At 71.1% G+C, this 57,671-nt stretch carries 40 protein-coding genes and 2 pseudogenes (1 of these 42 running past the window's edge); 20 read left to right on the top strand and 22 right to left on the bottom strand.

The window, feature by feature from the left end:
- Positions 1-1,844: the 5' portion of a BTAD domain-containing putative transcriptional regulator gene (locus AB0C28_RS42500; protein ID WP_358081315.1), read on the bottom strand. Its footprint begins 1,297 nt before the window's first position; only the first 1,844 of its 3,141 coding nucleotides appear in the window; the start codon lies at positions 1,842-1,844; the stop codon falls past the left edge of the window.
- A 298-nt stretch (positions 1,845-2,142) separates the two neighbouring features.
- Here AB0C28_RS42500 and AB0C28_RS42495 point away from each other — a divergent pair, with 298 nt between their 5' ends.
- Both AB0C28_RS42495 and AB0C28_RS42490 read left to right on the top strand, forming a co-directional pair.
- Positions 2,143-3,312 (top strand): hypothetical protein, encoded by a 1,170-nt coding sequence (locus AB0C28_RS42495; RefSeq protein ID WP_358081312.1) that lies wholly within the window; start codon positions 2,143-2,145, stop codon positions 3,310-3,312.
- On the top strand, positions 3,309-4,247 hold the full coding sequence (locus tag AB0C28_RS42490; protein WP_358081310.1) for a PfkB family carbohydrate kinase: 939 nt from the start codon (positions 3,309-3,311) through the stop codon (positions 4,245-4,247). The genes AB0C28_RS42495 and AB0C28_RS42490 overlap by 4 nt, the downstream gene beginning before the upstream one ends.
- 190 nt (positions 4,248-4,437) lie before the next feature.
- On the opposite strand, the gene AB0C28_RS42485 is transcribed toward AB0C28_RS42490, so the two are convergent.
- The 6 genes from AB0C28_RS42485 to AB0C28_RS42460 form a co-directional block, all read right to left on the bottom strand.
- A complete protein-coding gene (locus tag AB0C28_RS42485; protein ID WP_358081307.1) occupies positions 4,438-5,739 on the bottom strand; it encodes a DUF6596 domain-containing protein in 1,302 nt (433 codons plus the stop codon).
- Between the two features lie 72 nt (positions 5,740-5,811).
- A complete protein-coding gene (locus AB0C28_RS42480) occupies positions 5,812-6,189 on the bottom strand; it encodes a YciI family protein (protein ID WP_358081303.1) in 378 nt (125 codons plus the stop codon).
- 17 nt (positions 6,190-6,206) lie between these two features.
- Positions 6,207-6,785, bottom strand: coding sequence for a dihydrofolate reductase family protein (locus tag AB0C28_RS42475; RefSeq protein WP_358081300.1), 579 nt, complete (start codon positions 6,783-6,785; stop codon positions 6,207-6,209).
- Between the two features lie 84 nt (positions 6,786-6,869).
- Positions 6,870-8,117, bottom strand: a complete 1,248-nt coding sequence (locus AB0C28_RS42470) for a hypothetical protein (RefSeq protein WP_357852790.1) — start codon at positions 8,115-8,117, stop codon at positions 6,870-6,872.
- Between the two features lie 106 nt (positions 8,118-8,223).
- Positions 8,224-9,210, bottom strand: a complete 987-nt coding sequence (locus AB0C28_RS42465; protein WP_358081297.1) for a hypothetical protein — start codon at positions 9,208-9,210, stop codon at positions 8,224-8,226.
- Between the two features lie 55 nt (positions 9,211-9,265).
- Positions 9,266-10,897, bottom strand: coding sequence for a WD40 repeat domain-containing protein (locus tag AB0C28_RS42460; RefSeq protein WP_358081294.1), 1,632 nt, complete (start codon positions 10,895-10,897; stop codon positions 9,266-9,268).
- 80 nt (positions 10,898-10,977) lie between these two features.
- Between AB0C28_RS42460 and AB0C28_RS42455 the strand changes: the two genes are divergently transcribed.
- Complete coding sequence (locus AB0C28_RS42455; protein ID WP_358081291.1) at positions 10,978-11,922, top strand: acyltransferase domain-containing protein; 945 nt, start codon at positions 10,978-10,980, stop codon at positions 11,920-11,922.
- A gap of 97 nt (positions 11,923-12,019) precedes the next feature.
- Here AB0C28_RS42455 and AB0C28_RS42450 read toward each other — a convergent pair whose 3' ends face one another.
- The 6 genes and pseudogenes from AB0C28_RS42450 to AB0C28_RS42425 all read right to left on the bottom strand — a co-directional run bounded on the left by AB0C28_RS42450 (position 12,020) and on the right by AB0C28_RS42425 (position 21,876).
- Complete coding sequence (locus AB0C28_RS42450) at positions 12,020-12,970, bottom strand: DUF418 domain-containing protein (RefSeq protein ID WP_358081288.1); 951 nt, start codon at positions 12,968-12,970, stop codon at positions 12,020-12,022.
- A 138-nt stretch (positions 12,971-13,108) separates the two neighbouring features.
- A complete protein-coding gene (locus AB0C28_RS42445) occupies positions 13,109-14,146 on the bottom strand; it encodes a hypothetical protein (RefSeq protein ID WP_358081285.1) in 1,038 nt (345 codons plus the stop codon).
- A gap of 244 nt (positions 14,147-14,390) precedes the next feature.
- Entirely contained in the window at positions 14,391-18,467 is a 4,077-nt protein-coding gene (locus AB0C28_RS42440) for a DddA-like double-stranded DNA deaminase toxin (protein WP_358081283.1), read from the bottom strand.
- Between the two features lie 74 nt (positions 18,468-18,541).
- Complete coding sequence (locus AB0C28_RS42435) at positions 18,542-20,890, bottom strand: trypsin-like serine protease (protein ID WP_358081281.1); 2,349 nt, start codon at positions 20,888-20,890, stop codon at positions 18,542-18,544.
- 93 nt (positions 20,891-20,983) lie between these two features.
- A pseudogene (locus AB0C28_RS42430) lies at positions 20,984-21,321 on the bottom strand (zinc-binding dehydrogenase); the annotation flags it as partial.
- A 165-nt stretch (positions 21,322-21,486) separates the two neighbouring features.
- A complete protein-coding gene (locus AB0C28_RS42425; RefSeq protein ID WP_357852812.1) occupies positions 21,487-21,876 on the bottom strand; it encodes a VOC family protein in 390 nt (129 codons plus the stop codon).
- Between the two features lie 122 nt (positions 21,877-21,998).
- Here AB0C28_RS42425 and AB0C28_RS42420 point away from each other — a divergent pair, with 122 nt between their 5' ends.
- The 3 genes from AB0C28_RS42420 to AB0C28_RS42410 all read left to right on the top strand — a co-directional run bounded on the left by AB0C28_RS42420 (position 21,999) and on the right by AB0C28_RS42410 (position 28,844).
- Positions 21,999-24,206 (top strand): hypothetical protein, encoded by a 2,208-nt coding sequence (locus AB0C28_RS42420; RefSeq protein WP_358081278.1) that lies wholly within the window; start codon positions 21,999-22,001, stop codon positions 24,204-24,206.
- A 26-nt stretch (positions 24,207-24,232) separates the two neighbouring features.
- Positions 24,233-26,518, top strand: coding sequence for a hypothetical protein (locus AB0C28_RS42415; RefSeq protein WP_358081275.1), 2,286 nt, complete (start codon positions 24,233-24,235; stop codon positions 26,516-26,518).
- A 121-nt stretch (positions 26,519-26,639) separates the two neighbouring features.
- A complete protein-coding gene (locus tag AB0C28_RS42410; protein WP_358081272.1) occupies positions 26,640-28,844 on the top strand; it encodes a hypothetical protein in 2,205 nt (734 codons plus the stop codon).
- On the opposite strand, the gene sigJ is transcribed toward AB0C28_RS42410, so the two are convergent.
- Entirely contained in the window at positions 28,789-29,682 is an 894-nt protein-coding gene (sigJ, locus tag AB0C28_RS42405) for an RNA polymerase sigma factor SigJ (protein ID WP_358081270.1), read from the bottom strand. The genes AB0C28_RS42410 and sigJ overlap by 56 nt on opposite strands.
- 92 nt (positions 29,683-29,774) lie before the next feature.
- Between sigJ and AB0C28_RS42400 the strand changes: the two genes are divergently transcribed.
- The gene (locus tag AB0C28_RS42400; RefSeq protein ID WP_358081268.1) at positions 29,775-30,161 is read left to right on the top strand and encodes a hypothetical protein; all 387 of its coding nucleotides are present in this window, start codon (positions 29,775-29,777) and stop codon (positions 30,159-30,161) included.
- Here AB0C28_RS42400 and AB0C28_RS42395 read toward each other — a convergent pair whose 3' ends face one another.
- The gene (locus AB0C28_RS42395; protein WP_357852829.1) at positions 30,162-30,563 is read right to left on the bottom strand and encodes a hypothetical protein; all 402 of its coding nucleotides are present in this window, start codon (positions 30,561-30,563) and stop codon (positions 30,162-30,164) included.
- A gap of 134 nt (positions 30,564-30,697) precedes the next feature.
- Positions 30,698-31,642 carry an AraC family transcriptional regulator gene (locus AB0C28_RS42390; RefSeq protein WP_357852832.1) on the bottom strand — a complete coding sequence of 315 codons (945 nt, stop codon included), beginning with the start codon at positions 31,640-31,642 and terminating at the stop codon, positions 30,698-30,700.
- 87 nt (positions 31,643-31,729) lie between these two features.
- Here AB0C28_RS42390 and AB0C28_RS42385 point away from each other — a divergent pair, with 87 nt between their 5' ends.
- Complete coding sequence (locus tag AB0C28_RS42385) at positions 31,730-32,809, top strand: acyl-CoA dehydrogenase family protein (RefSeq protein WP_358081265.1); 1,080 nt, start codon at positions 31,730-31,732, stop codon at positions 32,807-32,809.
- 10 nt (positions 32,810-32,819) lie between these two features.
- Here AB0C28_RS42385 and AB0C28_RS42380 read toward each other — a convergent pair whose 3' ends face one another.
- Entirely contained in the window at positions 32,820-33,953 is a 1,134-nt protein-coding gene (locus AB0C28_RS42380) for an NAD(P)/FAD-dependent oxidoreductase (RefSeq protein WP_358081262.1), read from the bottom strand.
- A gap of 83 nt (positions 33,954-34,036) precedes the next feature.
- Here AB0C28_RS42380 and AB0C28_RS42375 point away from each other — a divergent pair, with 83 nt between their 5' ends.
- Positions 34,037-34,840 (top strand): TetR family transcriptional regulator, encoded by an 804-nt coding sequence (locus AB0C28_RS42375; protein ID WP_357852842.1) that lies wholly within the window; start codon positions 34,037-34,039, stop codon positions 34,838-34,840.
- A gap of 393 nt (positions 34,841-35,233) precedes the next feature.
- Here AB0C28_RS42375 and AB0C28_RS42370 read toward each other — a convergent pair whose 3' ends face one another.
- Positions 35,234-38,011 carry a BTAD domain-containing putative transcriptional regulator gene (locus tag AB0C28_RS42370; protein ID WP_358081259.1) on the bottom strand — a complete coding sequence of 926 codons (2,778 nt, stop codon included), beginning with the start codon at positions 38,009-38,011 and terminating at the stop codon, positions 35,234-35,236.
- 154 nt (positions 38,012-38,165) lie between these two features.
- Here AB0C28_RS42370 and AB0C28_RS42365 point away from each other — a divergent pair, with 154 nt between their 5' ends.
- The 4 genes from AB0C28_RS42365 (at position 38,166) to AB0C28_RS42350 (ending at position 41,468) form a co-directional block, all read left to right on the top strand.
- Positions 38,166-38,603 (top strand): hypothetical protein, encoded by a 438-nt coding sequence (locus AB0C28_RS42365; protein WP_358081256.1) that lies wholly within the window; start codon positions 38,166-38,168, stop codon positions 38,601-38,603.
- Between the two features lie 34 nt (positions 38,604-38,637).
- Positions 38,638-38,952 carry a transcriptional regulator gene (locus AB0C28_RS42360; RefSeq protein ID WP_357852850.1) on the top strand — a complete coding sequence of 105 codons (315 nt, stop codon included), beginning with the start codon at positions 38,638-38,640 and terminating at the stop codon, positions 38,950-38,952.
- 290 nt (positions 38,953-39,242) lie between these two features.
- The gene (locus tag AB0C28_RS42355; RefSeq protein ID WP_358081253.1) at positions 39,243-40,229 is read left to right on the top strand and encodes a pyridoxamine 5'-phosphate oxidase family protein; all 987 of its coding nucleotides are present in this window, start codon (positions 39,243-39,245) and stop codon (positions 40,227-40,229) included.
- A gap of 60 nt (positions 40,230-40,289) precedes the next feature.
- Positions 40,290-41,468 (top strand): GDSL-type esterase/lipase family protein, encoded by a 1,179-nt coding sequence (locus AB0C28_RS42350; protein ID WP_358081250.1) that lies wholly within the window; start codon positions 40,290-40,292, stop codon positions 41,466-41,468.
- 51 nt (positions 41,469-41,519) lie between these two features.
- On the opposite strand, the gene AB0C28_RS42345 is transcribed toward AB0C28_RS42350, so the two are convergent.
- Positions 41,520-42,239: a MerR family transcriptional regulator gene (locus AB0C28_RS42345; RefSeq protein ID WP_357852863.1), complete on the bottom strand. Its 720-nt coding sequence runs from the start codon at positions 42,237-42,239 to the stop codon at positions 41,520-41,522.
- Between the two features lie 172 nt (positions 42,240-42,411).
- Here AB0C28_RS42345 and AB0C28_RS42340 point away from each other — a divergent pair, with 172 nt between their 5' ends.
- The 3 genes from AB0C28_RS42340 (at position 42,412) to AB0C28_RS42330 (ending at position 53,226) form a co-directional block, all read left to right on the top strand.
- On the top strand, positions 42,412-43,308 hold the full coding sequence (locus AB0C28_RS42340) for a PrsW family intramembrane metalloprotease (protein ID WP_358081246.1): 897 nt from the start codon (positions 42,412-42,414) through the stop codon (positions 43,306-43,308).
- A 437-nt stretch (positions 43,309-43,745) separates the two neighbouring features.
- Positions 43,746-52,760 (top strand): SpvB/TcaC N-terminal domain-containing protein, encoded by a 9,015-nt coding sequence (locus AB0C28_RS42335; RefSeq protein ID WP_358081243.1) that lies wholly within the window; start codon positions 43,746-43,748, stop codon positions 52,758-52,760.
- A 94-nt stretch (positions 52,761-52,854) separates the two neighbouring features.
- Positions 52,855-53,226 (top strand): hypothetical protein, encoded by a 372-nt coding sequence (locus tag AB0C28_RS42330; RefSeq protein WP_358081240.1) that lies wholly within the window; start codon positions 52,855-52,857, stop codon positions 53,224-53,226.
- Here the strand turns inward: AB0C28_RS42330 and AB0C28_RS42325 are convergent.
- Positions 53,223-53,885: an HNH endonuclease family protein gene (locus AB0C28_RS42325; RefSeq protein WP_358081237.1), complete on the bottom strand. Its 663-nt coding sequence runs from the start codon at positions 53,883-53,885 to the stop codon at positions 53,223-53,225. The genes AB0C28_RS42330 and AB0C28_RS42325 overlap by 4 nt on opposite strands.
- A gap of 129 nt (positions 53,886-54,014) precedes the next feature.
- Between AB0C28_RS42325 and AB0C28_RS42320 the strand changes: the two genes are divergently transcribed.
- The 3 genes from AB0C28_RS42320 (at position 54,015) to AB0C28_RS42310 (ending at position 55,678) form a co-directional block, all read left to right on the top strand.
- Positions 54,015-54,419, top strand: a complete 405-nt coding sequence (locus AB0C28_RS42320; RefSeq protein ID WP_358081234.1) for an RNA-binding S4 domain-containing protein — start codon at positions 54,015-54,017, stop codon at positions 54,417-54,419.
- Between the two features lie 83 nt (positions 54,420-54,502).
- Entirely contained in the window at positions 54,503-55,192 is a 690-nt protein-coding gene (locus tag AB0C28_RS42315) for a DUF899 family protein (protein ID WP_357852881.1), read from the top strand.
- A 51-nt stretch (positions 55,193-55,243) separates the two neighbouring features.
- Positions 55,244-55,678 (top strand): GNAT family N-acetyltransferase, encoded by a 435-nt coding sequence (locus AB0C28_RS42310; protein ID WP_358081231.1) that lies wholly within the window; start codon positions 55,244-55,246, stop codon positions 55,676-55,678.
- A 2-nt stretch (positions 55,679-55,680) separates the two neighbouring features.
- Here the strand turns inward: AB0C28_RS42310 and AB0C28_RS42305 are convergent, their stop codons facing one another.
- Positions 55,681-56,085: a hypothetical protein gene (locus AB0C28_RS42305; protein WP_346106491.1), complete on the bottom strand. Its 405-nt coding sequence runs from the start codon at positions 56,083-56,085 to the stop codon at positions 55,681-55,683.
- Between the two features lie 206 nt (positions 56,086-56,291).
- Between AB0C28_RS42305 and AB0C28_RS42300 the strand changes: the two genes are divergently transcribed.
- A complete protein-coding gene (locus tag AB0C28_RS42300) occupies positions 56,292-57,317 on the top strand; it encodes an NAD-dependent epimerase/dehydratase family protein (protein WP_358081229.1) in 1,026 nt (341 codons plus the stop codon).
- A 98-nt stretch (positions 57,318-57,415) separates the two neighbouring features.
- Here the strand turns inward: AB0C28_RS42300 and AB0C28_RS42295 are convergent.
- Positions 57,416-57,671, bottom strand: a pseudogene (locus AB0C28_RS42295) (ISAs1 family transposase); the annotation flags it as partial.

The raw sequence follows: 57,671 nt of genomic DNA, 5'->3' as shown, positions 1-57,671 counted from the left end.
GCTCGGTCAGCGGTGTACAAGTAGAAATCGAGCAGCCGGTGGACGACTTGTCGCGGCTCGTCCGAGGGCTCCTCATCAACAGCACGCTCCTGGGCGTATGCCCGCAGGAGATCATGCAGGCGAACCCGTCCGGAATCAGGTTCTTCCACGAGATGCCGGTCGATCAGTTCTTCGAGAATCTCCTCCGCTTGGATGGCATCGCATCCGATCAGCGCCGCGGCTGCCCCTATCGTGAGGTCGGCTCCAACGTGAAGCCCGAGACGGCGAAACGCTTTTCGCCTCTCAGGTGACAGTTCCTGGTACGACAGATCGAACGCAGTGAGAAGGTCACTGTCTCCCGCGTACATGTCGGCCAACTTGCCTTTGGATCGTGACAACTTGCCCACCAGGTCACCGACGCCTCGAGCCGGCCGGTGGCGAAGTTTGTTCGCCATGATCGTCACTGCAAGAGGCAGATGACCGCAAAGCTGGACGAGGCGATTCACCTCATGCGCATCGAGACGCCGCTCTTGTCCAACGATGCGACGAAAAAGCAGTGCGGCCTCACGTGGCATGAGTGCGTCGAGCGAGAGCGGCCGGACTCCTTCCAGCCCGGACAGTCGTCGCCGGCTCGTGATCAGCACCAAAGAGCCCGGCCTTCCTGGCAGAAAAGGCCTCACCTGATCGGCGCTGGCCGCATCGTCGAGCACAATGAGCAGGCGCCGGTTTGCCAACCGCGCTCGCCACAGGGCAGCACGTGGTTCCAGCTCTTCTGGGATCTGCTGCGGATCCTCTCCCATGAATCGCAGGAGCTCTTCGAGTCCTTGGGCAGGTTCTAAGGGTGGTTGGTGCGGATCATGGGCACGGAGATGCACGTACCACCGGCCGTCCGGATACCGGTCCGCCAGATCATGTGCCACATGGATAGCGAGTGCCGTCTTTCCGACGCCGGCCATTCCGTCGATGGCCTTGACCATCACGGCCGTAGAGGAACGCTCCAAGCCATCGTATAGATGACTCAACTCGGCTTCCCGCCCGGTGAAGTCAGGCGTGTCTCGGGGCAGATTGTCCGTGAGCGGCCCCAGGCGAGAGGAGTGGTGAGCTGGAACGGCGGCCAGATCGGCATCGCCGCGCAGTATGCGCTCGTACGTCCCGCGCAGCGAGGGGCCAGGTTCGGTCCCAAGATCTTGCACGAGGAGGTGACTGGCCCGATGGTAGATCTCCAGCGCCTCGCCCTGGCGACCACAACGATAGAGGGCGACCATCAGATGTTCGACGAACGATTCGTCGTAGGGGTATTGATGGACGAGGTCGTACAGTTCTCCGGCCAACTCGGCATGACGGCCCTCGTCGAGTTCCAGCGCAAGCCGCATGCCCATGGCAGCGCGATGTTCGCTCTCCAGGCTCGTTCGCAGCTTCGTCACCCACTCCCCGGACAAGCCGGAGAGCGGATCGCCACGCCACAGTCGGCGGGCTGCCCGTAGGAGTCGCAGGGCGTCTTCCGGAGCGCCGCTGTCCGCAATCGCCCGTGCCTGGGCGTTCAGTCGGCGAAAACGATGCAGGTCCACCGTTTCAGGGTCGATTTCGAGTACGTACGCACCGGAACGGGAGCTCAGCCGAGCCGCAGCGTCGCCAAGTCGGCGGTTCAGACGGCCGCGCAGGCGCGCGATGTAGCTGTGGACGCTCTCACGGGCTTTCGACGGCGGTGCGTCATCCCAGACCCGGCTGATCAAGGTCTCGATGGGCACGGCCTGACCAGGTGCGAGAAGCAGCACAGCCAACACGTGCCGTTCCTTGGCGGAGCCGAGCTCGCATGCCTGTCCATCAACCCACAACTCCACGGAGCCGAGTAGCCGGAACTCCATGAGTGTCCTTCCGGTGGTCAAGGGCCCTCTCCACCAGTTTTGCGCATGCACGGTTACTGGTCCATATGTCACGCGATGCCTGACTTCTCCTATTCACGGTTGTTGCAAGGTTTTGTCAAGGAATCTGATGGATTCTCACATTGAGCCGTTGGGGGCATTACGGCCAGGCGAATACGGCGATGCGAAGCCACGTCGTAGATGGCAGGGGGGACAGAAATCGATGACCTGTTCGGAGGGATGCCGCGTACCGGTGGGTCCGGACGCGGCGCGCTGGGTGACACGTCGCAGCCGACGTACCGTGCTGGTGGTCGTTCATACGGTCACATCCGGACAACGTCTATTGGACGTTGTCCGCCTTCTTGCCGCCGATCTTCGGATTCAGGTGGTCTTCACGATAGGTCCGGACGTCTTCCACAATGGTGTGACCGAGTTACTGGGGCGAATAGGCGGTGTGACACTGCCGTGGCACCTCGCCGTCCGCGAACAGTTCGACCTCGCCATATGCGCCGCCTACGGGGGCATCGAGGACATCCACGCACCACTCGTGGTCCTGCCTCATGGAGCCGGCTATAACAAGCTGGTCAGCCGCCGACAGAGTGGTGGGGCTACTGCGCCTCGCGGCGTCTACGGACTGAGCGCCCAGGAGCTGATCAGAGACGGAGCAGTCATCCCGGCCGCCATCGTGCTCGCGCACAAGGCCGAACGCAGAAGGCTGGCGAAGAGCTGCCCAGAGGCACTGCCGGTAGCTGAAGTCATCGGAGATGCCTCCCACGACCGGTTGGTGGCGAGTTCATGTATGCGCCACTCCTATCGACGAGCCCTCCGGGTTTCGGACGATCAGGAGCTGGTGGTGGTGACCTCCACCTGGGGGCCAGAGTCACTCTTCGGGCGCCATGCCCAGTTGCTTCGGCGGCTGCTGGCTGAACTGCCGAGAAACCGCTACCGCGTCGCAGCCCTTCTTCATCCGAATGTCTGGTTCGGCCACGGCATTTGGCAGATACGCACGTGGCTGGCCGACTGCCTCAGGGATGAGCTCGCACTCGTACCGCCAGAAGCGGATTGGCGAGGCGCCCTTGTTGCCGCCGACCATGTCGTGGGCGATCACGGCTCCGCCGCAGTATACGCCACGATCTGTGGTGCCTCCATCCTGCTGGTCGGCGACGCGCGAAGCGATGTGGACCCGAAGTCCGCCGCCGGACTGCTGTCGGCAACGGCACCCCGACTGCGGCTTGGCCAGGCATTGCCTGGCCAATTTCGCTGGGCTGCTGCCAGCCACCATCCGGAACGGCACGCCCAGGTCGTAGCGCGGCTGACCTCGGCGCCGAACCAATTCGATCGGAACATGCGTCGCCTGATCTACCGGCTTTTGCGGCTGCCACAGCCGCTCTTCCCTCCCCAGCCAGATCCTGTTCCTCCTCCCTATCTGATCGAGCCGCCCGACCGTGCCACCCACGAGGAGAGCAAATGAGCAACGCGATAGTCGTGGCGGGTGTCACCAGCCTGTACATGGCGATGCCCGTCGTGGAATTCCCTCTGCGGTACACACCGCAACGGTTTCCGCAGTGGATGAGAGCCGAGGTGTCCGGAGCTGCCGGCCACATCGCCCACACCCTCCGGTCCCTCGGGGATGAGGCTCGCCTCTGTACCTTGGTCGGGGAGGACGTGGCCGGCGAAGCGATCAGAGCGTCACTACAGGCCCGCGGATTGTGGGGACCAGGTGTGGTCACGGCACCGCGCTCTTCGCTCGGAGTCGTGCTCGTGGCCTCGAATGGGCGACGCTCCGGTCATCCCTACGTGGCTGCGGTCAACGCCATCGAGTACCCCATCGAGGTATTTCGCAGTCTGGTCCATGAGGCTGATCTCGCGGTGCTCACGAATACCGCGTTTGTGCGTCCTCTTCTCGGACACGCACGCGAACAAGGTGTGCCGATCGCGGTCGACGTACATCTGATCACGGATGTGAATGATGCGTACAACCGGCCCTGGCTGGAGGCCGCCGATATCATCTTCTGCAGCCACGAACGATTGCCCTGCTCACCAAGGCAGTGGGTGGCGCAGATCTTTGAGCGCTATCCGGGCTGCGCGATCGCCGCGGTCGGCCTCGGTGGCCGAGGATGCGTCATGGGACTGGCAGACGGTGTTCTGATTCAGGTGGATGCCGTCGCGCCGCGGGGGGTTGTGAGTACCGCGGGTGCCGGAGACGCACTCTTCGCGTCGTTCATTCACAGCTGGCTCGCTACCCGTAATCCGCTGGAGGCGCTTGAGGATGCGGTGCTTCACGCCGGGTGGAAAGTGGGCGACACATTCCCCGGGGCGACTTCACTGACATCCGCAGAGCTAGCTCGGCTGAAGGAACTTCACCCTGTCAGCATGTTCGTCGATCGCTGGGACACCGGTCCTTGACCTCGATCCTGGGCCGCCCAGCGCCCCGATCGGCTGCGGGACAAGTCCCGCGACGCTCGCCGCTCCTGAGGTGGAAGGAACGGGTGCGTACCAGGCGAGGATTCCCGCCGGTCGGCTGCTGGATCCCGCCTTGTACGCGCCGGACTTCGAATGGCCCCTGACGCCGTAATACGCGGGCGGCACGGGCACGTCACCCCGAGTCGATGTCGGCCTGGGCGCGTTTTTCGAGGAAGGCTCGGGCGGCTGGGTCTGGGGTGAGGGTGGATGCCTGGGCGTAGGCCGTAGCTGCTTCCTGGTGGTGGCCGAGGCGGGTGAGGAGGTCGGCGCGGGCCGCGTGGTAGGGCTGGAAACGTTCGCGTTCGACGGGCAAGGACTCCAGGAGTGACAGGCCCGTTTCTGGTGAGTGGGTGCGGCCGATGACGGCGGCGTGGGCCACTCGGCTGCCCAGGCTGGGTGCGATCGCCACCAGGGCGGTGTAGAGGGTGCACAGGGCGTGGTCGTCGGTGGTGCCGGTGCGGGCGCGGTCGCAGTGGACGGACTGGATGGCGGCCTCCAGTTGGAAGCGGCCGGGTGCCTGGCCGGGGCGGGTGGCTCGGTGGAGGTAGGACTCGCCTTCGGCTATGAGGTGGTGGTCCCATTTGTCGGGGTTCTGGTCGTGGAGTGGGAGGTAGTGGTCGCTGGGGCTCGTGGCGCGGGCCGAGGCCAGGGTGAGCAGGGCGGCCAGGGCCCAGGCTTCGGGTTCGTCGCCTAGCAGGGTCGCGGTTGTGACGGCCAGGTATCGGGCCTCGCCTGCTAGCGAGGACGCTTCGCCTCGGTCGGGGAAGGCCAGCGCGTAGCAGCCGTACACCGCTTCGAGGACCGGGGGCAGGCGCTCGGGCATCGCCTGGCGGCCGGGGACGACGAAGGGGATCTTGGCGTCCCTGATTCGGCGCTTGGCCCGGACCAGGCGTTGCGACATCGCGCCTGCGGGTACGGCGAAGGCGCGTGCGATCTGGGCGGAGTCGAAGCCGAGGACCGCCTGCAACATCAGCGGGGTGCGGACGTTGGCGGCGATGGCCGGGTGGGCGCAGACGAACAGCAGGGCCAGGCGGCGGTCCGGGATCCGGTCCGCGTCCAGGTCCAGGTCCGGGTCCGGGTCCGAGTTGGGGTCCGGGTTCGCGTTGGGGTCCGGGGCCGGGTTCGGGTCGGTCCATGGCTGGTCGGTGTCGGCCCCGGTGGCTGCCTCCAGGGGCTGGGTGCGGCGGTGGGCGGCGGATTTCCACAGGTCACGCTGCCGGTTGCGGGCGACCGTCAACAGCCAGCCGTCGGGATTGTCCGGTACGCCGTCACGCGGCCAGGTGGTCAGGGCCTGTTCGAAGGCGTGTGCCAGGGTGTCCTCGGCCAGTTCGACGTCGCCGGTCGGTGCGGCCAGCAGGGCGAGCAGGCGGCCGTACGACGTCCGGGCCGCGCGCTCGGCGGCATACGCGGCCGTCTCCTTATCGGTGGTGGTCATGTCGGCTCATCGGTCATTCCGGGTCGCTGGTCAGGGTGACGCCGTCCTCCGAGGCGTGGCCGTTCCCGTACGTCATGACGACGGGACCCACGTTCCGGACTCGATGTGTACGGCGCCGGGGCGGATCTCGACGGTGCCCCACGACAGCGGCGGCGCCTGGCGGGCCCACTCCAGGGCGGCGTCCAGGTCCGGGACGTCGATGACGATCACGCCCCCGAGCTGCTCCTTCGTGTCGGCGAACGGGCCGTCCTGGATGCGCGGCTCCCCGTCCACCAGCGTGAGCGTGGTCGAGTTGGATGACGGCTGCAGCACCTGGCCGCTCACCAGGATCTCGGCCTGCTCCAGCGTGGCGGCGTAGGCGGCCATCGCCCGCATGCCCTCGGCGACCGCCTCGGCCCCGATCGACTCCTCGGTCGCCTCGCCGTAATGGAACAGCAGCATGTAAAGCATGTCCGTATCCTTCCTCGTCAGTTGACTCGGTAGCGAGCGATCAGCACGCAGGTCGTGGTGGTGATCGACTCCTGGAGCGTCAGGTCCGTACGTTCTCCCGCGCCGAACAGCCGCGCGCCCGAGCCGAGCACGATCGGGTGGATGAGCAGGACGTACTCCTCGACCAGGCCCGCCGCATGCAGTGAGCGCACCAGCTCGCCGCTGCCGAGCACCCTGATGACGCCGTCCATCCGATCCTTGAGCTGTGCGACGGTGTCGGTCGCCTCCCCCGTCAGGAGGGTGGAGTTGGGGTGGGCGAGTTCGGTTTCGGGCCGGCGGGAGGTGACGTACTTGGGCGCGTTCACCAGCGTCTCGGTGAACGGGTTCGGGTCGGTCACCGAGGTCCAGTGGCCCAGTATGTCGTCGTACGAGCGATGCCCGAAGAGCATCGCGGTGGCCCGGTCCAGGCCGCTGATGTACGTGGCGATCACCTCGTCGGCGTACCCGATGCCCCAGCCGCCATGACGAAATCCGCCCCTGGTGTCCTCGTCCGCCCGGCCCGGGCCCTGGATGACGCCGTCCAGGCTGAGGTTCGCCAGAACGCTGATCGTGCCCATCTTCTCTCCTCGTGATCGTGCCGGCCGCAGGAGCGGCCGGCACAGTGATGACGAGGTCGGGACGGGCGAACAGACAGTGAGAGGTCAGCCGAGCCAGGTCGCGAGCTGGGACATGGCACTGGAGGACCAGCCGAGCTTGAGGTGGTTGAGCGGGAGGGTCGCGGTGGCGGCGCGGTTGGTGATGCCGTCGGCGGCGGTGCAGCTCGCCACGAAGACGGCGCCGTCGGACGGGCCCGTGTGCTCGTTGTGCAGCAGGGCCATGTCGGGCATGTTGCCGCAGAGCTGGTAGACCGGGACGCTCGACGCCGTGCCCGCGTTGATGAGGGGCTGGACGAGGGAGCCTCGGTCGATGGCCCACTGGATGCCGCGGCCGGCGGTGTAGAAGCCGGTGCCGCCGTAGTAGGTGGTGTACCAGTCCTGCTCGGCGGCGGGCAGCGGGTAGACGTCGTCCCAGCGGTAGAGCATGTCGTCGGAGCCGGGGTAGGCGTTGCCCTCGTAGCTCAGCTCGGGGTGGTTGCGCCACAGTGCGTAGCAGACCATCTGGGAGTGGGGCGCGGGCGCGTTCAGCGAGCCGCCGCATTCAGGAAATATCGCGAAATCGTGGGTCCAGCCGTGCCGGTAGCCCCAGTCGAACCCCTTGTTCGGCCCGCCGACGAGGATCAGCTTCCTGACGTCGCCCGCGTACGCCGTCCCCCAGGACTTGCGCAGCGACGAGACGTACATGCGCGCGTTGAACGCCCCCTTCGACCAGCCGATCACGTCCACCTGCGCGGCCCCGGTCTTCGCCCGGATCCTGGCGACGGCGTCGTGGATCTGCTCGGCCCAGTAGTGGCCGTCCCCGGTGATGTGCGGGAAGCCGATCGCGAAGACCTTGTAGCCCCGGCCGTTGAGGTGCTGCATGAGTCCGGTGGTGGGGCAGCTGGCCTGGCCGCAGCCGTACGCGCCGCTCGCGTTGGGGTTGGCCCAGGCCAGGTCGGCGGTCTGGTTGGCGCCGTGCACGAGCAGCACGGGCGTGGTCTTGGTGCCCGTCTGCCAGCCCGGCGCGTGGTAGAGCAGGAACCGCGAGGAGTGTGGACGGGCGACGTCGCCGAACAGGCGCCTGGTCTGTCCCTTCTGGTCGCCTCGTCCGTCGGATGGGTAGGTCTCGGTCTGGAACCCGGTGGAATTGTCCTTGTAGCGCTCGACGAGCGCCCAGCCGTTCTCCAGGCCCGAGGTGTAGGTGGCCTCCAGCGTCACCGATCCCGTCGCGGTCGCCGCCGCGGGTGTCGTGACCAGCACACCGGCCGCTAACGCGAGGGCCGCGACCAGCTGTGTGAACGAACGCCGTCCCATCAGACCTCCTATGAAGCCGAAGTTGAGCCATGCTCACCCGGCCCCGGGAACCGGTCAATGTGAGCCGGACCCATAGCCCGGTGTCGGCCGGCGCCCCAAGCAATCCTCAGCTGGCGCTGAGCGCCTCCTCCGTGGTTCCGGTGATGGCGTACGCGCGTTCGGGGCGGACCGACCCCGTGGCGACGTCGATGCCGTAGACCTGCACCCGGACCCGCTTGAACCCGATCTTCCGCACCATCCGCAGCGTGGCGTCGCTGGTCCAGACGAGCTCGACGGCCGTGTCGGCCTCCGTGAGCCTGTTTTCCGCGGGGTCCCGCTGGACCTTCTGGCCTGAGGCCGGCAGTGGGTACGTGGCGGTGATCAGCTCGCTCTCCAGGTCGTACAGGGCGATCTTGGGGGTGGGGCCGATGAGGTAGACGGCCACGGTGTGCCCGTCGGCGTGCAGGGCGGCGGTGGTGGCGTCGTCGCCGATGAGCCGGGGTGGCACGACGGTGGTGGTCCGCTCGCCGTTCGGGTCGTGGACGCTGATTTTGACGGATTTTTCGTCATCCGTGCTGACCAGGACCTGGTCGCTGTCGGCACTGAAGCTCAACGCGTCATCGTTCACGGAGACCCCCGCCACCTTGCCCAGCAGCGCACCGGTGCCGCCGTCGTACACCCGCGCGGGCTGCTCGGTGTAGCCGGCGTCGCAGCAGTGCACCGCCACGCGGGAGCCGTCGTACGACATCGTCACGCGGGTGACGTCGAGCTCCGACGTCGACGGCCACGCCTTGGCCCGCGAGACCCGGGTGCGGCCGTCGAGGTCACGGATGACGAGCCGGGCGTCCTTGGCCCTGACGTAGGCCAGGCGGCTGCCGTCACCGCTGACCGCGACCGCGCCCGCCCACCGGCCCACCCCGCTGATCACGTGGCGCTTGCCGTCGGTCGTCCGATACCACCATGGACCACACCATTCGGCGTTGCGCGGGTCCTTGGCACAGTCGGAGACGGCGGCGTACCGGATCAGGGCGGCCTCGGGAACGGCCGCGTGAGCACTGCCGGGGACGGCCACGAGCGCCGAGCAGGCGGCGAGCGCCGCACAAAGGATCTTCATACGGGCTTGGACCCCTCATCGCCGCACAAGGTTGATCGCGGTCTGATAACGGACCTTAGCCGGTGAGAACGGTCAGGTCGCCCCAGTGGGCGGGCCAGGCGACGCGCCGGTCGATCGTCCAGGCGAGCAAGCGGGAGAGGTCGTCTTCCCGGCCGGGCGGGACGATCACGGTGCCGTCCTCGAACGCGGCGGCCCAGGTGTCGGCGTCCAGGGCCAGCGTCGCCTCGAGGGCCGCCTCGGGGGTCGCCTCGGGGAAGGAGTCCTCGCCGTCCCGTTCGTCCGGGCGGGGTGCGTCGGGTTCGTGGTCGAAGGCGAAGTCTCCGATGATCTCTCCGGTCGAGGCGCGGACGAAGCGCAGCGATTCGCCGCCCACCATCACGAGCACGTCGTCCGGCGTCCATTCGAGGCCGAAGAGCGGCAGCTGCTCGCCGGTCTCTCGGTAGAGGCCGTCGATGACGCGCAGGCGTTCCGGCCGCCCGCCCAGCTCCCAGAGCTCGACGCGGCCCGCGTCGTCGACGAGTGCGGCGCGACGGCCGTCAGGGGACCAGGCCCAGGGCAGCGGGTCCCAGCCGCGCGGATGGGCACGGTGTACGCGGACGTCCAGGTCGTGCAGGCGTTCGCCGGTCGTCCCAACGAAGATCGTGACCCGGTCGGACGTGACGACGGCGAGGCGGTCGTCCGGTCCCCAGCGCAGGAACTCGGCCTCGTCGGGGGTGGGATGCTCGGACAGCGTCCGGCCGGTGGCGGCGTCGGCGATGATCAGCTTGCCGTCACGCTGGTAGGCGAGCAGGCGCTCGCCGAGGCTCCATTCGGGCGGATCGCCGTCGTGGTCGGCTCCCGTCTCCAGGATCCAGTCGACCTTGCGTTCTTCGGCGTCGAGGCAGACGATCCAGCCGCCGCGCAGCTCGCCGTAAATGCGGCGACCGTCGCGCGACCAGTGGATACGCCTGAGCAGGAGCTCGGGTTCCTCGCCCCAGTCGTCCTCGTAGCCGCCGGGCAGGGGGCCGGTGAACTTCAGCGGCTCTGGGCCGAGCTCCTCGCCGTCCGGCGGCCCGGACACCTGCCCCTGTTCCATCGAGACGATGACCTGCCACATGAAGGGGGACCCGCCGCCGTAGACGAGCGCGCGCCTGCCGTCGGGCGCGAGCGCCATCCCGGCCGGTCTGCCGCCGGCGAAGAAGAACGCCTGGGCGATCGGCTCGCGATCGGCGCCGAACGGGTCCCACACGCCGGTCGCGTTGGTGCTGAACTCCAGCGCGATGCGGGCGCCGTCCGCGGACCACTGCAGGCTGCGCGTGTAGTCGGGGAAGCCGACGCCGCCCGCGATGCCGTCGATGACGTTGACGCAGCGGCCGGCGGGGACCTCGAAGATCTGCAGGACGCCGCCGGCGTCGTAGTCTTCACCGGTGTGGCTGCCGATGGCGAGATAGCGGCCGCACGGGCTGAGCGCGTAGCCGTTCACCTCGCCGCGGTGCACGTCGGGATGGCGCAGCACGGCGCCCGCCGCCCGGACGCGGGTGGTCGCGAAGCGGTGCGCCTCGGTGACGCCGTGGGCGCGTTCGAGTGCGGCGAGGGTGTCACGCAGGGGCGCGGTGTCGCGCGCGGGATCGTAGCGGGACCAGTCGGCGGCCCGCAGAACGGCGAGCGCGGCGGCGGGGCCGCCCGCCGGGTCCAGGGAGTCGATCATGCCAGCCGACGATAACGCGGAGCTCCGACAATCGCGTGAGGCCGAGCGGTCAGTGCGTCGGGACGAATAGGATCAATCGCGTGGATCTGCACGAAACCGCAGCCCGGCTCGGGGTGCCCGTCAAGGATGTCGAGCGGGTGCACCGGCTCGCCGGTGACCGGCCGTCGGCGCCGCTGCCCGCCAAGGACGATGTGCCCGCGTTGCTCGACCGGCTCGCGGTGCTGCCGGACGACGCCGCCGAGATCATGGCGGGCTGGCCCGATCCCGGCTCGCCGCTGTGGACGCCCGAGCTGCGCTGGCTGCTCGACCGTTCGATCGCCCTGGTCAGAGCCGACGTCGGCGGTCATGAGTGGCTGTCGCCCGGCCCGGCGCTGCCGCGTGAGCGGGGGCCCGCCTGGCGGCATCTCTACGTGTACGCGTACCTGGCCCTGGTCGACGTCGCCATGGGATACCACCGCGACCACGGCATCACCGAGGACGTGTCGTGGGCGAGCCTCGCGGACCTCGGCCGCAACCTCGCGGTCGACCGGCGCATGCGCCGCGAGGGCTGGCCGGTGATGCAGAGCTGGCTGACCCTGCACTCGCGCGGCACCATCTACGAGCTGGGCCGGCTGCAGCACCAGCACAACGACACGGCCATCGAGCTGCACATCCCCGAGTCGGGGCCGATGACCCCCGAGACGGTGGACGCCTCGCTCGACGAGGCGCGCGCCTTCTTCCCGCGCCACTTCCCCAACGTGCGTTACACCGCGTTCTCGTGCGGCTCGTGGCTGCTCGATCCGCAGTTGCTGGAGTATCTGCCGGCGGACTCCAACATCGTCAGGTTCCAGCACAGGTTCGAGCTGGAGCCGTACGAGGAGCAGGAGGGGCAGGACGCCGACGTCGAGGTGCTGCGGTTCGTCTTCCGTACGCTGACCACGCCGCTCGACGAGCTGCCGCGCCGTACGGTGCTCCAGCGTGCGATCGTCGATCACCTGAAGGCGGGCCGCCACTGGCGCATCCGCCGGGGCCACATCCCTATATAGCCGGACGACCAGCGGCCGCATCCCCCTATAGCCGGTCAGCGGTTCGTGAGACGGCGCAGCAGGATCTCGGCAGGGCCGCGGTGGCCCGCCCGGCGCATCAGGTCGGCCAGCAGGACCGACGCGCCCCAGACCGCGACCGCTGCCCGAGCGCCGACAGCGCCAGCGTGACGGGCCCGTGGTCGCCGCCGATCCGGTACGCGACCAGCCCGACCAGCGCGGCCAGGCCGATGCCGCCGGCGTAGCCGGTCAGGTCGTGCGCGAAGGCGGCGAGCCAGGCCACGGGGGCGGAGGTGACCGGCCAAGCCCCGGCCAGCATCAGCGCGGCGGGGATCCGGGCGCAGACGGCGACGCCCAGGCAGGTCAGCGCGACGCGGCGGAGCAGCGGCAGGTACCGCTCCGGCTCGTCGAGGATCCGGCGCCGGGCGGCCCAGAGACCGGCCAGCATGCCCGGCACGACCATGATCGTGCACAGCGCGGTCTCGACCGGCCAGGTCGGGATGGCGGCGACCAGGTGCTTGGCCAGGGTGGGCTCCATGTAGGCGGCCAGGGTGGGCGGGGTGCCGGCCGCCGCCACGATCAGGGTGTTCGCGCTCTGCCAGGTCAGCAGCAGGGTCGCGGGGAGCAGGGTCGCGCCGGCCGTCCACAGGAGCACTGAATCCCTGGCTCGGATGATCGGCGCGAGGGCGAGCAGCGTCAGCCCGTACACCGCGACGATGTCGATCGGCACCAGAACGACGGTGTTCGCGAACCCGATGACGGTCAGCCAGAAGCCCCTGCGCCGCAGCAGCCCCCTGAACGAGGTCCACTCGGTCTGCCGCCTGGCCAGTTGCCCCAGCCCGTAGCCGAACAGGAAGACGAACATCGCCCGCGCCTGGTTGTCCGCGACCAGCGACTTGACGAACTTGGCGGCGCCGTTCAGCCAGGCCGGCCCGGCGTCCCAGTCGGCGACGAGGGCCGGCGCGTGCGCCAGCGCGATGAGCAGCAGCATGAAGCCGCGGGCGAGGTCCGGTGCCAGTGACCGGGTGGTCACGTTCATGGTGGCGGTCATGGGTGTCCTTCCAGGGAGGAGGCCACCCACGATGTCCGCGCCACCTGACGGCGACCTGACAGGCCGCCCGCGCGTCCGTCAGGCCAGCCGGCTCAGCGCCTCCCGCCTGCGCACCTCCGCATCCGCCGACAGACGCTGTCAGGTCAGCCCGGCCAGCTGGTTCAGGGCCTCCTGCCTGGGCATTTCCGCGCCGCGCCGGTAGGCCGCGTGGTACTCCCGCTCGCCGAGGCGTGCGGTGAGGTCAGACACCAGCGCGCGCAGCTCCGGCTCGCCCCGGTCGAACACGCCGCGGATGGCCCGGCTCGTCCCGAGGGCGGTCGCCGCGCCGGCCCGGTCGCCCTCCAGCAGGAGCAGCCGGGCCAGTTGCTCGGCCGCCGAGGCCGGGTCCCGTGCGGCGAAGGCCGCCTGGACGGCGGCGGGCAGCAGGTCGCGGGCCCGCCCGGCCGCTCCGGCCGTCAGCTGGTCGGCCAGCCGGGCCGCCGCCACCCGCCCGGCGGCGGCCTCCGCCGGGATCGACATCTCCCGCGCGAACGCCTCCAGCCGGTCAAGCGTCCGCTCGGCCCGGTCCACCTCGCCGGTGCGCCGGTGCAGGTCGGCCAGGCGCAGCAGCAGCTCGATCTCCGAGTACGGCTGCGCCCGCCGCACCACCCGGCGCCGCGCGGCCGCCACGTCCGCCGCCGCGCCCTCCTGGTCGCCGCCGCGCATGCGCAGCCCGGCCAGCCAGGAGCGGTACATGACCTCCTCACCGGCGCTGAACTCGGCGGCCAGGGCGACGGCGCGCTCGGCCATCGCGACGGCCGTGCCGTACTCGCCCTCGACCGAGTGGACGCGCGCCAGGCTCATCAGCGTCATCGCCAGCCCGTACCGGTCGCCCACGTCTTCGAACAGGCTCAGTGTGACGGCCAGCCGTTCGGCCCCGCCGCGCCAGTCGCCGCGGTCGGTCAGGGCGAAGGCGTCCACCCAGTGGGCCGCCGCCCTGGCCCACGGGTGCGGGTGCGCCATCGCGCGGGGCAGCTCGCGTTCGAGCAGGTCGTCGATGAGCGCGTCGGAGGGCACCGCCCGGCCGGCGTCCAGTGCCAGCCGGGCCACAAGCGCCCGCGACCGCGCTCCGCCCAGCGTGACCTGGCGCGCGTCGTCGTCGAGGACTCGCACCGGTCCGAGCAGCGCAATCCGCACCGAGCCACCCTCTCAGACCTCGGCCCGCAGTGCCCACGGCCCGCCACCGGTGGCGGGCGAGGAGGTGGCGCCGGTGCACCGCCGGCGGCCAGGCACTGGGCGAGCACATCCCTGGCGGCGGCGATGGAAAGGCCACCGGCCGGAACCTGGTGATTCCGGCCGGTGGGTCAAGGTGACGGGGGCAAGGTGAGTGTCAGTCCATGGGTCAGACTCTGGCGAGAAGCGCTCATCTACATCATCACTGTCAGTCCAGCCAGCGGCCCACCCCGCGCACCGTGACTTCGAGGAGTTCGGCCGGATTGTCCGGGTCCGGATAGTAGATGATCATGGTCGTTCCGGCCGGGAGCAACATCTTGACGGCCTGCACGCACCCGGCCACCGCCTGCCGCTCCCGGTCGGGCCCGGTGCCCTCGATCGGCACCGCGTCGCAGACGCCGCCCGGATTGTTCATGACGAGCCGGAGCGTGTTGTCCCGCAGCTCCACGTCCCGGGTGGCGACGCGATAGGCGAGCTGCGTCTCAAGGTGCCAGGCCGGAGGCGCCATCGGCAGCCCGAACGCCTGCCCGTACAGCAGGGCGAGGCGCTTCTCCAGGGCCGCCAGGTCGTCGTGCAGCCCGCTCTCGACCGTGTAGCGCGCCCACTTGTCGAGGTCGTCGATCGGCGGCAGGCTCGCGATGGGCAGGCCGCTCGCGTCGAGCAGCCGGCCTGACCCGTCCACGATGTAGCCCTGGTTGTTCGTCTGCTTGAGCGACTCGCTCACGTTCTTGAGCTGCTGCGCGGTGTCCGTGAACGGGCACTCCCCGCCCTCCAGGACGCACCCGACCGGCACCGTACGGTGCAGCGCGGTCGCCAGGCCCGACTCGTAGATGGCCGACAGGATGGTCCGGTCGGACATGTGCCCGTGCAGGTACATCGTGCCCAGGATCGAGTTGTACTCGGTGAACCGGAGCTCCTCGGGAACGAGGGACTCGATGAAGGTCCCCTTCCACTGGCCCGAGTACTGGTTCCAGTCGGGATCCTCGGTCAGGTCGAGAACCCCGGTGAAGCAGTCCGTGAAGTTCCACGGCTTGCCCTTCCAGTGGCTGCCGAAGGCGTTCTTGCACGCGCCGATCACGGTCAGCTGGGAGGTGGCGTTGATCAGGTCCAGCGCGGTCAGGGCCATGTACTCCTCGCCGAGCCGGTGGGCCTCGCTCTCCTGGTCGGCGATCCCCCGTGCGGCGAAGTAGAACAAAGGGCTCATGACCACGGACATGCAGGCGTCCTGCGCCTTGCCCACGAACTGCCTCTTGCAGTACTCGACGCGTTCCTTCGCGTAGCCGTCCGGGTCGTGCAGCGGGCCCTTGGGGTCGTTGAGGATCTCCTCCACGTACGCGTTGCAGTCGTTGTAGCCGGGCAGGCCGTCCTCGGGACCCCACTTGCAGTGCCCGTACCACTCGCCCTTGAGCGTGCTCAGATACTTCTCGGCCTCCTCCCGGTAGTGCTCGAACACCGCGGCGGCGATGGCGGCCGCCTCCGACGCGCTCTTGTTCGCCCTGATCGCCGAGGCGAACGCGGCGTCGTAGGCGGCGAAGGCGCTGCTCGCGTCCTTGGCCGCCGCGACGGCCGAGGCGCGGGCCCAGCGCGCCGAGAGAGACGCCTCCCTGGCCGACCGCTGGGCCTGCTTGGTCGCGGCGGCGGCGGTGCGGACCGCCTGCGCCGCTCGTTCGGCGGACGCGGCGGCGTCACGGGCGTGGGCGACGGCCTGGGTGGCGAACGTCCGTGCCTGGTCGGCGGCCCTGCCGGCGTCGTTGGCGTACCCGATGGCCGCCTCCGCCGCGCCGCGTGCCTCCGCCGCCGCGGCCTGCGCGGTGCGCGCGAATTCGACGGCCTGCTGCGCGATCTGCGAGGTCTCGATCATCAGCGAGGTGGCGATGTAGTTGTGCGTGGCGGTCGCGTAGTCGCGTTCCGCCGCGCGGTGCCGCTCCACCTCCAGGAACTCCGCCTGCGTCGCCGTCGTGCCGGCCAGGGCCACCCGGGCGCCGTTGCGGACCTCCGTCCCGTACTGGTCGTCCCCGGCTATCGCGGTGACCTTCGCCCTGACGTCGATCGCGTACGCGGTGTTGTGCGTCACCTCCAGGAACTCCGTCAGCTTGGCCGGGTCGTCGGAGCGCAGGGCGAGGTTCGCCGCCTCCTCGGTCTCCGTGTGGCCGGCCTGGCGGGCCGCGGCCAGGATCCGCCCGACCTCCTCGCGTTCCTCACCGGCTCGTTCCGGATAGACCGGGTTGTCGAGGAACGCGATGACGTCCTGCCACGAGCCGTCCAGAGCCCTCTGTCCTGCGGCTCTCCTGGCCGGGCTGCCGGTGACCAGGAGCCCCGTCAGCGTCGTACGGTCGTCCTGCTCCTCGGCGGCGGCGAGCCCGCTCTTGACGAACTCGACGGCGAGAACCCGGTCGTCCTCACCCAGCGCGGCCATGGCGGCGGAGCTGGTCCACGTGCCGGGCACGGTCGCGAAGTAGCGGGCCACCTGCCGCACCTTGCCGGCCGCCACCGCCGGATCGGCCTGCGGGTGGGCGGCCTGGGCGATCAGCGCGTCGATCTCCGGGGTGTGGTAGCGCCGCATCGGGACGCCGAAGCCGCGGGCCTCCCCCAGCCGGGACTCGGTGGCCTTCTGACTGATGTGCTGGGCGAAGGAGAGTTCCAGCTCGAACTCGTTCTTGAGCCGTTCGGCGTCCGCCTCGCGCGCCGCCGTGTAGACGGCCTGCGCCGTCTCGGCCGCCTTCAACGCGTCCTCGGCCGCGCGGTAGGCGTTGTTCGCGTGCTCCGTCGCCAGCTCGGCCGCGTTGACGGCGCCGCCCGCGTGACTGGCCGCGCTGGCGGCGGCGCTCGCCGCCTGCTCGGCGTAGGACACCGCGCGGGTGGCGGCGTCGCGTGCCTTGCCGGCCGCGTCCTTGGCGATGTCCGCGTGCCGCACCGTCTCCTCGGTGGCGCGCCTGGCCCGGTCCGCGCTCGCCTTCGCCCGCCCGGCCGCGGCGAAGGCCGCCCGCGCCTCGGCGCTGGACACCCCCGCGTAGTGGCCGGCCGCCTCGGCGGCACGGCCCGCGGCCTCGGTGTTCGCCCGCGCCGAGTTGGCGGCGGCGATCGCGGCGTACGCCTTCTGGGTCACGTCGTTGATCTGGTTGATGGGCGAGAACCAGGCGGTGATCTGCGGGCCGATCTGCTGCATGGTCCGGTTGTGCGCCGCCGCCTCGTCGGCGGCGTTCGCGTCCAGCTCCGCCCTGGCCGCCGCCGCCCACGCCTCGTCGGACTTCGTGTGCGCCCGCGCCGCCGCGGTCGCCGCGCGTCCTGCCGCCCCGGCGGCGGCCCGTGCGGCGTCCGCCGCCGCCCGCGCGGCCTGTACGGCGACGCGCGACGCCGCCGCGGCCCGATCGGCGGCCTCGGCGGCACGCTGGGCCTGCCGCCTGGCCTCGGCCGACTCCTGCCCGGCCAGCCCGGCCAAGCGCTGCGCCTCCTGCGCGTCCCGCATGGCGGCCTCGGACTCCGCCTTCGCCCGCTCGGACTGCGCCACCGCGGAGATCGACTCCAAGGCCGCGCGGCGCGTCGCCTCCGCGGCGCTGGCCCGCAGGTCGTTCAGCGTCTGGTTCTCGTTGTCGCGGGCCTGGGCCACCCCCCAGTCGATCGCGACGAACCGCTCCTGCATCTCCAGGCTGCCGTCCTGGAGCGCCCGGTTCGCCGCGGCCTGCACCTCGGGGCCGCCGTCCGCCATCGCGCGGTTGACGACCGCGCGCAGATCCAGCCGGTACGGCACCCGCCAGCCCGACTCGATGAACGCCCCCAGCTCCGCGGCGTCCCCGTCGCGCAGCACCGCGTTCGCGGCGGCCTTGACCTCGGGCCCACCGGCCGCCTTCATCTCGTTCACGCTGGCGCGCAGGTCGATCTCCCTGGCCCGCGCCCAGCCGCCGTCCAGGAACTTCGCCACGGCGCCGGGGTCGTCCGAGATCAGGGCGGCGTTGGCGGCGGCGGACACGTCGGGTCCCCCGCGTGCCTTGATCCGGCCGGCCTGCTCGCGCTCGTCCTGCGCCGTGAGGCGGGGCAACTGGGTGAGGAAGGCGCAGATCGCCGCCTCGTCCCCGAGCAGCGCCTGCTCGGCGGCCGGGCGGACGTTCACGCCGCCCGTGACCCAGGCTTCCAGGACCACCTGGCGTTCGCAGGCCGGCGCGGCGGGGGGATCGGCCGCCGTCGCGGCCCGTACCTCGCCGATCGGGGCGCCCATGAGGAGCAGCGAGAGCACGGCTCCGACGACTCCGGCCGTCTTCCAGGGAGCCCTGTCACATAACGCACGCATCGCATTTCCACCGTTTCGGTCGATGCTTCAGAGAGGAACAGGCCGGTCGGCCAGGAAGGCCGACCGGCCGGTGATCAGTTGACGACCCGCAGCTCCAGCAGGGTCTCCCGGCAGTTGTCGGGATAATCCGGATGAGCCTCATCGCAGGTCGTATCCGTACGTCCGAACTGCTCGCTCTCGTCGCGCTCGACGCGCTTGGTCCGCTCCGTGCCGGAGGACACGTTCACCACCGTCGCGTCCACGTCGTGACCGGCTCCCGGCGAACGGCTGTCGCCCTGGACCTCGTAGACGTTCGGGATGCGGAGCTTCACGTACCCCGTGGGCGCGAGGACCTTGAAACACACCGCCGTCACGCCGAGATGCGGCTCGCCGATCTCGGTCTGGCCGTTCAGCAGGCCGGGGAAGACCTTGATCACGCCGACCCCGTTCTCCGCGGACGCGGTGCACGAGACCCAGATGAGCCCGCCGTTCCCGGAGACCAGCTCGAAGTTCTTCGCCTCGGCCGCTTCCGTGCCCCAGTCGGCCTGCCCTGAGGTGCCGGCGAACTCGTGCCGGTAGTGCACGGGGTAGGCGAACCTCTCCAGGATGGAGTCCGGGCGGACGACGGGCTGCACGGTGACGTTGGCCGGCACCGCGGGCCCGTAGGCGCGGCCCAGGATCCACGCGATCTGGCTGCCCGGCCGGTAGAGGAACAGGTAGCCCGGCCCGCCGGAATGCCGGTGGTCCCAGGCGATGACGCGGTCGGCCCCGCTCTTCAGGTCGTAGCCGCCGATGCCGGCCGAGCTGTGGAACACCGCGCTGAACGCGTTCCCCGCGCCGTGCTTGAGAATCCAGGCGGTCTGCGCGCCAGGACGGTACAGCACGAGATGATCGAGTTTGCCCGTGTGCTCGTAGTCGTAGGCCACCACCTGATCCCGTACGTCCGCCAGGTTGTAGCCGCCGATGCCGGTCGAGCTGTGATACACCGCGCTGAACGCGTCTCCCGCGCCGTGCTTGAGAATCCAGAGGGTTCCCGTGCCCGGACGGTAGGCCACCAGATGATCGAGCTTGCCCGAGCCCTCGTAGTCGAAGGCGATGATCCGGTCCGCCTCGCTCTTCAGGTCATAGCCGCCGATCCCGGTCGTCCTGTTCAGCACCGCGCTGAACGAGTTCCCCGCGCCGTGCCTGAGGATCGAGACCGTCTCCGCGCCAGGACGGTACAGCAGCAGGTGATCGAGCTTGCCCGTGTGCTCGTAGTCGAACGCCACCACCTGATCCCTGGCGTCCTTCATGGTGTAGCCGCCGATCCCGGCGTCGGTCGAGGCGTAGACCGGGGTGAACGTGTTTCCGCTGCCGTGCTTGAGGATGTGCACCGTCCCGACCCCCGGCCGGTACAGCAGCAGATGGTCCAGCTTGCCGGAACTCTCGTAGTCGAAGGCGATGATCCGGTCGGCAGCCCGCTTCAGGTCGTAGCCGCCGATCCCGGTGGTCGAGGAGAAGACCGGGGTGTAGGCGCCGTCCGCGCCCTGCTTGACGATGGAGACGCGCTCCCCGCCCGGGCGGTACAGCAGCAGATGATCGAGCTTGCCCGTGTGCTCGTAGTCGAACGCCACCACCTGGTCCCTGGCGTCCGCCAGGTCGTAGCCGCCGATCCCGGTGGAGTGGTTCCCGTACGCGCGGAAGTTCTCCGTGGGCTCGCCCGCGACCAGGCGGACCCAGTTCGCCAGGTCGTCCACGCGCACCGCGTCGGCGCCGCGCGGCCCGTCGTCGGCCGCGCCGAGGCAGCCGCCCTGGCCTGCGCCGATGCCGAGCCCGACGAGCTCGGGGGCACTGCCGCCGGTGCGGAAGACCGGTGCGCCCGCGTCGCCCTGGCAGGCGCTCACGTCGCCCGCGTCGGCGCCGGTCCAGCCGAACGAGTCCGCCGTCACCGCCCCGGCCACGACCGGCGCGGCGTGCAGCCGGCGCGGCGCCCACTCCTGCGCCGTCCTGCCGAAGCCGGCGACCTGCAACGCGTCCCCTTCGGCGGGGGCGGTCGCGCTGACAGCGACGGGGGCGACGCCGAGCACCCGCAACGCCAGCCGGACCAGCACCACGTCCCGGTCGCGGTGCGGGTGGATCCACTCCACGGGCAGCACTCGGCCGCCCGTGCCGAGCAGGTCCGTCCTGCCGACGGTGACCGTCGTCGCCACCTTCGGCCTGCCGGTCGTGACGGACTGCCCCGCGGCGGCCAGACAACTCGTGGCGGTGATCACGTACTGCGAGCTGACCAGGGCGCCGGTGCACCCGTGCAACTCACCGACGTTCACCTTCGCCACGAAACCCCAGGTGCCGTCGGCGACCTGGCCGCCGCCTCGCACCGCCTGGGCCGGGATCGTCCCGGCCCAGAGCAGTAATAAAGACAGGAGAGTGAGGGATAAGAAGCGGAATGTTCGCTGGAGGTTCACGGCATGATTGTGGGAGCCGGGCTCCGAGCCGAACCAGGACAGTAACCGGACACTCAGCGGGCACTTCGCGCGGTGGGCTCGGGCCGCGTGTGGTCAGGGCTTGAGCAGGGTCTTGATGGCGCGGTGCTCGTCCATGGCCCGGTAGCCCTCGGCGACCCGCTCCAGCGGCAGCGTGAGGTCGAAGACCCGGCCGGGGTCGATCCGGCCGCTCAGCACGCGCTCGATCAGGTCGGGCAGGTAGCGGCGCACGGGGGCGGGGCCGCCGCGCAGGCCCGCCTGGGAGAGGAACAGCTCCCATCCGTCGACGGCGACCCCGTGGGGAGGCCGACGAAGCCGATGCTCCCGCCGGGGCGTGCCGCGTGCACGGCCTGCCGCATGGCCTGGTCGGTGCCCACGCACTCCAGGATCGCGTCGGCGCCGATGCCGCCGGTGCCCATGACGTCGGAGACGGCCAGCAGGCTCGGCCACAGGTTCTCGTCCGGCACCCCGGCGGTGGCGACGAGGGTGCGCGCGCCGACGCCGTCCGCAACCCCCACGACAAGGAGCTGCACGACCTCGTCGGCGAGCTGTGGACCCGCAGCGAGGAGTTCCGCACCTCAGGGCCAGGTTTTGGCCTCCGCGTCGAACAGCGCGGCGTCGCTCTCCACGGGCAGCACGCACATGACGTGGCCGCCGGGCGTACGCAGCGTGCGGCACTCCTGCCACCGCCCCACCTCGCTCGCGCCCAGCTCGATCAGGCGCCTGGTCTCCGCCTCGACGTCGTCGGTCTCGATGTCCACGTGCACGCGCGGCGCGCCGTCGTCGATCGACTGCACGGCCACGTGCGGGGCGACCTCGGGCAGGGCGCCGTGCAGGGAGATGAACTGCTCCGCGTCAGGCAGCGGGCGGGCGGTCGCCCCCAGCGCCGCGGCCCAGAAGGCGACGGCCGCCTCGGCCTCGGGTGCGGGGGTGTCGATCAGGAGGGCGTACACACGGGTGCGATGCATGGGAATCATGCTAGGTGTGCGGAACGTCCCGATCCGTATGCGGCCCCCGCGACGCGACCCGTCCTAGACCATTTCTGTCAGGTGAACGGCGGGCCTGAACGGACATTTGTCACAGTCGGCCCGTGGAACACGACGAGCTCATGGAACGGCTGGCGCGCTTCGGCGTGCTGCGCCGGAGCTACGGCGACGCCGCCCGCCACCTGGTGCCCCTGCTGGCGCCGAGCGCGCTCGTGCTCGTGCCGCTGAGCCTGCTCGCCACGCTCGTCCTGGTCATCGCGGTGAACGACGGGCTCATCGTGGTCAACGGGGAGCCGGAGCTGACGGACGTACCCGCCGGGGCGTCATGGGTGTGGGCGGCGGCGGTGCCGGTCGTCTGGCTCGTCCTGGCGGTGCTGGTCTTCCCCGCGATCGTGACCGTGGCCGCGGGACGGCTGCTCGGCCGGCGGGTGCCGCCGGTCGCCGCGCTGCGGGCGGCGGCGCGGCGGGCGCCGGCCCTGCTCGCCCTGGCCCTGCTCGCTCTGGCCTGGCTCGCCGCCGTCGTGGCCGTCGCGTTCTGGGTGCTGCTGGTCCTCGGGCAGGGGTGGATGTGGATCATCGGGACGGTGCTGCTCCTGGCCGCCCTGCCGGCGCTGCTTGCCGTGCCGGGCGTCGTGCTGGAGCGCCGCTCGGCGCCGGCCGCCGTCGTGCGCGCGTACCGGCTGAGCGCCCGGTGGCTGCACGTCACCGCGTTCACGCTGCTGATCGGCACGGTCGCGCTGCCGCTGGCGGCCGCGTGGGCGCTCGACCGGGGTGTGGACGGGCTGTCAGGACCGGCGCTGACGATCGTGTCCGGCACGGCGGGAGTCGCCCTGTCGTTGCTGGTCACGCCGTTCCAGGCCATGGTGGTCACCCGTCAGTTCCTCTACCACGTGGCCAGGTTCCCGGACGCCGGCGCGCTCGGCGGCATCGTCGAACGGCTGCCCGCCGGGCCCTCCGGTCCGGCCAGGCCCGTGCCCGTGCTGGTGTCGCTGCTCCTGCCGGGGCTGGCGTTCGGCGCCATCGTGCTGGTCAACCCGCTGGGCCTGCCGGAGATCGCCGAGACATACGCGCAACAGACGCTCGCCCGCGATCCCGCCTACTTCGACGAAGGCTCGGCGCGCTTGTCTCCAGGAGAGTTGCGGGCCGTGTTCGCGGGGCCCGGCGAGGGCGTGACGGTACTGACCGACTCCGGCTTCGACTCCGCCTCTCAGCTGCTGACCTGCTCCGACGTCCGGTGCACGCGCCTTTCCAACCGCTGGGGCGGCAGGAACGAGCAGATGCGCGAGGCCATCCATCCTCCGTCCGCGGCCACCAGGCTGCCCGACGGGCGGCTCCTGGTGGTGCGGTGGGAGCGGACGGAGGACAGGTGGCGGGCCCGGCTGCTGACCTGCGACGGGCGCGGCTGCCTCGACGCGCCCGGCGGCACGTACGTCACCCAGGTGCGGGACCTCCATCCGCGCCCGAACCTGGCGCTGGCCGCACGGCCCGGCGGCGGCGTGGTGCTCGTCCAGGCCGCCGAGGTGCCGGCGGGCGACTTCGAGCCGTCGGTGGCGGAGACGTTCTCGCTGATCGTCTGCGACGACGTCGCCTGCTCCCGGCCGCGGACGAAACCGGTCGCGCGGGTGAATTCCCGGGCGTTCGTCCGGGCTCCGCACAGCCTCGCCGTCGCCATGGGGCCGGGCGGACGCGCGGTCGCGGCGCGGCTGGACAGCCTGACCGGCGCCCTGCACGTGATCTCCTGCGCGGACCCGGCCTGCGAGCGGGTACGGGTGCGCCGGCCGGTCGCCCCGATCTGGGAGGACCTTCGCGAAGCGGGACCCACGGCCGAGGTCAACCGGCGCTTCGACGAGTCCGGCGACTACGGTCACCTGGCCGGAGTGTCGCTGGCCGTGCGGGCTGACGGCCGCCCGCTGATCGCCTATCGCAGCGCGGTCGGCGGCGCGGTGCACCTGCTGGACTGCCGCACCCCGGACTGCGCGGCGGGCGATTCGCTCATGCTGGCCCCATCGGGGGTGGAGCACGCCGCCCCCGCGCTGGTCCTGGACCGGTCCGGGCGGGCGCTGGTCGCCTACCAGGACCTCGAAGGCCGCCGGATCATGCTCGCCACCTGCTCAGGACTCGACTGCGCCGTCGTCCCCGTACGGAACATGCGCCACGGCCCCGGCCCCGCCTTGGCCATGACCCTGGACGGCGCGGGACGGCCGTACATCGTGTGGACGGACGTCGGCTACGCCGACGCGGAAGTGGTCATCACCGTCCCGCTCAACCTGCCCTGGCCACACCAGACCCGATCGCCGCGCGCCGTGCGGTGATTCCGGCGAACAGCCCGAGAGGGACGATGAGGGAGAGCCTCGCCATCACGGCGGACCAGCACCTGGACACCTGGGACGAGCTGCGGCGGGACTTCGTGCTGTGGCGCGCCTACGGCTCCGCGGGGCGGCACCTGGTGCGGCTGCTGCCGCCGGCGCTGCTGGTGTTCCCGCCGATCGGCCTGCTCGCCGTGGCCGCGTTCTTCGTCGTCCTGGACCCGTCCTCGACGGCGATCGTCAACGAGAGTTACGACCTGATCGGCCCGCCCGGCACGCCGCTGCTGGTGTGGTCGGCGGCGGTGCTCGTCGTCTCGGTGGCCGGGCAGGCGCTGGTGCTGCCCGCCACGGTCCTGCTCGCCGCCGCCCGGCTGGCCGGCCGGCACGTCTCCACCTCGGACGCGATGCGAGCCGCGGCCCGGCGCCTGCCCGCGACGTCGATGCTCGTCCTGCGCGGCGCGATCGTGGTCGCGGCGATCCTGGTGGCCGGGTACGTGCTCATCGTCGGGCTGGACGAGCAGGTCGGGGGCTACCTCGTGATGGTGGTGCTGCTCCTGCTGGCGATGCCGTGCCTGCTGGGGGTGGCGGTCGTGGTGCTGGAGGATCCGGCGGGTGCGCGCATTCGGACGGACCGGCCGGCGGACCCGGTGGGTTCGCTCGGCCGGACGAACTGGCCGATGGGACCGGTGGACCCGTTCGTCGGGACGGACCGGCCGGTGGGGCCGCTGGGCCGGGCGTACCGGCTGGCGAGGGGCGCCACCTGGGGGAGCGCGCTCACGCTGGCGTTCGGCGTCGTGTTCTTCCCCGCACTGATCACGCAGGTGGTGAACGGGGTGGCGTCCGGGACGCCGCTGCTGCGGGCCGGAGCGGTCACCGTCGTGACGCTCGTCCTCGTGCCGTTCCAGGCGATGGTGATCGCGCGCCTGTTCCTGCACCGCCTGGCCGCCAAGGACAGGATCGCCGCGTTCGACGCGGTCATCGACGGCCTGCCGGCGAGTGCGCCGCGCCCGACCAGGCCGGTGCCGCTCCTCGCGGGGCTGCTCCTGCCCGGCCTGCTGTACGGCGCCGTACTGGTCAATCCGCGGGGCCTGCTGGAGGTCTCCGAGACCATCATGAACGTCAGCAGAGCGGGCGATCCCGGCGTCGAGACGGTCACGGAGGGCACGCGCTCGAAACCTTCGATCGACTGGCCGGACCTGCGTGCCCTCTACGCGGGCCAGGACGGGCACATGGTCATGCTCATGGACGGCTCCGCTCAGGCGAAGCTGCTGACCTGCGCGGACAGCGCCTGCACCCGGGGCCGGCTCACCTGGGCCGAGCCTGAGGCCGCGGCCGGCGAGTACCCGGCGACCGGCGCCCGGCTGGCGGACGGCCGCATCGCCGTGACGAGCTGGGCGATCGACGAGATGTACGTATCGGTGTGGGACGAGAACTGGACCGCCCGGCTCGGGCTGCGGCTCTGCGATGCCAAGGCGTGCGTCACGGCGGCCGGGGGCGAACCGCTCGCGGAGGCGACGGAGGCCACCAAGAGCAGGGTGCTCGCCCTGGCGGCACGGCCCGGCGGCGGCCTGGCGCTCGCCCAGCTCCGTGCGATCCCCCTCTGGAAAGAGGACGACGGCTTCACCGAAGTGCTCTCGATCACGACATGTGATGATCCGTCCTGCGCGCGGCGGCGTACCAAGGAGGTGGCTCGGCTGCCCGGCAACGAGGAGACGGAGATCATGCGCGAGCTCGTCGCCGGGGTGGGACCTGACGACCGGCCTGTCGTCCTCGGCGTCGATCGCCACACCGGCTCGATGGTCGTGATCTCCTGCGACGACCCCGCCTGCGCCCGAACCCGGACCGAACGGCCCCTCAAGGACGAGTCGCCTTATTTCGATCGGGATCGCCGGGCTCGCGCCGCCATGGCGATCCGTGCCGACGGCCGCCCGCTGATCGTCTATCGGGACGTGACGGACGGCGCGATCAAGCTGCTCGACTGCCGCGATCACGCGTGCGCGCAGGCCGGCACGGCGACCCTGACCGAGCCGGGCGAACGCCACTCGATGCCGGCGCTGGCGCTGAGCCGGGACGGGCGCGCGTACGTGGCCTACCAGGACGTCGACCGGGCCCAGGTCGTCATCGCCACCTGCACGGGAACGCGCTGCGCGCGGACCCCGGTCGCACGGATCCGGCAGGGCGGCGACCACGGTCTGGCCATGGCCTTGGACGGCCGCGACCGTCCGGTGCTGAGCTGGGTCGACTTCGCCGGCGAGGACGATCTGCCGACCGGCGACGAGTGGTCCCTGGTCGTGACCGCGCCCCTCACGTTGCGGTAGACCACGAACGCCGGACCGGCCTTATGCGTCGGCGACGCCGAGCCGGCCGCCTTCACGTCGGCCAGACCATTTTCGGCAAGTCGCGAGAAAGCCGACGACACGTCCTGCCACTGTTCCACCTGTGACCTCGATGCAGCACGTCGAACGGCTCCGCGCCTCCCCCGTGCCGTTTCTGAGTTACCTGGACGCCGCGCGGCGCCTGATGCGGCTCGCTCTGCCCGGCGTGCTCGTACACGTGCCACTCGCCACGCTGACTCTGACGGCGCTGACGGCGACGGCCGGCGACGCGGCGGCGGTGGTCGATCAGCGGCTCCAGCTGATCGGAAACTCCGATACCGCGCTGACGATCTGGACCGTCGTCGTGGCGGTGGTCGCGGTGGCGGGGCAGCTCGTGGTGTTCCCCGCCACCGTGCTCATCGCCGCGGGTCACCTGGTGGACCGGCCGGTGCCGCCGGTGGAGGCGCTGCGGGCGGTGGTGCGGCGGCTGCCGTCTCTGCTCGTGCTGCTCCTGGTCGGCGTGCTCGCCTTTGGGGCGATCTGGGCCGCACGGGCGGGCGTGCGGGCGGTGACCGATCGGCGCCGGATGGGCGATGTGCTGCCGGTGCTGGCCGGTCAGGGCTGGCTGGGTGACGTGCTGCTGGTGGCGGCCGTTTTCGCGGCGCTGCCTGGGCTGCTGGCCGTGCCCGCTGTGCTGCTGCACGGCTGTGGCGGACTGGGGTCGATCCGGCGCGCGTACCGGCTGACCAAGCTGCGGTTCCTGTCCACCGCGGCGACGCTGGCCTTTGGTGTGGTGCTCGTTCCCGGCGCGGCGGCGTGGACGGTGGCGGCCGGGCTCGATCTGCTGCCCGGCGCGCTCGCATCCCTCGGCTGGGGGCCGGCCGGAACCGTGCTGGTGCTGGCCGTCACGCCCTTCCAGGCCGCGGTGGTCACGCGCCAGTTCCTGCATTGCATGGCCTGGCGTACCGAGGTGGACGACACGGACCTGACGCACGGCCTGCCCGACGGCGCTTCGCCGGGTCCGGTCAGGGTGGGTCTCGTGCCGGTGGCGCTGGTGCCGGGGCTGCTGTTCGGCGGGGTCGTCCTGGTCAACCCGTTCGGCCGGCCCGAGATCACCGAGACGAACGTGACGGAGTCGTGGGTGCCGCAGAAGTTCCCCTTCCTCGCCCACGAGCGGCGGCCGGTAGTGCGTCCGTTCGATCTGCGCGCCCTGCACACCGGACGCGGCCCGCGCCTGATCGCCGTGATGGACGGCGCCGACGACGACGCCGGCCTGCTGGCCTGCGCCGACCCCTCGTGCGGGACGGCGAGTTTCGAGTGGGCCGAGCCACGCGACTCCGGCACCCGGTGGGAGCCCGGCGCGGCCAGCGCCCGCCTGCCCGACGGGCGTCTCCTGCTGACCACCTGGGCCTCCTCCCGGCTGGAACTGCTCACGTGCGAGGCGACAGGATGCGTACGGAGCAGCGGAGCCGTCGCGACGACCCGCTCCTCACGGCCGGACACGGTCGGGGTGGCGCTGGCCGTGCGGCGCGGCGGCGGCCCGGTCGTGGCCCACGCCGAGGCGGATCCGGCGGACGGTGACCGGCCGGAACACGACGTGCTCGCGTTCGTCCTCTGCGCGGACCCGAGCTGCGCGCGCCCTGAGCGCAGGCAGGTCGCGCGGCTGGAGCGGACCTTGTACTGGCCGACGTTCGCCAACCTGGCCGTCGCCGTCGGCCCCGACGACCGTCCGGTGGCCGCCCGGTACGCCCCCGCCACCGGCCACATCCAGGTGATCTCCTGCCAGGACGCCGCCTGCCACCGTCCGATCACCACCAGCCCCGTGCCGCCCGCGCCGCCGGGCCTCGACACTCTGCCTTGGACGGCCGGTCTGGCCCTGGCGGTACGCCCCGACGGCCGTCCCGTCATCGCCTACCGGGACCCGCGTGACCAGATGAACAAGCTGCTCGACTGCCGCACCCCCGACTGCGCCCAGGCCGACGCGCGCGTGCTGGGCGCCGGCGGCGAGCACGACGCGGCCCCGGCGCTGGTCCTGGACCACTCGGGGCGGCCGCTGGTGGCGTACGAGAGCAGCGAGCACCGCCGGCTCATGCTCGCCGTCTGCACCGGTGCCCGCTGCGAGCAGATCGCCGTGTCGAAGAACGAGAACGGCTTCGGCGAACGGCTGGCCATGACCCTCAACGCCGACGGGAACCCCGCGATCGCCTGGATCGATCACAACTCCGCGCAGACCGGCCTCGACTGGAACCTGCACGTCACCACTCCGCTCAACCTCACCCCGTCCACGCCCCCAGCTTCTCGGGGTTGCGCACCGCCCAGATGCGGGTGACGCGGCCGCCTGCGACCTCGAACGAGGCCACGGTCGTGACGACGCCCGCGACCTCGGCCACCAGGCCAGGAATACCGTTGACCGACCGCTCCACGAGCTCGATCCCTGGACTCCGCTCGGCAATGGCGAGCAGGTACCGGGCGACGCGCGCGCCCCCTTCGACCGGGTGCGGGACGGTGCCGGCCAGGCCGCCGCCGTCGGCGGTCATCACGGCGGCCGGGTCGAGGAGGTCGATCAGGGCCGCGATGTCCTTCGCCTCCCATGCCCGCTTCACCCGCCGGATCGTCTCGGCCCGCGTGGCCGGCGGCACCGGGGTCCGCGCGACGCCCACCCGCCTGCGGGCGGAGGACGCCAGTTGCTTGCAGGAGGCCGGGGTGCGGTCGAGGATGCCGGCGATCTCGGCGAAGGGGTAGCGGAAGACGTCGTGCAGGACGAACGCCACCCGTTCCGCGGGCGTCATCGACTCCAGGACGACGAGGAAGGCCATCGACACCGATTCGTTCATGACCAGCTGGTCGGCGGGGTCGGCCCCGTGGCCGTGGTCCCGCTCGGCGGGGTCGGGCAGCGGCTCGGGCAACCACGCGCCGACATAGCGTTCCCGCCGGGCCCGCGCCGAGCCGAGCACGTCCAGGCAGATGCGGCTGGTCACCGTCGTCAGCCAGGCGCCGGGGGACACGATCTCCTGCCGCCGGCCCGGCGGCAGCGCGTACCAGCGGGTGTACGCCTCCTGTACGGCATCCTCGGCCTCGGCCGCCGAACCGAGCAGCCGGTAGGCGACGTTGATCAGGTGGCGCCGCGCATCGACCGTCTCGTCGGCGCCGGTCCCAGCCGTCCCCATGCCGTCGCCTTACCTTTCGCGGGCCCACGTCGTCAACCTGGTGAGACCCTATCCACCGACGACCCCACGGGGCGGAACAGGGGGACCATGACATGGCCACCCGCACGACGGCACAACGTCGCTTCTCTTTCCTGCGGATCGCGATAGCGCTGCAGACTCTGACCATCTTCCTGCAAGCGGTCTCCGCCGGGCTGCTGCTGACCACCCCCTACGCGGAGGCCTACGGGGAGGCGCTGCACAGCGCCGGAGCTCGCGTGATGTGGGGGTCGTCGCTGCTGTACGTGCTCGCCGCGGTGCTGGCGTGGAAGCCGGGCGGCGGCCCGCTCCGGCCGGTCTGGTACGCGGCCGGATTCCTCGTCCTCGCCTCCGCCCAGGTCGCGCTCGGCATCGCGCACGTGCCGGCGGTCCATCTTCCCCTGGGCGTGTTGATGTTCGGGCTGAGTGTGCTGGCACTGGCCAGGCAGCGTCGTACGGGCTGATCAGTAGATGCGGTACTTCTTGCCGCAGTTGTCGAACTTCCCGGCCCAGCAGGTGAAGGTGTAGACCTTCTTGATGCCCTTGCCGCTCCAGGCGCCGACGACTTCGCCGTCCCAGGACTTGTTGAACTTCTTCCAGTGACCGCCCTGGTAGACCTCGAACCAGACCCAGCCCTTCTTACCGCCGACCTTGTCCACCCCGTACCACTTCGTGAACACCTTGCCGTGCGACTTCCACGTCTTGCCGAACGTGTACGCCTTGTGGTCACTGGAGAAGAACTTCCCCCAGCTCACCGTCGTGGTGGCCGAGTGAGTGGTGGTGCTGGCCTGCGCCGCGGCCGGGCTCACCGCCAGACCCGTCAGAGCCGAACCGACCAGTGCCGCGATCGCAAGAGCCTTACGCATTTCGGGTTCCTCCCCTGTCTTTCGTTCCGCCGGGGTGCTCCGGCAAGAGAGACATTACGGAGACGGCAACGGATCATCTGTGGACGAATCCACACACCGAATGTGATCGCCGCCACACACCCGCGACCTGAGCGTCAGCGACTGCCGGACACGGCGTCGCGGCCGTGGGCCTGTGCCGGGTCGGCTCCCGGGTCGGCTCCCGGGTCGGCGCGGAAACGGCCTGGTGAGACGCCGTACTCGCGGCTGAAGGCGCCCGAGAAGGCGAACTCGTTCGCGTAGCCGACCTGCCGCGCGATCGACGACAGCGGCGCGTCGGTCTCGCGCAGGAGCCGGGCGCCGCGGCTCAGCCGCCAGCCGATCAGATAGCTCATCGGTGGCCGACCGGCCACCGCGGTGAAACGCCTGGTGAACGCCGTTTTGGGCAGGCCCGCAACCTGGCTGAGGCGATCGACCGTCCACGGCTGCTCCGGGTGCTCGTGGATCTCCCGCAGGGCGGCGGCGATGGCCGGGTCGTGGGTGTCCGGCCATCCGTCGGCGCCGCGCTGCTCGTGCCACTGGCGCAGTACGTGGACCAACATGAGGTCGAGCAGCGCGGGCAGGGTCGCCTCGCTGCCCATCTGGGCGCCCGACACGTCCTCCTTGAAGAGGTCGACCAGCACCCGCAGCTCGGGACGGGCGGCGTAATCGGGTGACACCGCGATGAGGTCGGGCAGCACGCGGAGGTACTGCGGCGTGTGGCCGGGATGGAGCTGGTAGGAGCCGCACAGGAACTCGAAGTCGAACGGCCCGGGCGCCGGCGGGATCGGCCCCATCTCGACGAGCGGCAGGCCGGCGAGCGGATGCGGCACGCGGCTCAGCCCGTGCGCGGCGCCGGAAGCGGCGAGCACGACATCGCCGGGCCGCAGTGCGACGGGCTCCTCGTCCTCGGTGATCAGCCAGCAGGAGCCGCGCAGCAGGATGTGGATCCCGCTGCCGTCGAAGGCGGAAAAGCGGATCCCCGTGGGGCCCGACTGTCTGATCACGCGGCCGGTCGCGCTACCGACGCGAACGGTGCGAATCACCTCGCTGAGCAGGTCCACCCTGTCGATGCTAGCCGCACAAACGCGTATGACCCGGCACGGTTCACGTATGTCCCGCTCAACAGGGGCGATGGTGGGATGGATACCGTGATCAGTGACTTCTCGCAGAGTGAGACCCATGACATCCTGCGCGCCCATGCCGGGAAGACGGAGCAGGACGGCCGTCCCGCCGCGGAGAGCCTCGACGCGGTGCGCCGGCTCGGAGCCCTCCGTCTGCGGACACCACGGGAGTACGGCGGCACCTGGGCGGGCGCGCAGGCCATCGCCCGCGCCCTGAGCGATCTGGGCCGGGCCTGTCCGTCCACGGCCTGGGTCGCCGGCACAAGTGCGACGGCGAAGAACATCATCGCCGGATGCTTCTCCGACGACGCGGTGCTGCGCGAGGTCTTCGCCGATCCGGACGCGCTGTTCTGCGGGAACGGCGTTCCCGCCGCCGGCGGCGAGCGGGTGCCCGAGGGCGTCCGCGTCAACGGCCGCTGGGCGAACCTCTCCGGGTGCGAGGACGCGGCGTGGGCCACGCTCGCCCTCATGGTGGACGGCCGGTACTCCTTCGCCGTCATACCGGTGGCCGACCTGGTCATCGAGCGGACCTGGCACATGGCCGGCATGCGCGGCACGGGCAGCCACACCCTCGTCGCCGAGAACGTCTTGGTGCCGGCCGAGCGGGTGGCGGCGACGAGCCCGTTCGGGAGCGGCGACCTGATCCTCTACACCATGGCGGTGCTGGGGCCGGTCGTGGGCGCCGCGCGGGGCGCGCTCGACACGATCGACGCGATGTTCGCCTCGGACCGCAAGCCGTTCATGAGCGCGTACGCCGGCATGGGCGAATCTCCCGGGGCTCGGCACTGGCTGGCGGAGGCGACCCTCTTGGTGAACCGCGCGGAGCGGGCCATGATCGCGGTGGCCGCGGCAGTGGACGCGAACGGGGTGCCCGACGGCGACCTCCCCCGCCTGCACATGGAGTTGGCCGACGCCGCCCAGGACTGCCGCGCCGCGCTCGACCGGATGCTCGACCTGCACGGTGCGAGCGGCTTCAACACGGCGAACCCGCTGCAGCGGTACTGGCGGGACGTCTCCGTGGGCAGCCGCCACCCGCATCTGAACCCGTACCTGGGGATGGAGAACTACGGAACGGCGCTGGCCGGACCACAGAAGTCGGCCGGCTGAAGCCCGCGGCTCAGGCCGAGGTCCGCTCGCCTTCGGCCATGTGGGCGAGCAGACTGTGCGGCGCGTCGTCGCCGAGCATGACCGCGTACATGTCGTCCCCCGAGTCCGCGGCGGCGGCGCGGGCGAACATGTCCTCCTCGTACGCGGCGAGCGCGGCCTCCACATCGCCGGGGTGCGCGGCGAGGGCCTGGCCGAGCAGGGCGCCGTCCTGCATGGCCAGGTTGGCGCCTTCGCCGTCCGGCGGCCTGAGGTGGGCGGCGTCGCCGAGCAGGGTCACCCCCGGCACGCGGTCCCAGCGATGCCCGGCCGGCAGCGTGTGGAGACGGCGCAGGATCGGCGGGGTGTCGCTCTCCGAGATCAGCGCGGTGAGCTCGGGAGCCCAGCCGTCGTACTCGGCGACGACCCGCGCGGCCACGGCCGCGGCGGCGGTGAGGTCGAGGCCGGCCGGCCAGTCCTGCGGCTTGCTGAGCTGCGCGTAGACGTGCAGGGTGCCGCCTCCCTCCCGGTGGGCCAGCAGCCCCCTGCCCGGCGCGAGCGCGAACAACGATCCGGCGCCGACCGCCTTCGCGGCGGCGGGATGGCGGGTGTCGCCGTCGAACAGGAATGTCTCCACGACCCAGACGCCGATGTACTGCGGGACGGCGGGCGACAGAACCGGCCGCACGCGCGACCAGGCGCCGTCCGCGCCGACGAGCAGGGACGTGACGAGCGTGGCCCCGCCGGCGAAGGTGACCTCGTGCCGGCCGCCGCCGATGGCCCGCACGCCCGTGACCTTGTGCCCCCAGCGAACGGCGCCTTCGGGCAGCGCGTCGAGCAGCGTCTGCCGTAGCGCGCCGCGCGGCACCTCGGGGCGCGTGCCGGTGCCGTCGTCGGGCTGGTCGAGCAGCACGCTCCCGGTCCTGTCCATGATCCGGTACGACTCGCGGCCGGGCAGGACGAGCCGGCGGAACTCCTCGGCGAGGCCGGCCACCGCCAGCGCCGGCTCGCCGTTCCACGGATGGATGTCGAGCAGCCCGCCCTGGCGGCGCGCGGCCGGCGAGGGCTCGGCCTCGTAGACCGTGGCCGGGATGCCGTGCAGGTGCAGCACGCGGGCCAGCACCAGGCCGCCCAGCCCTGCTCCGATGATCGTGATCGGTGTTGTCATGATTGCGCTCCCAAGATTGGATCGTCAATCCAAAACGCTAGCACGACTTTGGATCGACAATCCATTCATGCCAGACTGGGCCCATGGCGAAGCGAACGGCGAAGCGGGCCCCGCGGCGGACCGACGGGCTGTCCAGGGAGGTGATCGTCCAGGCCGCGATCGACCTGCTGGACGAAGGCGGCGTGAGCGCGCTGACGCTGCGTGCGCTCACCATCCGCCTGAGCACCGGCTACGGGGCCGTCTACCACCACGTCACCGACAAGAACGACCTGCTCGCGGCGGCAGCCGACGACGTGATCGCCCGCGTGCTGTCCGGCGCGGTCGTCGGCGCCGACCCTCCGGAGGCGCTGCGGGGCGTCGCGCTGGGCCTGTTCGACGCGATCGACGCCCACCCGTGGGTCGGCGCCGAGCTGTCCCGGCAACCGTGGCGGCCCGCGCTGCTCGACTTCTACGAGAGCGTCGGCAGGCTGCTGCACGCGCTCGCCGTTCCCGAGCGAGCCCGCTTCGACGCGGCCGGCGCCCTGGTCAACTACGTCCTCGGCGTCGCCGCCCAGAACGCCGCACAGAACGCCGCCCGCACAGGCCGGCGCCCAGCGCGGGACCCAGACCAGGGCCCAGACCGGGACACAGACCGGGACACAGACCGGGACCCAGACCAGGGCCCAGACCGGGACACAGACCGGGACACAGACCGGGGCCCAGACCAGGAGACGGGCCGGGCGGACTTCCTGGCCGGCGTCGCCGAGCAGTGGTCGGAGCTGGACCCCGGCCGGTACCCGTTCGTGCACGAGGCGGCGACGCGCCTGCGCGAGCACGACGACCGCGACCAGTTCCTCGCCGGCGTCGACATCTTCCTGGCCGGCATCGCCACCCTGCGCCGGCCGTGAGCCGAACGGACCGTCGTCGTCCTGGCACCACCGCGACCGGCCCCGCTCCGCCGCCCGCTCAGGTTACCGAGCGTCTCACCGTTCGAACACAGGGTTGATCATCAGGCGCATCCTCCCCAGGGTTCGAGGCCGACCAGGCCGTCTCTCGCTGGAGGACTTTTGTTGAAGACCCGCATTCTGGGCGCCGCGTTGGCCATCGCCACGTTGAGTGCGTTGCTGGTGGCGAGCCCGGCGCAGGCGAATGACGGAGTGTCTTCCGGAACTTGAAGGTACGGGACCTCTGCCCCCAGGACAATCTTCCGGTGAAAGCCCGGACCGTATGGAAATACACCAACGGCAGCTGGCACACAGGCGCCTGGAGGAAGGACACCAACGGCTGCCGCGAGCACCAGGTCAGAGCATGTTCCCGATCGGCCCGGGCATCTCGGGGACGGGCTGATCGAGCAGGTCGTCCACCTCCGCGCGGGTCAGGAGGCGGGCCTCCAGCAGGGTCGTGAAGCAGTCGTGCCAGACCCGGCGCGCCTCGGCGGCCCGGCCCAGCTCGTGCAGGGTCCGGCCGCACCACCAGGCGGCCACGGCATGGCCGATGCGGTATCCGGCTTCGCGGAGGAGGGTCAGCGCGACCTGGAAGGTGTCGGCCGCCTCGACGAGGCGTCCCGCGTGCAGGTAGGCGCGGGCCAGCGTCTCGTGGGACGTGCCCTCCACGTACAGGCTGCCGCTCCACTCCACGACCGCGATCTTCGCCTGGGCGATGGCCTCGTCGAAACGGCCCTGCCGGTAGAGCAGGTGCACGCCGTTGTTGTGGATGGTGCCGCGCGCGTAGGAGTCGTCCGTCTCCTCGGCGATCTCCATGGCGCGGGCGAAGTTGATCCGGGCCAGGTCGAGTTGCCCGAGCAGGGTGTGGATGATGCCGAGGTTGTTGAAGGCGCCGATCCTCCGGTGCGGCAGACCGGCTTTCCCCCAGCACACGACGGCCTCCTTCAGCTGCTCGATCGCCTGCTCGTGACGTCCCTGGTCGCGATGGACCCAGCCGAGAAAGCTCGCCGCCTGCGCCTGCCCGGCCCAGTCGCCGCGCCGCGCCGCCACCGTGATCGCGTTCAGGTGCACGTCCGCCAGGTGGGTGACCCAGCCGCGGTAGTTGAACGGCCAGTGCAGGCCCAGCGCCAGCCCGACGGCGGCCTGCGGATCGGCGGAGTCGGCCGCCTGATGCGCCACGGCGAGCAGGTTGTCGCGCTCGGCCTCGGTCCACTCCTCGACCTCGCGCGCGCTCGTCAGGGCGACGCCTGGCTGCTCCGCCGCGTAGTAGGGGTCCTGGATCTGGGCGTGCACCCGCCGTGTGGCGGTGTTGGCCGAGGCCAGGTAGTGGTGCAGCCCGCGGCGGAGTGCGGCGGCGCCGTCCTGGCCGGGCAGTTCGGCGGCGGCCTGTTCGCGGGCGTACAGGCGGATGAGGTCGTGGAACCGGTACCGGCCGGGTCCCGCGGGCTCCAGGAGCCGGACGCCGTGCAGCCGTTCGAGCGCCGCCGCGGCGCGTGCCTCCGGCCAGCCGGCCAGGGCGGCCGTGGCGGCGGGCGTGTGGGTGGGCGTGTCGAGCAGGCCCAGGAGCGGGAGTACGCGCGCGGCGTCGTGGCCGCCGTTCTCCTCGCGCAGGTGCTGGTGACTCACCGCGATGCTGGCGCGTACGGCCAGGTCGGCGTACTGCAGGGTGTCCAGGCGGTGGGTGGCGTCGGCGAGGCGGCCGGCGAGGTCGGCCAGCCGCCGGCCGGGCCGCGCCGCCAGCCGGGCGCCGGCGATCCTGATGGCCAGGGGGAAGCCGCCGCACAGCTCGGCGATCTTGGCGGCGGCCTCAGGCTCGCGTTCGACGGGCTCCCGGCCCGCGACCCTGGCCAGCAGCGTGACGGCGTCGCGGTCGCCGAGCCCGGCCAGGTGCAGGTGACCGGCCCGGTCGAGAGTGCTCAGGGCGTCGCGGGAGGTGACCAGGGCCCGGCAGGCGGCGCCCGCCGGGATGAGCGGCCGCACCTGGCCGGCGTCGAGCGCGTTGTCGAGGATGACGAGCAGGTTGCTCGCCGCGGTGAGCGATCGGTAGCGGGCGATCGCCCCCTCCAGATCGGCCGGTACGGCGGAGCCGTCCAGCCCCAGTGACCGCAGCAGGTGCCCCAGGGCGTCGAGCACGGAGAGCGGCTGAACGCCTGGGGTGGCGCCGTTGAGGTCGACGTAGACGACGCCGTCGCAGAACCGCCCGGCCAGCGCGTGCGCGACGTGCACGGCGAGCGCCGACTTGCCCACGCCGCCTGGCCCGTCCACGACCGCAACGCCCGTGCTCAGCAGCGTCTTCCGCAACCACTCCGCCTCCTCCTGCCGGGCGGTGAAGGCGTGGATGCCGGCGGGCAGCTCGGCGGGGACGATCGTGGCGGACTGCTCAGGTGTGCCGAGTTCGAGCACCGGGTCCTCGTCGAGGACGGCCTGCCGCAGCCGGCGCAGCCGCGCGCCCGGTTCGAGGCCGAGCTCCTCCACCATGGCGGCGTGCCCCTCCTGGTACACCGCCAGCGCCTCGGACGGCCGGTCCGCCCGGTAGAGCGCGAGCATCAGCTGGGCACGCGGCCCCTCCCGCAGCGGATGAGCCAGGACGTACGGGGTCAGATCGGTCACCACCCCGTGCTGGTCTCCCCTGGCCAGCCGCAGGTCGATGTGGTCCTCGAAGGCGGCCATGCGCTCCTCCTCCAGGCGCTTGGCCTCGATTCGCGCCCACGGATCGGCCAGTTCGGCCAGGGCGGTCCCCCGCCACAGGGCCAGCGCCCGCCGGAACAGCTCGTCGGCCGTGCCAGGATCGCGCCGCTCGCGCGCCGACCGCGCCTGGGCGGCCAGCCGGGTGAAGTGGTGCGCGTCGACCTGGTCGCGGGGCAGGTCCAGCAGGTAGCCGCCGGGCACGGTCGCGATCGTCGCTGGGGCGAGCGTGTCGCGCAGCTTCGACACCACGATGTGCAGCTGCTTGCCGGCCGTGGCGGTCGAGGTCTGTCCCCAGACGTCGGTGACGAGCTGCTGCATGGTGACGGGACGGCCGGCGTCCAGCGCCAGGCGCGTCAGTACGGCGACGCGGCGGCGGCCCACCAGCCCCACCCGTCGCCCGCCCAGCGTGACCTGCCAGGGCCCGAGGTACCCGATCTCCGTTGTCATCAGCACAGGAGCCTAGGAAGGGGCGGTATATCGCCGGTATGCCCACCGGCAGCCGGTCTGCGCCCGTCGCGGCCTGGGCTCGTCGCGCGACGAAGGAACCGGCGACCTTCTCGGCCATTGACTTTCCAAGACGGAAAGTGATTGACTTTCCACCATGGAAAGTCATGACGGCCTCACCGCCATCGCCGAGGTGCGCGCGGCCCTGGCCGACCGGCTGACCCCTCCCTGGTGGTACCACCCGAGCTTCGGGCTGCTGCTGGCGTGCTGCGTTCTCGCCGTCGGGCTCGGCGACACCGCGGTCAGGCTCGGCGGCGTGGTGCTGCTCCTCGCCGGTTGCGCCGCGATCGTCGCCGCCTATCGCCGCCGGACCGGTTTCTGGGTGTCCGGCTTCGACGCGGGCCCCGCCGGGCGGTGGATCGGCGCGACCGGCCTGGTGGCGATCCTGGGGCTCGTCGCGGCCTTCGGCGTCGGCTCCTTCACCGGCCTGCGGTGGCCGGTGTGGTGCCTGGCCGTGGTGGCGTTCGCGGCCGCCACCTCCCTGGGGCGGCGGTTCGACGTCGCCCTGCGGGCCCAGTTGCGGGCAGGCGCATGAGCGGGCGGTTCGGCACGGCCGTACGGGCGGGCGCATGAACGCCGGGTTCGACGAGGTGATCCACGCGCCGAACCGGTTGCGCATCTGCGCGCTGCTCGCCGCCTCCTCCGTCGCCGAGTTCGCCGCGCTGCGTGAGGTGCTCGGCGTGGCCGACTCCGTACTGAGCAAACACGTGAAGGTGCTGCAGGACGCCGGCTATGTCACGGTCTCCAAGCCGACCGGGCGGGGCCGGGTGAAGACCTGGGTGAGCCTGACCGCCGAGGGGCGGCGCGCCTACGCCGGGCACGTCCAGGCACTCAAGGCCCTGCTCGACACTCCCGGCCTGCCCGCGGGCGCGCCGCATGAGTGAGAACGCACCCGTACGGGTCCGCGCGAACGTGAGCCGGCGCGGATCCGGGCTCTCCCCTGTCCCGATTCCGCGCTTCGAGAGGCTTCAAGACCATGCACACAGCACCCCGACCCTCGCCGTCGCCCTCGCCCTCATCCCCGCCCTCACCTTCGCCCGCGCCGTCGTCCCCGCCCTCACCTTCGCCCTCGCCGAGCGGATCCGGCCCGCGCGCGAGCGTCGCCGCTCACCACCGGATCACGACCGCGTCCCAGCTCGAAACGATCATCGGACGCCCGGCGCCACTCGTGCTGATGAAGGAGCTGGCGGAGTTGGACGACGCCGCCCGGCGCATGCTCGACCTCGCGTCACTGGCGGGCTTCGGCTACCGCGACGCCGACGGGCGGCCCCGTTCGACGGTGATCGGCGGTGCGCCGGGCTTCGCCGTGGTCGAGTCGCCGACACGGTTCGCCTTCGCCTGCGACGCCGACGCGTCCGGCCCGGTCTCCTTCGTCTTCCTGCTGCCCGGCGTCGGTGAGACGCTCCGGGTCAACGGCTCGGTCGCGGAACGCTCCGACGGCCGCATCGTCGTCGCCGTCAGCCAGGTCTACGTCCATTGCGCACGAGCGATCCTCCGTTCCCGGCTGTGGAACCCGTCCGTCGCCACAGAACCGCCGGCTCAAGCCGACCTCACAGAAGGGCCGCTGTCCGGTACGGGGATCGCCGGGTTCCTGGCGGCCTCGCCGTTCGCGGTCGTGTCCTCGTGGGACGGCGACGGCGGCGGCGACACGAGCCCGCGCGGCGATCTGCCCGGCTTCGTCCGGGTGATCGACGGGCACACGCTGGTCATCCCGGACCGGCGCGGCAACAAGCGCGCGGACACCTTCCACAACCTGCTGGCCGATGACGGGTTCGCCGCGGCGATGCTCGTTCCCGGCCGAACCGACGTCCTGCACGTGAGCGGCACCGCCCTGGTCACCGACGACCCCGAACTGCTGGCCGGGATGGCGCTGGGCAGTACCGTTCCGCAGGCCGCGCTGGTCGTCACGGTCGAGCGGGCCGAGGTGACGCCCAGCCGGGCCGTCGCCGCCGCGGACCTCTGGGACGACGCCGTACGCGCCGACGCCGCCACCCGGTCGGAGCTGATGGCGCTGACGACCAGGCAGCTCGGCCAGGCGAAGCCGGCATTGCGCCGGCCGGCCCGCGTGCTGGCCGTGTTCTCCGGGCTGATCCGGCGGATCATGGACGCCTCCTACCGCCGCGCGCTCAGAAAGGAAGGCTACGACGACCGAGCTTCCTAAGCACTAGACCTAATTGCCTAAACTTGTTAGGAAATACGTACCGAACGACAGGTTGAGGCGATGAGCACCGAACCCGGCTGGACCACCACCCCCGTCACCACCGACCTCCTGCGCGGCCAGCTCGACGTGGAGCCGACCGCGCACGGCCTGCTGCCGCACCGGCTGCCCGCACGGGCGCGCAGGCAGATCCCCGACGAGCAGACGGCCATGGCACAGGCCCAGCCCTCCGGCGTGCGGCTGATCTTCCGCACCGCGGCCACCACCGTCGAGCTGGACACCCTGCCCACCAAGCGGGCCTACCGCGGCTTCCCCGCCCCGGCGGACGGCGTCTACGACCTGCTGGTCGACGGCGAGCTCGCGGCCCAGGCCACGGTGAGCGGCGGCCGGCTCCGTACGGTCACCGACATGTTCACCGGGGCCACCGAGCTGACCGAGGGCCCGCCTGGAACGGCGCGGTTCACCGGGCTGCCGGCCGGTGACAAGGACGTCGAGATCTGGCTCCCGCACACCGAGATCACCGAGCTGATCGCCCTGCGCACCGACGCCCCGATCGAGCCGGCCCGCGACAACGGACGCCGGGTGTGGCTGCACCACGGCAGCTCCATCAGCCACGGCTCGAACGCCACCCACCCCACCGCGATCTGGCCGGCCCTGGCCGCCGCACTGGGCGGGGTGGAGCTGGTCAACCTGGGGTTCGGCGGCAGCGCGCTGCTCGACCCGTTCACCGCCCGCGCGATCAGGGACGCCCCCGCCGACCTGATCAGCCTCAAGCTCGGCATCAACATCGTCAACGGCGACGTGATGCGCCTGCGTGCCTTCACCCCGGCGGTGCACGGCTTCCTCGACACCGTCCGCGAGGGGCATCCGGACACTCCGCTGCTGGTCGTGTCACCCATCCTGTGCCCGGTGCAGGAGGACACCCCCGGCCCGCTGGCGCCCGACTACGACGGCCGGACGCTGCGGTTCAAGGCCACGGGCGATCCGGCCGAGCGCGCGGCCGGGCGGCTGACCCTGAACGTCATCCGCGACGAGCTCGCCCGCATTGTCGAGCAGCGGGCGGCCGACGACCCGAACCTGCACTACCTCGACGGCCGCGACCTCTACGGCGAGAGCGACTACGCCGAGTTCCCGCTGCCCGACGAGGTCCACCCCGACCCCGCCGGCCACCGCCGCATCGGCGAGAACTTCGCCCGCCTCGTCTTCACCGGCAAAGGCCCCTTCACCCCCGAAACCGCCTGATCCACCCGAGCCACCCGAGCCACCCGACCGCCGACACCGGCCGGGCGTGGCTCAACCGTGCTCTTTCCAGATGCGGATGAGCACGTCGAGCTGGGCCGGGTTGTAGAGGTCGCGGATCGCGTCGAACAGCGCCTCGGCCGCCGCCTGCCGCCCCTGATCCGCCTGGTCGATGGTGCGCGGCGGCCCCGGATGCTGCTCGCTCAGCGCGATCATCCTCGGGGTGAGGTGCCGGGCGAGCCGTTCGCGCGTCTCCTCGTCGGCATCCGGCGCGAGCGTGTCGAACTCGTCGGCCACCTCGTCCCGCTCGTAGTCGCGCAGCAACGCCTGCCAGTGCTCCGTGTTGTCCTCCCCCACCACGTGGGAGATCACCGCGAACAGCGACCGGTCGGCGGGCGAGAGCCGCGCGTCGGTGGCCGCGGCCGAGATGGCGAAGGGCAGGTCGGTGGGCACCGGCCGGTGCCGCAGTTTCGCGATCTCCCGCCTGGCCTCCTCCAGCCGGGCGATCGTGGCGGCCAGTTCGGCGTCCACGGCGCTCAGGGTCTCGTCGAGGTCGTCGGAACCGTCCTGCATCGCCCCGATCGCGGCGAGCGAGAAGCCGAGCCCGGTCAGGCGGCGGATCTGCAGCAGCCGGACGAGATGCTCGGTGCGGTAGACCTTGTAGCCGTTCGGCAGCCGTTCCGGCTCGTCGAGCAGGCCGATCTCGTGGTAGTGCCGGACGGTGCGCAGGGTCGTCCCGGCGAGCCGCGCGACCTCCCGCGTGCTCCACCCCATGCCGGCCCCCTCACCGCGCGCCCAAGCCCGTGCCCAGCCCCGCACCACGCGCTCCGCCGCAGGCCGGGCCCTGTCCGTGGCCGGTCGATTTGAGTATGCCGTAACGGCACGGTGTCTCCTTCAACCGGCGGCCCGCACCCCCGCGGGCGCCGGAAGGAGACGAGGAACCACGATGCGAACATCGACGAGCCCGGCGCGCGGCCGGGCATGGGTGCTCTGGCCCGTCGTGGCGGGTGCCACCTGGCTCAGCTCCATCTTCTGGGTGGGCACGCAGATCGGCCTGGACGGGGTGGCGGTCGGCCTGCCGCTGTCGGCTCTCGTCACGTGCGCGGTGGCGGGCGCGTTCCTCTGGCTCGGCCGCCGGCGACACGGACGTCCGCGCCGCCTGACCGTCTCGGCGTTCGTGTGGGGCGCCTCGATCGCCGCCTTCTGCTCGCTCTGGTCGCAGCAGGGGCTGCAGGCCCTGGTCGACACCGCCGTGAGCACCGAGTTCGGCGCCTGGTTCCGCCCGCTGGTGATCACCCCGGTCACCGAGGAGGTCTTCAAGGGGCTGTTCCTGGTGTGGCTGCTGGCGCGCCGCCGCGACCAGCTCACCGGCCTGCCCACCGGCCTGCCCACCGGCCTGCTCGACGGCATCGTGTACGCCGGGCTCGTCGGCGCGGGCTTCTCCTTCACGGAGAACGTGCTCTACTTCGGACGCGCCGTCACCACCTTCACCGAGTCCGACACGTCCGACGTGAACGCCGTCGCCCTGCTCGGCGCCAGCCTCATCCTGCGCGCGGTGCTGGTGCCGTTCTTCCACCCGCTCATGGTCGCCCTGTTCGGCCTCGGCGTCGCCGCTGCCGCCGGCCCGTCCGGCAGGGGCGCGCGTACGGGGCTCGTCGTCGGGGGCCTGGCCGTCGCGATCGTGCTGCACGGCGTGTGGGACTGGGCGGGGCTCGCCGGGGACGATCCGCTGCTCATCTACAAGATCTACGGGGCCGTGATGGTCCCGGTCTTCTTCGCGATGCTGGTGCTCGCCCTGATTCTGCGCCGACGAGAGCGCCGCGCCGCACAACTGCGGGCGTGAGCGGCGCGCTGCGGGGCGTGAGCAGGCGCGCCCGTGATCGTCCGGCGGGCGTGTCCGGATCCGGCCATTTTTCACAGGTGCCTTGACTGGCAGCGGGCTTGACTCCGCTGGTCAAAAGCCCTGCCGGTTATGTAAGACGACGAACATGAGAAATATGCGTCTCTGGACAGCGGAATGCACCCGATGTTATCGATGAGGCGCGGCACTGATCACCTAATGCCGCTCATTCGCCAAACCAAGAACCAGCACCCCCCTCAGTGCCATTGTCCCTGCTTGGAGTGGTTGTGATCAGTGTACGTTCGCGCATCTTATGCGTGCTCACAGTTCTGGCATTAACGATAAGCGGATTGTCACCGGCGGCCCGGGAAGCGGCCGCGGAAACGGTGTCGCCGGAATGCATTCCCGGCTCGCCGGCCCCGAGCGGGCAAACTCAGTCCTTGACTGCTCCGACGAGCCCGCCCTTCAAGGCCACCGCGGAGAGCGGGACGCCCGAGACCCTCACGTACGACGACGTCCGGCTGGACGTCGGCTCGGCGGCGCTGGACGAGCCGACGGAGATCGGCATCACCCCGCTGACCGAGGGCGAGCTGCCGGTGCTGGGCGCCGGGATGGAGAACGTGACCGAGGGGCCGCGGGCCGGCTACCGGTTCACGCCGACGCCGTTCGAGTTCGAGACGGACATCACGATCAGCATGCCGTACGACGCGGCGAAGCTGACGGCGGCCGGGCTGACCCCGCAGGACGTGCGGACGTTCTACTTCGACGAGCAGGGCGCCTGCTGGCGGCCGCTGGTGCGGGTCGCGGTGGACACCGAGCAGCAGCTCATCCTGTCGAAGACCGACCACTTCACCGACATGGTGAACGCCACGGTGACCGCCCCGGAGGGCCCGGACCAGATCTCGTTCGACCCGACGACGATGACCGGCATCCAGGCCGCGGACCCGTCGGCGGGCGTGAACCAGATCGCCGCGCCGGTGGCCGACAATCATGGTGACGCGCGGCTGTCGTACCCGATCGAGCTGCCCCCGGGCCGTGGCGGCGTGGAGCCGTCGCTCGACGTGAAATACGCGTCGTTGAGCGGCAACGGCTGGATGGGCGTGGGCTGGGACCTGTCGGTGCCGTCGATCGCGATCGACACGCGCTGGGGCGTGCCCCGGTACGACGCCGCGAACGAGACCGAGACGTACGTGTTCGGCGGCCAGCAGCTGACCCCTGTGGCGCATCGCGGCGCGGCCCGGCCGCGTACCGCCGACAAGGTGTTCCACCAGCGGGTGGAGGGCTCGTTCTCGCGCATCCTGCGCAAGGGCGACTCGCCGAAGAGCTACACCTGGGAGATAACCGATAAATCCGGCATGAGGTGGCGGTTCGGCGGCGAAGGCGCCGTGCTGGCCGACGACGCCGGCAACATCTTCTCCTGGGCGCTGCGCGAGGTCCGCGACCCCAACGGCAACGCCATGCGTTACCAGCACGCCCTCGTCGAGGACGCCGGGGTGACCGGCGGCACGGTCGAAGGACGCGCGCTCTACCCGAAGAAGATCAGCTACACCGGCCGCGACGACGCCGACGGCCCCTACTCCGTGACGTTCCTGCGGGACAGGGAGCTCGGCGAGCCGCGCCGCCAGGACGTGCTGATCGACGCGGCGGGCGGGTTCAAGCGCGTCGTGGCCGACCTGCTGCGCCGCGTCGAGGTGCGGCTGGACGACGACCTGATCCGCCGCTACGACTTCGTCTACGCCCAGGGCGCGTTCAACAAGACGCTGCTGAAGACGATCCAGCAGTACGACGCCGCGGGCAAGCTGTTCAACAGCCACGAGCTGGGCTACTTCGACGACATCCGCGACGCCGCCGGCAAGTACGCCGCCTTCAAGCAGGTGACCTGGGCCTCCCCCGACGACAACGTGAGCAACGGGCTGGTCAACGGCATCCGTTCGGGCGCGGGCGAGGCGGGCGCGCTGAACGGCAACACCTCCACCAGCGCCGGCGGCCACCTCTACACCGGCTGGGGCCCGCTGCCGAGCAAGACGAACTCGGTCGGCGTGAAGACCGGCTTCAGCCGCGGCTCGGACGAGGGTCTGCTGGCCCTGATCGACGTGGACGGCGACAGCCTGCCGGACAAGGTGTTCAGGAGCGGCGGCGGCTTCGTCTTCCGCAAGAACCTGTCGCGCCCCGGCGGCGAGCCCCGCTTCGCCGCGGAGACCAAGCCCGTACGCGACCTGCCCGGCCTCTTCGCGCAGGAGTTCAGCTCCCGCACGGTCGGTGTCGAGGCCTACCCGGGCGGCGGCGCGGTGCAGCTCGACTACGTGGACACGATCAGCACCACCGACAGGTACTTCAGCGACGTCAACGCCGACGGCCTGACCGACCTGGTGAACGGCGAGAGCGTGCTGTTCGGCCGGGTCGGGGCCGACGGGGTGCCGGTGTTCGGGTCGGCGGCGGACACGCCGGTGCCGATCGGCGGCAGCGAGGTGGACGCCGACGGCCTGCTGCCCGACTACTCGGAAGACCGGGAGCGGCGTGAGCAGTCGTTCCCGCTGGTCGACACCCTGCGCCGGTGGACGGCCCCGCACGACGGCACGATCGCCGTCACCGGCGCGGTCAAACTGGCCGAGGTCACGGACGAGCTGCCGGCCTTCGCCGACCCCGACGGGGTCCGGGTCGCCGTCCAGCGCGAGGACGACGAGCTGTGGTCGGCCCGGATCACCGACCACGCCGAGCACACCCCGGAAGGGGTGGACGCGATCCAGGTCCGCAAGGGCCAGCACGTGTACTTCCGGGTCGGGTCGGTCAAGGACGGCGCCGCCGACCGGGTGACCTGGGACCCGACGATCACCTACACGAACCTGCCTGAAGCGGCCGACGCCAACGGGCTGTCGCTGACCTCGTACACCGCGTCGGAGGACTTCACCCTGGCGGGGCGGGCGGCCACGGTGTCGGCCCCCAGGGACGGCACGCTGACGCTGGGCGGCGCGGTCACCAAGAGCGCGGTCACCACCGACGACGTCACCATCCGGATCAGCCGCGCGGGCACGCCCGTCTTCGAGAAGCAGGTCGAGGCCGGGTTCACCGGCGAGGTGCCGGTGGCGGCGGAGATCGCGGTGACCAAGGGTCAGGCGCTGTCGTGGCGGATCGACGCGGACTCGCCGATCGACGTGACCGCGCTGAAGTGGACGCCCACGGCGGCCTACGCCGAGACCTCGCCGGTGCCGGACGAGTTCGGGCAGGTCTTCTCGGCGCCGTACGACATCAGCACCTACGCGATCACCGGCGAGGCGGCGCGGCCGTTCGAGGTGACGGCCGGCGGGACGCTCACCGTCACGCCGCAGCCGGTCGCCGCCGGCGGTGCCACCGGCCAGGTGGTCTTCACCGTGAAGAAGCAGGGCGCGCGGCTGGTCAAGCAGGCCGTCACCCTGGGCGCGGAGCCGGTGCCCGTGCAGGTCGAGGCGGCCGTCGGCGACAAGCTGTTCTTCGAGTTCAGCACCACCCAGCCGCGCCTGCTCGCCTCCGCGTCGGTGCTGGTGGACGGGGTCGAGACGGCGGCGACCGCGTACGGCCCCGAGCCCGAGGGCGTGTACGGCCGCTCCTACCGGGGCTGGGCGTACGCCGGCTACAACGGCAACGGCGACCGGGCCACCCAGCCGATCAGGCAGGGCGACCTGGAGAAGGTGGAGGACGTCCAGGAGCAGTTGCCCGAGGACGTGGACGTGGACCGCGACCGGCCGGACTTCGAGCGGGACCCGAAGGTCACGCCGCCGAACGCGATCCTGTTCGTGCCGCAGCCGGACCGGGACCGCTGGGGCTCCGGCGAGGACCTGTGGGTCTCCCGAGGGACGGTGAACAGCTCACGGCTGGGCGGCCAGGCGATCGGCCTGCCCACGGCCGCCGACGTCTCCGGCGTACGAGCCGTGCCTAGAATGTCGCGTTCTGAGCAGATCTCGGTGACCGGCGGCGTCGGCGGCGGGGTCGGCAGCGTCGGCGGCAGCATCGCCAGGGGCAGCGCCAGCGGCGAGCTGGACTACCTCGACATGAACGGCGACGGCTTCCCCGACGTGGTGGGCACGGGCGGCATCCAGTACACCGACCCGAGCGGCGTACTGGGCGACAAGCGCGGCGCCACGCCCGACGGGACCGTCCGCTCCTCGGAGAACGCGGCCGGCAACGCCAACGCGGGCAGCGCGGCCAGGACGATCACGACCGGCCGCGGCAACGGCGCCCCCAGCGGATCGACCACCGAGAACACCTCCTCGGCCGGCAACGACATGCCGCCGCTGGGCATCGGCGGCAGCCTCGGCACCGGCACCTCGGACGCCGAGTCCGACCTGATCGACATCAACGGCGACGGCCTGCCCGACCGGGTGTACGAGGACGGGCGCGCCGCGCTCAACCTCGGCTACCGCTTCGCCGCGCCGGAGCCGTGGCCGGGCGGGCCGCTGAACGACGGCGAGACCGACAACGCCGGCCTGAACATCGGCTTCAACACCGACTTCTACGGCTTCGCCGGCGGCGCGTCGTTCAACCAGGGCGACAGCACCACCTCGGCGACCCTGGCGGACGTCAACGGCGACGGCCTGGCCGACCGGGTGTTCGCCGGCTCGCCGATCAGGGTGGCGATCAACACCGGTGGCGGGTTCGCCGCGCCGGTCGAGTTCGGTGGCAGCCTGTCCGGGGTGAGCGGCGACGTCAACGCCCGGCTGGGGGCGGGGGCGTACTTCACGGTCTCGATCCCGATCGCGTTCGGCATCGGCGGGTTCGTCATCATCAACCCCGGCGCCGACACCTCGACCGGCGCTTCGCGTGCCTCGCAGCAACTGCGGGACATCAACGGCGACGGCTTCGCCGACCACCTCGCCTCCGGCGCGGACAGCCAGCTGACGGTGGCGGCCAACCAGACCGGCCGCACCAACCTGCTCAAGACGGTCAAACGCCCACTGGGCTCGACCATCGAGCTCGACTACACCCGCGACGGCAACACCTACGACCAGCCGGGCTCCCGCTTCGTGCTCAGCTCGGTCAAGACCGACGACGGCCTGGCCGGGGACGGCGAGGACGTCCAGCACACCACGTACGCCTACGCCGGCGGCGTGTACGACCGGCTGGAGCGGGAGTTCCGCGGCTACGGCACGCTGACGACCCAGATCCGCGACCGGAACGGCGAGGTCTACCGGGCCATCACCTCCGAGTACGACACCCGCGGCCACTACAGCAGCGGCCTGCTCACCCGCACGCTCACGGCCGACGGCCAGGGCCGGCCGTTCATCGAGATGCTGACCACCTACGAGTTCCGCGACGTCGGCACCGGCGAGGCGGGCGACGTCCGCAGCACCACCGCGACGATCTTCCCCATGCCGGTGCGCACGGACAAGCGCTGGTACGAGGGCCAGAGCGAGCCGGGCAAGCAGACCAGGAACGAGACGGTCTTCGACGACCTCGGCAACCCGGTCAAGATCACCGACTATGGCGAGAGCGGCGGCGCCGACGACGTGGTCACCACCACCGGCCACACCGACTGCGCGGACACCTACATCGTCGGCGTCCCCAACAAGTCGGAGGTGCGGGGCGGCGGCAAGGTCATGCGCTACAGCGAGGCCGACATCGACTGCGCCACCGGGAACATGACCAGGCACCGGGCCAAGCTGGGCGACGGGTCGGTCGCGGTGACCGACGCGACGTACAACGCGAACGGCACGCTGGCCACGCTGACCGGACCGGCCAACCACCGGGGCCAGCGGACCAAGCACACCTACACCTACGACGACGTGATCGGCGCGCACGTCGTCTCGACCGAGGACCAGTTCGGCTACGTCTCCTCGTCCACGTACGACCTGCGCTTCGGCGAGGTGGCGACCTCGGTCGACATCAACGGCCAGCGGCTGGTCCACACCCGCGACGACGCCGGCCGCATCGCCACCGTGACCGGCCCGCACGACCACGAGGCCGGCAAGACGACCATCGCCTTCGAATACCACCCCGAGGCGAGGGTCCCGTACGCGGTCACCCGCCATCTGGACCGAGCCTCGGACGGAACGGTCAAACCCGACACCATCGACACCGTCACCTTCACCGACGGCCTGGCCAGGGTCGTGCAGACCAAGAAGGACGCCAGGGTCGGCGGCACCGACGGGATGACGGTCTCAGGCCGGTCGACCTACGACGAGTTCGGGCGCGTGGTCGAGCAGTACTACCCGCTCAGCGAGCCGAAGGGCGCGGGCAACACCGCGTACAACCCGGCGGTGGACCGGGTCTACCCGACGGTCAACGAGTACGACGTGCTCGACCGGACAGTGCGGACCGTCCTGCCTGACGACACCAGCAGCAGCACGGTCTACGGCTTCGGCGCCGACCGCTCAGGCACCCGGCAGTTCACCGCCGCCGTGACCGACGCCGAGGGCAACACCAAGGCGACCTTCTCCGACGTACGCGAGAACACCACCTCCGTACGCGAGCCGAACGCGGTCAACGGCGGCCCGCCCACCTGGACGAGCTACACCTACGACCCGCTGAGCCAGCTCGCCAAGGTCACCGACGGCCAGAACAACGTCACGACCAGCACCTACGACGACTTCGGCCGGCGCACCACGATCGACAGCCCCGACCAGGGCAAGGTCACCACCAGGTACGACCTGGCCGGCAACGTGACCAGCAAGGTCACCGCCAGTCTGGACGCCAAGGACAAGAAGATCGGCTACTCGTACGACTTCGATCGGCTGGTCGCGATCGACTACCCGATCTTCAAGCACAACGACGTCCGCTACACCTACGGCGGCCCCGGCGCCGAGTACAACGGCGCCGGCCGGCTGACCAAGATCGAGGACGCCGGCGGCGTCACCACCCGCCAGTACGGGCCGCTCGGCGAGATCGTGGCGGAGACCAAGGTGCTGCCCGGTTCCGGCCACCACCACAAGATCTTCACCACGAGTTACCGCTACGACAGCTTCGGCCGGGTGCTCCAGCTCATGTACCCCGACGGTGAGCTGCTGTCCTACGGCTACGACTCCGGCGGGCAGGTGATCTCGGCCACCGGGGTCAAGGGCGCGCACACGTATCCGTACCTGCGCGACATGCACTACGACAAGTTCGAGCAGCGCACGCGGGTGGTGCTGGGCAACGGCACGACGACCACCTTCAGCTACGACGCCGCCGACCGCAGCCTCGCGCTGCTCAGCTCGACTCTGCCGAGCGGGTACGAGTTCCAGCGCTACCGCTACGGCTACGACGACGTCGGCAACATCACCCGGCTGCAGAACGACACGAACATCCCCAACGGGTCCACCACCCCCAAGCTCGGCGGACCGTCCACACAGACCTACATCTACGACAACCTCTACCGGCTGACGCAGGCGAGCGGCCAGTACACGCCGGACATCCGCACGACCGACACGTACGCGTTCCGGCTCACGTACGACACCGTGCACAACATCGTCGGCAAGCACCAGCGGCACGCCGTCGTGGACGCCGAGGGCGTGGAGAAGGTGCGGCAGGACACCAGCTACACCCACGTCTACTCCTACGACGGCTCACGCCCGCACGCGCCGACCCAGGTCGGACCGGACCGGATGCGGTACGACGCCAACGGCAACCTCATCGACCAGGACCCCAGCTCGTCCGGCAAGCCGCGGCGGCAGCTGATCTGGGACGAGGACAGCCGGCTGGCCTGCGTGCACGACACGACCAAGAACGACACCCAGCCGCAGGACCCGTCGGCCTGCGACGACCACCGCAAGCCGCCCACGGTCCGCTTCACCTACGACAGCCAGGGCCAGCGGGTGGTCAAGGACGGTCACCAGACCAGCCTGTACCCGAACCAGAACTACACGACTCGCAACGACACCGAGTACAAGCACGTCTTCGTCGGCACCACCCGGATCGCCACGAAGACCACCAAACCGCCGTCCGTCTTCGAGAAGGACCAGTTCTTCTACCACGGCGACCAGATCGGCTCCACCACCTTCGGCACCGACGGCAACGGCCGGCTGGCCGAGCATCTCAACTACTTCCCCGGCGGCGAGACCTGGGTGGACGAGACGCCGGGGCAGGCGACGCCGTACCAGTTCACCGGCAAGGAGCTGGACCCGGAGACCGGCTACTACTACCACGGCGCCCGCTACTACGACCCGCGCATGGGCCAGTGGAAGTCCGCCGATCCCGTCATCGGGGACTACCTGAACGGCGACGGCAACAACGGCGTCTACAACCCCGGCAACCTCAACTCCTACGGCTACGGCTACAACAACCCCGTCCAGAACACCGACCCCGACGGCAACCTCGTCTTCCTCGTCCCCGCGGCCATCCTGGTCGGCAAGGGCGTCATGTGGGGCATGACCGCCTACAGCGCCTACCAGGGCGCGCGGACGATCGCCAACACGGTCACCGACATCTCCGAAGGCCGCAAGACCTGGCAGGAAGGCGCCACGGAGGCCGGCTGGGCGCTGGCCGAGACGGGCGCCGAGGCCACCATCGGCAGGCTCAGGATCGTCGAGCGCACCGCGGAATGGGTCGGCAACACCCAGGCGGGCCGGCGCGTCACGAACTGGGCCGCCGAGAAGGCCGGCGACCTCTACGACGCGGCCCGCCAGCGGATGGGCCGGTCGGGCGGCTGCCTCAACAGCTTCACCCCCGGCACCGACGTGCTCATGGCCGACGGCACCACCAAGCCGATCGAAGACGTCGAGGTCGGCGACCAGGTCCTCGCCACCGACCCCGAGACCGGCGAGACCGGGGCCAAGACCGTCACCCACCTCATCACCGGCGAGGGCGACAAGAACCTCGTCAAGATCTCCGTCGACATCGACGGGGACCGCGGCGACGAGACCGCCGACATCACCGCGACGGACGGCCATCCGTTCTGGGTGGAGAAGCTGGATCGCTGGGTCGACGCCGGGGATCTTGAGGCCGGCATGTGGCTGCGCACGTCGGCGGGGGCGTACGTGCAAGTGGACGCGATCAGTGAGTGGACCGCGCAGCAGCGGGTGCACAACCTGACCGTGGACGACCTGCACACGTACTACGTCTCAGCCGGAGAGACGCCGGTCCTCGTCCACAACACCCACCCGTGCTTCCCCGGGGTCGAGGTCCGCGTCAACAGCGGCGGTCTGGCCACCGACGCCTTCAACCACCGCAAGAACTCAAAACTCGGGCCGTTCGGCCGAAACGTGGCGGTGGCCATCGTCGCGCCTTCGGGGCGGCCCGTATACGGCATCAGCCAGGGCGACCCCCGGCACTCAGAAGACATGATCCTCGCGCAGTTGAGGAAGGGTGAAACGATCACGGCGCTCTACTCCGAGCGCCAGGTATGCCCGCGATGCATGAGCCGGCTCGGCCCTCGCATGGCACCTGACGCGCAAGTCAGCTGGTCCGTCCCCTGGGGTGATCCCGACACGGAACTGGGAGACCTGATCAACAAACAGTCGAACGAGAGACTGACCGAGATGCTCAGCAAACACTTCGGTATGCCGTAGAAACGCCTGTCAGCTGCGGGGCCGACGTCCACGAGAACGCCGGCCCCGCTTGCTAGAGTGACCCGGTCTCGCGGCGGCCATCCGGAGGACGACCTTGATCGAGCACCAGATCTTCGCCGAGAAGGTCAAATCCACCCTGGCCAGGGCCGGTCTGCCGATCGCGGGCACCTTCGACTCCTCGCTCACCTCCGGCGTCTACGTGGAGATCGCGGACGACCAGCGTCTTCCGCCGGAGCTGTACCTGAAATGGCGGGTCAACCCCGTCCTGACCCAGCATTTCGTCCAGGTGGACATCGCCCGCCTCACCAGCGACCCCGTCGTGGCCGAACTGAAGAACGCGCAGCGGGCGATCAACACCGCGATCATCTCCATCCTCGAGTTCGCCGGCTACGTGGCGCGGGTGAACCAGGATCTGCGCCCCGGCGAGATCCACGTCGTCGAGCCCGCCACGAGCCCGGGACTTTAGCTCCTTCGGCAGGTGCGGAGCATGTTGAGCAGGGCGCGGCGCTCGTTCCTGGTCACGAAGAGCCGGTAGTGGTGTTTCACGCTGATCCAGGAGGTCGCGTAGCGGCACCAATAGGCGCGGCGGGACGGGCGCCAGCTCTGCGGGCCCTGGCCGCCCTTGGCGATGTTGGCCGAGTGGCTGACAGTCAGCAACTCGGCGCGGGTGAGGTCGTTCGCGAAGGCGCGCCGTTTGGCCTGGCTCCAGCGTTTCGCCCCGGAACGCCAGGCGTACGCGAGCGGCACCACGTGATCGACGTCCACCAGCCGCTCGCTCTTCAGCCGCCGGCCGTCGTACGGGCTGTACCAGATCCCCTTGACCGGGTGGCAGGCCGCGTTCTTGCGGACGCGCCGGCCGTCGCGGGCCAGGACCAGCTCGCGGGTGCTGCACGCGCCCTTGCGGCGCGGCCAGTGCGGGCGGAACTTCTTGCGGTGGTAACCCCGGATGGACAGGGCTCTGGCCACCTTGAGCTGGCCGAGCATGCGTTTGGCGTGGGCCGCCGACACCGTTTTGGGGCGTTTGCGGGGCTCCGCGCCCGCCGGCGGCGCGATGAAGGCGGCGACGAGCAGGACGAAGACCACAGCGAGCATGGGGGCGTGGAACGCCCGCCTCAGGGGGACCATGACGGGACCCATCCCCCGCGCGGGGCGGCGCTATTCCGGCCGGGTTACGCCGTGCGCTGATCGACAGCAGCGCCCCGGCCGGCTTAGAGGCGATCGACGGCGTGAGACGCCGGTCAGTACAGTGGCGGGGTGGCAGAGGAGCAGGTGAGCGCACGGGTCGACAGCTGGATCTGGTCGGTCCGGCTGACGAAGACCCGTTCCGTCGCGTCCGACGCCTGCCGGGGCGGTCACGTCCGGGTCAACGGGGTGCGGGTCAAGCCCGCGCACGCCGTCCGGGTGGGTGACGAGATCCGGCTGCGGCACGACGGGCGCGAACGCATCGTGGTCGTCTCCCGGATCATCGCCAAGCGGGTCGGCGCCGCCGTGGCCGCCGAGTGCTACGTGGACAAGAGCCCGCCGCCTCCGCCGCGCGAGGAGGTCGTGACGGTGGCCGTACGCGCCCGGGGCGCGGGCCGTCCCACCAAACGCGAGCGGCGCAGCCTCGACAAGCTGTTCGGCCGGCCTGGCGGGGAAGGGCGCGGGTCCCGGGAGTGATCCCGCCGGGTGCACCGATGAGTTTCGCGGCCGCTCCTGGTCTACCTCTTCGTCCGGACGACACGTACGAGGAGTGAGAACTCATGAGCACCAACGCGCTACCGCCGATCGTCGACGCCGAGACCTGGCAGAAGCAGCTCGACGAGCTGCGGGTCAGGGAGAAGGCGGCGACCCGCGAGCTCGACGCCGTCGCCGCCCAGCGCCGCCGCCTGCCCATGGTGCGGATGCCCGACTACGTCCTCGACGGCGAGGAGGGGCCGGTCCGGCTCGCGGACGTCTTCGCGGGCAAGCGGCAGCTGATCGTCTACAACCACATGTGGTTCGAGGGCAAGGAGTGGCAGTGCCCCGGCTGCACCGGGTTCACCTCGCAGTTCACCCGGCTGGAGTTCCTCGACGACTACGACGCCCGCTTCGTCATCGTCACCCAGGGCCCGATCGACGAGGCGCTCGCCTACAAGCGGCGGGTCGGCAACAAGATGACCTGGTACTCCACCGCGAACAGCCCGTTCGGCTCCGACGTCGGGGCGCCGCCCGGAGGGGGTTTCGCGGTCAACGTGTTCCTGCGTGACGGCGACGCCGTCTACCGCACCTGGCACACCAACGGCCGCGGCACCGAGCAGCTCAGCCACACGTTCGGGCTGATCGACCTGCTGCCGTACGGGCGGCAGGAGGAGTGGCAGGACTCCCCCGACGGCTGGCCGAAGGCACCCACCTACAGCAAGTGGACCGGCTCGAAGGAGATCGCGGCCGCCTACGGCCCTGACCCCGCCTGACCTGCCGCCCCTGTCGCGGGCGTCATCCGAGGGGGCGTTAGGCTCGCCCGCATGCGGATCGTGGAACGCCCCCTCACGGACGCCGGTCTAGCCGCCCTGATCGACGCGGCCTTCGGCGAGCTGGTCGCCAAGTACGGGCCAGAAGGCCGCTCGGCCGTGCACGCCGACGCGAGGTTCCTGGTGGCGGTGGTCGACGACCACGCCGCCGGGTGCGGCGCCGTCCAGCCGGCCGAGGGCACGACCGGCGAGCTCAAACGCATGTACGTCGCCCCCGGCCACAGGGGGCGCGGCATCGCCCGGTCGCTGCTGAAGGCGCTGGAGGGCCTGGCGGCCGAGATGGGCTACGACCGGCTGCGGCTGGCCACCGGCCACCTCCAGCCGGAGGCCATCGCCCTCTACGAGAGCGCGGGCTACCAGGCGACCGCGCCCTACGGCAAGTACGTGGGCGAACCACTGGTCTACTGCTACGCCAAGGACCTGCGCTGAGCTCAGTCGAGCCTGGCCTCACGTCCGTGGACGATGAGCGCGTACAGGACGAGCACGTCGATCGCGATGACGGCGAGTGACCACCAGGGGTTCACCGCGATCCAGGTCAGCTGGGTGAGCGCGTTCAGCATCACCAGTACGACGCCGACGACCCTGGCCCAGTTCTGGCCGACCATGACGGCGACGCCGGTGGCCAGGACGAGCACGCCCAGGACGAAATGTACCCAGCCCCAGGTGGTGACGTCGAAGATGAGCAGGCGGGCGGCCGTCTGTACGTAGACGCGCTCGGCGAACACGGCGGCCAGGCCGGTGATGACGTTGAACAGCCCGGCCATGATCATCATGGCGCCGCCGAACCAGACCCAGCCGACCCAGCCGGTCATCCGGGGTGCGTGATGGTAGGTCATCGGAGAGTCCCCCTTATCCGGTTCCGCCTCGTGGAGGCGTCGTCCTTTACCTTGTCTGCCCGGACGGGAAGCACGGAAATCGACATATGCCCATAAATAGGACGAGAGTGGTCCATCTTTTGAAAAATGGGGATCTGTCGGCGCGGGGGGCTGCTGATCACGGAGGCTTGCGGATCACTAGGGTGGTCGACAAGGAGGCATCCCACATGTCAGATCTGCACGTGGTTCTGGGCGCGACCGGCGCGATCGGCTCGGCCGTCGTCGCCGCGCTCACCGCCCGCGGCCACCGCGTCCGCGCCGTCAGCCGCCACGCCACCTCGGGGGCCGACCAGTCGCGAGCCGGCGGCACCGCCGGTGAAACCACCGCCACCGCCGACGGATCCGGCGTCGCCGCCGGCGAGTCCGGTGCCGCCTCCAGTGAGCCCCCGGTGACGGCCTTCGCCGCCGATGTCGCCACCGCCGAGGGCGCGGTCGCCGCATGCCAGGACGCCGCCGTCGTCTACCAGTGCGCGCAGCCGAAATACGAGCGCTGGGCCGAGGAGTTCCCCGCCTTCACCCGTACGGTGCTCGCCGGGGTCGAGGCCACGGGGGCCAAGCTGGTCATGGCCGACAACCTTTACGTCTACGGACCCGTCACAGGCCCCATGACGGAGGACCTGCCCCACGCCGCCACCAACCCCCAGGGCCGGGCCCGCGCCGAGGTGGACGCGCTGATCCTCGACGCCCACCGCGCCGGCCGCGTCCGCGCCACCCTGGGCCGCGCCTCCGACTACTACGGCCCCGGCGGCACCAACACCACCATCGGCCCGACGATCTTCGCCGCCGCGCTGGCCGGCAAGACCGCCCGCTGGGTCGGCGACCTCGACCAGCCCCACACCGTCGCCTACCTGCCCGACATCGCCGCCGCCCTGGTCACCCTCGGCGAGAACGACGGCGCCGACGGCCGCGCCTGGCACCTGCCCGCCGCCGAACCCGTCACCGGCCGCGCGTTCCTCGACCTGGTCTGGGCCGCGGCCGGCGGCACCCCCAAGATCGCCGGGCTCGGGCGCGGCACGCAGCGCCTCCTCGGCCTGGTCAACCCGACCGTGCGCGCGCTCGGCGAGACGTGGTACCAGCGCGACCGCCCGTTCGTCGCCGACGATTCGGCCTTCCGCGCGGCGTTCGGCCCGGTCGAGGTCACCCCGCACGCGACGGGCGTGGCCGCCACGCTCGACTGGTACCGCGCACACTGAGCCCACCCGCTGATCACCCAAGAACGCCCTTTTTATTGGGCGAAAATCGCTTTTGTTGCGTGAATGGCAGCTGATACGTGAACAGGGCCGATGCGTTCTCATGTTGTAAGACCTAGTAGTTGAAGGCCGTCGGCGGGGTGGCTGCGGTAGTGGTCGGTGGCGGCGGCGATGTTGGTCCAGCCGATCAGGCGGGCTAGGCCGATGGCCAGGTTGCGGAGGCCCGCCATGATCCGGGGTGCGGTGCCGGTGCGGACTCGTGAGGCGTCTTCGCGGTAGGTGACGTCACGGATGTGGTGCAGGACCTCGACGTTCCAGTGGCCGCGGATCAGGGTGGCGAGGTGTGCGTGGGTGATC

The organism is Nonomuraea sp. NPDC048892, assembly GCF_040649735.1.
GTDB lineage: Bacteria > Actinomycetota > Actinomycetes > Streptosporangiales > Streptosporangiaceae > Nonomuraea > Nonomuraea maheshkhaliensis.
This window is presented reverse-complemented; position numbering and strand designations above follow the sequence as displayed.

What these genes read in the sequence shown, in the direction of transcription:
- AB0C28_RS42490 (WP_358081310.1), top strand. Translation starts at nt 3,309, where the DNA reads ATGAGCAACGCGATAGTCGTGGCGGGTGTCACCAGCCTGTACATGGCG.
- AB0C28_RS42485 (WP_358081307.1), bottom strand. Translation starts at nt 5,739, where the DNA reads ATGACCACCACCGATAAGGAGACGGCCGCGTATGCCGCCGAGCGCGCG.
- AB0C28_RS42480 (WP_358081303.1), bottom strand. Translation starts at nt 6,189, where the DNA reads ATGCTTTACATGCTGCTGTTCCATTACGGCGAGGCGACCGAGGAGTCG.
- AB0C28_RS42475 (WP_358081300.1), bottom strand. Translation starts at nt 6,785, where the DNA reads ATGGGCACGATCAGCGTTCTGGCGAACCTCAGCCTGGACGGCGTCATC.
- AB0C28_RS42470 (WP_357852790.1), bottom strand. Translation starts at nt 8,117, where the DNA reads ATGGGACGGCGTTCGTTCACACAGCTGGTCGCGGCCCTCGCGTTAGCG.
- AB0C28_RS42465 (WP_358081297.1), bottom strand. Translation starts at nt 9,210, where the DNA reads ATGAAGATCCTTTGTGCGGCGCTCGCCGCCTGCTCGGCGCTCGTGGCC.
- AB0C28_RS42460 (WP_358081294.1), bottom strand. Translation starts at nt 10,897, where the DNA reads ATGATCGACTCCCTGGACCCGGCGGGCGGCCCCGCCGCCGCGCTCGCC.
- AB0C28_RS42450 (WP_358081288.1), bottom strand. Translation starts at nt 12,970, where the DNA reads ATGACCGCCACCATGAACGTGACCACCCGGTCACTGGCACCGGACCTC.
- AB0C28_RS42440 (WP_358081283.1), bottom strand. Translation starts at nt 18,467, where the DNA reads ATGCGTGCGTTATGTGACAGGGCTCCCTGGAAGACGGCCGGAGTCGTC.
- AB0C28_RS42425 (WP_357852812.1), bottom strand. Translation starts at nt 21,876, where the DNA reads ATGCATCGCACCCGTGTGTACGCCCTCCTGATCGACACCCCCGCACCC.
- AB0C28_RS42415 (WP_358081275.1), top strand. Translation starts at nt 24,233, where the DNA reads ATGAGGGAGAGCCTCGCCATCACGGCGGACCAGCACCTGGACACCTGG.
- sigJ (WP_358081270.1), bottom strand. Translation starts at nt 29,682, where the DNA reads ATGGGGACGGCTGGGACCGGCGCCGACGAGACGGTCGATGCGCGGCGC.
- AB0C28_RS42400 (WP_358081268.1), top strand. Translation starts at nt 29,775, where the DNA reads ATGGCCACCCGCACGACGGCACAACGTCGCTTCTCTTTCCTGCGGATC.
- AB0C28_RS42395 (WP_357852829.1), bottom strand. Translation starts at nt 30,563, where the DNA reads ATGCGTAAGGCTCTTGCGATCGCGGCACTGGTCGGTTCGGCTCTGACG.
- AB0C28_RS42380 (WP_358081262.1), bottom strand. Translation starts at nt 33,953, where the DNA reads ATGACAACACCGATCACGATCATCGGAGCAGGGCTGGGCGGCCTGGTG.
- AB0C28_RS42375 (WP_357852842.1), top strand. Translation starts at nt 34,037, where the DNA reads ATGGCGAAGCGAACGGCGAAGCGGGCCCCGCGGCGGACCGACGGGCTG.
- AB0C28_RS42370 (WP_358081259.1), bottom strand. Translation starts at nt 38,011, where the DNA reads ATGACAACGGAGATCGGGTACCTCGGGCCCTGGCAGGTCACGCTGGGC.
- AB0C28_RS42365 (WP_358081256.1), top strand. Translation starts at nt 38,166, where the DNA reads ATGGAAAGTCATGACGGCCTCACCGCCATCGCCGAGGTGCGCGCGGCC.
- AB0C28_RS42360 (WP_357852850.1), top strand. Translation starts at nt 38,638, where the DNA reads ATGAACGCCGGGTTCGACGAGGTGATCCACGCGCCGAACCGGTTGCGC.
- AB0C28_RS42355 (WP_358081253.1), top strand. Translation starts at nt 39,243, where the DNA reads ATGAAGGAGCTGGCGGAGTTGGACGACGCCGCCCGGCGCATGCTCGAC.
- AB0C28_RS42350 (WP_358081250.1), top strand. Translation starts at nt 40,290, where the DNA reads ATGAGCACCGAACCCGGCTGGACCACCACCCCCGTCACCACCGACCTC.
- AB0C28_RS42345 (WP_357852863.1), bottom strand. Translation starts at nt 42,239, where the DNA reads ATGGGGTGGAGCACGCGGGAGGTCGCGCGGCTCGCCGGGACGACCCTG.
- AB0C28_RS42340 (WP_358081246.1), top strand. Translation starts at nt 42,412, where the DNA reads ATGCGAACATCGACGAGCCCGGCGCGCGGCCGGGCATGGGTGCTCTGG.
- AB0C28_RS42325 (WP_358081237.1), bottom strand. Translation starts at nt 53,885, where the DNA reads ATGGTCCCCCTGAGGCGGGCGTTCCACGCCCCCATGCTCGCTGTGGTC.
- AB0C28_RS42315 (WP_357852881.1), top strand. Translation starts at nt 54,503, where the DNA reads ATGAGCACCAACGCGCTACCGCCGATCGTCGACGCCGAGACCTGGCAG.
- AB0C28_RS42310 (WP_358081231.1), top strand. Translation starts at nt 55,244, where the DNA reads ATGCGGATCGTGGAACGCCCCCTCACGGACGCCGGTCTAGCCGCCCTG.
- AB0C28_RS42305 (WP_346106491.1), bottom strand. Translation starts at nt 56,085, where the DNA reads ATGACCTACCATCACGCACCCCGGATGACCGGCTGGGTCGGCTGGGTC.
- AB0C28_RS42300 (WP_358081229.1), top strand. Translation starts at nt 56,292, where the DNA reads ATGTCAGATCTGCACGTGGTTCTGGGCGCGACCGGCGCGATCGGCTCG.